The organism is Microcoleus sp. Pol11C2 (genome assembly GCF_036701505.1).
Lineage (GTDB): Bacteria > Cyanobacteriota > Cyanobacteriia > Cyanobacteriales > Microcoleaceae > Microcoleus.
Genome location: NZ_JAUBQX010000033.1, coordinates 8,884 through 66,554, shown reverse-complemented (window position 1 = coordinate 66,554; position 57,671 = coordinate 8,884). Strand labels below are relative to the sequence as shown.

Annotated in this window: 40 protein-coding genes and 1 pseudogene (1 of these 41 running past the window's edge); 19 read left to right on the top strand and 22 right to left on the bottom strand. The window is 46.1% G+C overall.

Annotated features, from left to right (window positions below; all coding sequences use genetic code 11):
* A protein-coding gene (locus tag QUA42_RS18620) for an alpha-amylase family glycosyl hydrolase (protein ID WP_333138987.1) crosses the window boundary here: on the top strand, positions 1-794 show its final stretch. The gene continues 859 nt to the left of window position 1, outside the view; the window shows 794 of its 1,653 coding nt (coding positions 860-1,653); its start codon lies off the left edge, out of view; it ends in the stop codon at positions 792-794.
* 370 nt (positions 795-1,164) lie between these two features.
* Here QUA42_RS18620 and QUA42_RS18615 read toward each other — a convergent pair whose 3' ends face one another.
* Entirely contained in the window at positions 1,165-3,816 is a 2,652-nt protein-coding gene (locus QUA42_RS18615) for an EAL domain-containing protein (RefSeq protein ID WP_445301338.1), read from the bottom strand.
* Between the two features lie 402 nt (positions 3,817-4,218).
* Positions 4,219-4,986 (bottom strand): DUF2267 domain-containing protein, encoded by a 768-nt coding sequence (locus QUA42_RS18610; protein ID WP_333138983.1) that lies wholly within the window; start codon positions 4,984-4,986, stop codon positions 4,219-4,221.
* 546 nt (positions 4,987-5,532) lie between these two features.
* On the opposite strand from QUA42_RS18610, the gene QUA42_RS18605 reads away from it, so the two are divergent.
* Entirely contained in the window at positions 5,533-5,991 is a 459-nt protein-coding gene (locus QUA42_RS18605) for a response regulator (RefSeq protein ID WP_333138981.1), read from the top strand.
* On the opposite strand, the gene QUA42_RS18600 is transcribed toward QUA42_RS18605, so the two are convergent.
* From QUA42_RS18600 to QUA42_RS18585, 4 genes and pseudogenes are all read right to left on the bottom strand, one after another.
* Positions 5,960-6,376, bottom strand: a complete 417-nt coding sequence (locus QUA42_RS18600; protein ID WP_333138980.1) for a DUF2294 domain-containing protein — start codon at positions 6,374-6,376, stop codon at positions 5,960-5,962. The two genes, QUA42_RS18605 and QUA42_RS18600, sit on opposite strands and share 32 nt — an antisense overlap.
* A 108-nt stretch (positions 6,377-6,484) precedes the next feature.
* Positions 6,485-6,862: a BON domain-containing protein gene (locus tag QUA42_RS18595; protein WP_333042016.1), complete on the bottom strand. Its 378-nt coding sequence runs from the start codon at positions 6,860-6,862 to the stop codon at positions 6,485-6,487.
* A 325-nt stretch (positions 6,863-7,187) separates the two neighbouring features.
* Positions 7,188-7,409: an alpha amylase C-terminal domain-containing protein gene (locus QUA42_RS18590; protein ID WP_333138978.1), complete on the bottom strand. Its 222-nt coding sequence runs from the start codon at positions 7,407-7,409 to the stop codon at positions 7,188-7,190.
* Positions 7,410-7,625: 216 nt separating this feature from the next.
* Positions 7,626-8,468, bottom strand: a pseudogene (locus tag QUA42_RS18585) (alpha-amylase family glycosyl hydrolase).
* Between the two features lie 841 nt (positions 8,469-9,309).
* Here QUA42_RS18585 and QUA42_RS18580 point away from each other — a divergent pair.
* The gene (locus tag QUA42_RS18580) at positions 9,310-9,558 is read left to right on the top strand and encodes a hypothetical protein (RefSeq protein WP_333138976.1); all 249 of its coding nucleotides are present in this window, start codon (positions 9,310-9,312) and stop codon (positions 9,556-9,558) included.
* A 161-nt stretch (positions 9,559-9,719) separates the two neighbouring features.
* Here the strand turns inward: QUA42_RS18580 and QUA42_RS18575 are convergent, their stop codons facing one another.
* Both QUA42_RS18575 and QUA42_RS18570 read right to left on the bottom strand, forming a co-directional pair.
* Positions 9,720-10,565: a cyanophycinase gene (locus QUA42_RS18575; protein WP_333138974.1), complete on the bottom strand. Its 846-nt coding sequence runs from the start codon at positions 10,563-10,565 to the stop codon at positions 9,720-9,722.
* 345 nt (positions 10,566-10,910) lie between these two features.
* Positions 10,911-11,108 carry a hypothetical protein gene (locus QUA42_RS18570; RefSeq protein WP_015175364.1) on the bottom strand — a complete coding sequence of 66 codons (198 nt, stop codon included), beginning with the start codon at positions 11,106-11,108 and terminating at the stop codon, positions 10,911-10,913.
* A 358-nt stretch (positions 11,109-11,466) separates the two neighbouring features.
* On the opposite strand from QUA42_RS18570, the gene QUA42_RS18565 reads away from it, so the two are divergent.
* From QUA42_RS18565 to coaBC, 5 genes are all read left to right on the top strand, one after another.
* A complete protein-coding gene (locus QUA42_RS18565) occupies positions 11,467-13,377 on the top strand; it encodes an ATP-binding protein (protein WP_333138972.1) in 1,911 nt (636 codons plus the stop codon).
* Between the two features lie 374 nt (positions 13,378-13,751).
* Entirely contained in the window at positions 13,752-15,839 is a 2,088-nt protein-coding gene (locus tag QUA42_RS18560) for a CHASE domain-containing protein (RefSeq protein WP_333138970.1), read from the top strand.
* A 506-nt stretch (positions 15,840-16,345) separates the two neighbouring features.
* A complete protein-coding gene (locus QUA42_RS18555; RefSeq protein WP_333043033.1) occupies positions 16,346-16,969 on the top strand; it encodes an alpha/beta hydrolase in 624 nt (207 codons plus the stop codon).
* 45 nt (positions 16,970-17,014) lie between these two features.
* The gene (isiD, locus tag QUA42_RS18550; RefSeq protein ID WP_006632739.1) at positions 17,015-17,227 is read left to right on the top strand and encodes a protein IsiD; all 213 of its coding nucleotides are present in this window, start codon (positions 17,015-17,017) and stop codon (positions 17,225-17,227) included.
* Between the two features lie 144 nt (positions 17,228-17,371).
* Positions 17,372-18,571 carry a bifunctional phosphopantothenoylcysteine decarboxylase/phosphopantothenate--cysteine ligase CoaBC gene (gene coaBC / locus QUA42_RS18545; RefSeq protein ID WP_333138967.1) on the top strand — a complete coding sequence of 400 codons (1,200 nt, stop codon included), beginning with the start codon at positions 17,372-17,374 and terminating at the stop codon, positions 18,569-18,571.
* Positions 18,572-18,587: 16 nt separating this feature from the next.
* Here coaBC and QUA42_RS18540 read toward each other — a convergent pair whose 3' ends face one another.
* Positions 18,588-18,983: a transcriptional regulator gene (locus QUA42_RS18540; protein ID WP_333138966.1), complete on the bottom strand. Its 396-nt coding sequence runs from the start codon at positions 18,981-18,983 to the stop codon at positions 18,588-18,590.
* Complete coding sequence (locus QUA42_RS18535; protein WP_333138964.1) at positions 18,955-19,068, bottom strand: hypothetical protein; 114 nt, start codon at positions 19,066-19,068, stop codon at positions 18,955-18,957. The genes QUA42_RS18540 and QUA42_RS18535 overlap by 29 nt, the downstream gene beginning before the upstream one ends.
* Before the next feature lie 379 nt (positions 19,069-19,447).
* Here QUA42_RS18535 and QUA42_RS18530 point away from each other — a divergent pair, with 379 nt between their 5' ends.
* Positions 19,448-19,921, top strand: a complete 474-nt coding sequence (locus QUA42_RS18530; protein ID WP_333138962.1) for a hypothetical protein — start codon at positions 19,448-19,450, stop codon at positions 19,919-19,921.
* Positions 19,922-20,161: 240 nt separating this feature from the next.
* On the opposite strand, the gene QUA42_RS18525 is transcribed toward QUA42_RS18530, so the two are convergent.
* From QUA42_RS18525 to QUA42_RS18510, 4 genes are all read right to left on the bottom strand, one after another.
* The gene (locus QUA42_RS18525) at positions 20,162-21,232 is read right to left on the bottom strand and encodes an aromatic ring-hydroxylating dioxygenase subunit alpha (RefSeq protein WP_333138959.1); all 1,071 of its coding nucleotides are present in this window, start codon (positions 21,230-21,232) and stop codon (positions 20,162-20,164) included.
* Entirely contained in the window at positions 21,232-21,918 is a 687-nt protein-coding gene (locus QUA42_RS18520; protein WP_333138957.1) for a methyltransferase domain-containing protein, read from the bottom strand. Before QUA42_RS18520 ends, QUA42_RS18525 begins: the two co-directional genes overlap by 1 nt.
* A 294-nt stretch (positions 21,919-22,212) precedes the next feature.
* Positions 22,213-24,165: an FAD-dependent oxidoreductase gene (locus QUA42_RS18515; RefSeq protein WP_333138955.1), complete on the bottom strand. Its 1,953-nt coding sequence runs from the start codon at positions 24,163-24,165 to the stop codon at positions 22,213-22,215.
* Positions 24,166-24,249: 84 nt separating this feature from the next.
* Positions 24,250-24,387, bottom strand: coding sequence for a hypothetical protein (locus tag QUA42_RS18510; RefSeq protein WP_333138953.1), 138 nt, complete (start codon positions 24,385-24,387; stop codon positions 24,250-24,252).
* Between the two features lie 520 nt (positions 24,388-24,907).
* Between QUA42_RS18510 and QUA42_RS18505 the strand changes: the two genes are divergently transcribed.
* Entirely contained in the window at positions 24,908-26,479 is a 1,572-nt protein-coding gene (locus tag QUA42_RS18505) for a CHAT domain-containing protein (protein ID WP_445301337.1), read from the top strand.
* Positions 26,480-26,609: 130 nt separating this feature from the next.
* Positions 26,610-28,700 carry a hypothetical protein gene (locus QUA42_RS18500; protein ID WP_333138949.1) on the top strand — a complete coding sequence of 697 codons (2,091 nt, stop codon included), beginning with the start codon at positions 26,610-26,612 and terminating at the stop codon, positions 28,698-28,700.
* A gap of 141 nt (positions 28,701-28,841) precedes the next feature.
* On the opposite strand, the gene QUA42_RS18495 is transcribed toward QUA42_RS18500, so the two are convergent.
* Together QUA42_RS18495 and QUA42_RS18490 are read right to left on the bottom strand one after the other, a co-directional pair.
* Complete coding sequence (locus tag QUA42_RS18495) at positions 28,842-29,786, bottom strand: hypothetical protein (protein ID WP_333138947.1); 945 nt, start codon at positions 29,784-29,786, stop codon at positions 28,842-28,844.
* 9 nt (positions 29,787-29,795) lie between these two features.
* Positions 29,796-31,781: a glycosyltransferase family 39 protein gene (locus tag QUA42_RS18490; RefSeq protein ID WP_333138945.1), complete on the bottom strand. Its 1,986-nt coding sequence runs from the start codon at positions 31,779-31,781 to the stop codon at positions 29,796-29,798.
* A gap of 716 nt (positions 31,782-32,497) precedes the next feature.
* On the opposite strand from QUA42_RS18490, the gene QUA42_RS18485 reads away from it, so the two are divergent.
* On the top strand, positions 32,498-34,549 hold the full coding sequence (locus tag QUA42_RS18485; protein WP_333138943.1) for an iron uptake porin: 2,052 nt from the start codon (positions 32,498-32,500) through the stop codon (positions 34,547-34,549).
* Between the two features lie 166 nt (positions 34,550-34,715).
* Here QUA42_RS18485 and QUA42_RS18480 read toward each other — a convergent pair whose 3' ends face one another.
* Positions 34,716-35,969, bottom strand: coding sequence for an FIST N-terminal domain-containing protein (locus QUA42_RS18480; protein WP_333138941.1), 1,254 nt, complete (start codon positions 35,967-35,969; stop codon positions 34,716-34,718).
* 190 nt (positions 35,970-36,159) lie between these two features.
* Positions 36,160-36,408, bottom strand: a complete 249-nt coding sequence (locus tag QUA42_RS18475) for a hypothetical protein (protein WP_333138939.1) — start codon at positions 36,406-36,408, stop codon at positions 36,160-36,162.
* A gap of 304 nt (positions 36,409-36,712) precedes the next feature.
* Here QUA42_RS18475 and QUA42_RS18470 point away from each other — a divergent pair, with 304 nt between their 5' ends.
* The 5 genes from QUA42_RS18470 (at position 36,713) to QUA42_RS18450 (ending at position 40,984) form a co-directional block, all read left to right on the top strand.
* Complete coding sequence (locus QUA42_RS18470) at positions 36,713-36,949, top strand: Calvin cycle protein CP12 (protein WP_190662788.1); 237 nt, start codon at positions 36,713-36,715, stop codon at positions 36,947-36,949.
* A gap of 400 nt (positions 36,950-37,349) precedes the next feature.
* Positions 37,350-37,970, top strand: a complete 621-nt coding sequence (locus QUA42_RS18465; protein WP_333138937.1) for a DUF3177 family protein — start codon at positions 37,350-37,352, stop codon at positions 37,968-37,970.
* Between the two features lie 268 nt (positions 37,971-38,238).
* Positions 38,239-39,693: a hypothetical protein gene (locus QUA42_RS18460; RefSeq protein WP_333138935.1), complete on the top strand. Its 1,455-nt coding sequence runs from the start codon at positions 38,239-38,241 to the stop codon at positions 39,691-39,693.
* Between the two features lie 515 nt (positions 39,694-40,208).
* Positions 40,209-40,490 carry a peptidoglycan-binding domain-containing protein gene (locus QUA42_RS18455; RefSeq protein WP_333138933.1) on the top strand — a complete coding sequence of 94 codons (282 nt, stop codon included), beginning with the start codon at positions 40,209-40,211 and terminating at the stop codon, positions 40,488-40,490.
* A 221-nt stretch (positions 40,491-40,711) separates the two neighbouring features.
* Positions 40,712-40,984 (top strand): peptidoglycan-binding domain-containing protein, encoded by a 273-nt coding sequence (locus tag QUA42_RS18450; RefSeq protein WP_333138932.1) that lies wholly within the window; start codon positions 40,712-40,714, stop codon positions 40,982-40,984.
* Between the two features lie 48 nt (positions 40,985-41,032).
* On the opposite strand, the gene QUA42_RS18445 is transcribed toward QUA42_RS18450, so the two are convergent.
* Entirely contained in the window at positions 41,033-44,428 is a 3,396-nt protein-coding gene (locus QUA42_RS18445) for an ATP-binding protein (protein ID WP_333138930.1), read from the bottom strand.
* A gap of 970 nt (positions 44,429-45,398) precedes the next feature.
* Between QUA42_RS18445 and QUA42_RS18440 the strand changes: the two genes are divergently transcribed.
* The gene (locus QUA42_RS18440) at positions 45,399-45,698 is read left to right on the top strand and encodes a DUF7734 family protein (RefSeq protein WP_333138928.1); all 300 of its coding nucleotides are present in this window, start codon (positions 45,399-45,401) and stop codon (positions 45,696-45,698) included.
* A 91-nt stretch (positions 45,699-45,789) separates the two neighbouring features.
* Here the strand turns inward: QUA42_RS18440 and atpC are convergent, their stop codons facing one another.
* The 3 genes from atpC to QUA42_RS18425 all read right to left on the bottom strand — a co-directional run bounded on the left by atpC (position 45,790) and on the right by QUA42_RS18425 (position 48,820).
* Positions 45,790-46,197 carry an ATP synthase F1 subunit epsilon gene (gene atpC, locus QUA42_RS18435; RefSeq protein WP_006635885.1) on the bottom strand — a complete coding sequence of 136 codons (408 nt, stop codon included), beginning with the start codon at positions 46,195-46,197 and terminating at the stop codon, positions 45,790-45,792.
* 190 nt (positions 46,198-46,387) lie between these two features.
* Positions 46,388-47,845: a F0F1 ATP synthase subunit beta gene (gene atpD, locus QUA42_RS18430; protein WP_006635884.1), complete on the bottom strand. Its 1,458-nt coding sequence runs from the start codon at positions 47,843-47,845 to the stop codon at positions 46,388-46,390.
* 132 nt (positions 47,846-47,977) lie between these two features.
* The gene (locus tag QUA42_RS18425) at positions 47,978-48,820 is read right to left on the bottom strand and encodes a PEP-CTERM sorting domain-containing protein (RefSeq protein ID WP_333138926.1); all 843 of its coding nucleotides are present in this window, start codon (positions 48,818-48,820) and stop codon (positions 47,978-47,980) included.
* A gap of 908 nt (positions 48,821-49,728) precedes the next feature.
* Here QUA42_RS18425 and QUA42_RS18420 point away from each other — a divergent pair.
* Positions 49,729-57,671 (top strand): two-partner secretion domain-containing protein (locus tag QUA42_RS18420; RefSeq protein ID WP_333138924.1); only part of this gene is annotated, 7,943 nt, incomplete at its 3' end.

The window sequence follows — 57,671 nt, the reverse complement described above, 5'->3', positions numbered from 1 at the left end:
ACTACGATTTTATGCACTGGGTAGTTCAAGAAGCCAAAAATGCCGCCGGCCCCAAACCGTTTTATACCGTTGCCGAATACATTCCCGACGAGCCCAGCATCACGAATCTAGACGGGCCGATGGACGGCTGCTGGCACGACAGTTTCTATCACTCCATAATTCCACAACTGTGCGGGGACAATTTTGATTTAGAACGGCTCAAAGAGGTAATCGACTGCAAGCGGCAAGGTTACTTGGGTGCTACGAATGTAGTCAATTATTTGAGTAATCACGATCACGATCGCGTTTTTGCCGAATTGGGCGATCGCGGAATTTTGGATGAAGCAGCCTTCAAGCGGGCGAAGTTGGGAACCGTACTGTTAATGACAGCAGTTGGCGTGCCGCTGATTTGGATGGGCGAAGAATTTGGCGAATACAAAGCCAAAACAATTGAGCAATCTAAAATTGACTGGACGCTGCTAGGAAATGACCTGAATAAAGGTTTGTGGGAATACTACAAAGGCTTGATTCACCTGCGTAAAAATAACCAAGCACTTTACACAGAAAACATCGAGTTTTTCCACGAAGACCCCGACTCGAAAGTTTTTGCTTACACTCGCTGGAACGATGAAGGTTCGAGAGTTGTAGTAGTGGCGAATATGTCGGACAATTATCTGGGCGGTTACAGCGTTCCCCACTTCCCTGCCAACGGAAATTGGCACGAATGGACAGGGAATTATGATATTGAATCTGGCGATCATAATATTATGATTGACTTGCCGGAATACGAAGCGAAAGTGTTTGTTTGGCAGTAAGCTGTCCTATTAATTCCGGTTGCACTCCTTCGGAATTGTTGACTGTTGACTGTTGATTGTTGACTGTTGACGGGCGGGTCAAAAAAGTGAATGGTTGAGTGTTAACTGTTGACTCGATTTTATGATTCCGATGCAACCGGAAACGATATCAGGCCTCGAAAGCACTGATTTGCAATTCAAAAATATGAGGACTTAAGTCCTCGCTACCCACCCAAAAAAACTGTTTGTAGTAAGGACTTGAGTTTTTCCTTAATTCGCCCAAACTCCGAGAACGGATGTCCTCACTACAAACTTATAAAGGTTATTTGACAGGTTCCGGTCTAATTCACAACTCAAAACAGAAACTATTTTTTGTTCCGCTTCCTGATTGTTAATTTAAATTACTTATTTTCTTCCCAGATTGATTTTCTAAGCACAATTGGGTTATAGCCGCCGCCGGTATTGGTTTGCTAAAGAAGTAACCCTGACCCATATCGCACTTATGCGAGTGCAAAAACGCCAACTGTTCTGCTGTTTCCACTCCCTCAGCAATCACCTGTAAATTCAGGCCCTGTCCCAAGGCGATCGCCAGTTTCACAATAGTAGCACCGTTGCTACCCGTCACCAAATCGGCCACGAAGGATTTGTCTATTTTTAAATTATTGAGCGGAAAGTTTTTCAGAGACCACAGCGAAGAATAACCGGTGCCAAAATCGTCCAGAGAAATGTGAATTCCCATGTCCTGCAACTGCTGCAATACCGACACCGTAAAGCTCACATCTGTCATGGCAATGCTCTCGGTAATTTCTATTTCTAAATACTCGGGATTTAACTTGGTTTCGGATAAAATTTCAGCGATGATTTGTACCGTGTGAGGTTGCAGAAACTGGCGGGCTGATAAATTCACCGCTATCCGCATCGGCGGCAATCCCAGTAACTGCCACGCTCGATTTTGCAAGCAAGCAGTACGCATCACCCATTCGTCAATTTGGCAGATTAATCCTGTTTCCTCAGCTAAGGGAATAAATCGATCGGGAGGAATCAAACCGCGTTCGGGATGTTCCCAGCGGATCAGAGCTTCCAAGCCCACTATTTTGCCAGTATTTAAATTTATTTGCGGTTGATAGTACAGGACAAACTCAGAGTTTTTTATAGCTTTGTAAAGATGATTTTCTAAGTTAAGATCCTCGGAGACTTTACTGCCGATCGCCTGCGTGTAAAACTGATAATTATTGCGACCTTTCTGTTTAGCTTTGTACATCGCAGCATCAGCATTTTTCAGCAAAGTTTCTGCATCTTCTCCGTCGTAAGGAGCCAAAGCAATTCCCAAGCTAGCCTTAATATAAAGTTCCAGACCCTCAAAATCAAAAGGACTGCTTAAACTCTGGATAATTAGCTGGCAAATTTTAGTTGCTTCCTCCGGGGTGTTGATATTGTACAGCAGCACAGTAAATTCATCTCCGCCCCAACGAGCCATCGAATCCCCCACGCGCAAACAGTTAGTCAAACGCCGAGATACACTTTGCAGCAACAAATCGCCCACGGGATGACCGAGAGTATCGTTAACATTTTTAAATCTATCTAAATCTAGAAAGATTACCGCCAGCATTTCTCCATCTTGGTGAGCGCTAGCTAAAGCTAAAGACAGCCTTTCATTAAACAGTAATCTATTAGGTAAACCGGTTAAGGGATCGTGAGAAGCTTGGTGTCGGATCATCGCCTCAACGCGCCTCTGCATTGCAGCCATGTACAGGTGAGTTCCTAAAGATTGTGCTAGCTTCTGTTCCTCGCTAGTCCACTTTTGAGCTTCGCCTGTTTTGATTTCTTTCCAAGCTGCAAAGGATTGTCGGGGACGATCGTTCCGGGCGTCCGAACTGCAACGACCCGCCCACAAAATTTCGGTTTTTATGGGGCTGCGAAAAACGGTGAGACAGCCGATGCACTGTTGGCGGTATTGCAGCGGTACTGCCAAAAATGATCGAATGGAAGCTGCGAATAAATTGGTAGATACAGATTTGAGTTGAGGTTCTTTAGAAATATCGGAAATCGCGTACAAGTGCGGTACGAGAAAACTCGAAATATTGGTGTCTATTGAGCTGTAATGCTGGGAATATAAATTTTCAAAAATACCTAATTGGCTTGTATGATTAGCAGTTTGTGCTTGATCGTCTTGGTTTGCCCTCCCCATAATCTGCTGCCAAAACGGGCTGAGTTCAAGGTCGATGTCCGCGGGCTGCTGGCCACAGGTATAAAGCAAAGCAGGCCGATCGCCAAACTCGGCTGCAATGTAGAGTCGCCCTCCTGAACCACGCAAATGCTTGACAGTTTGTTCGAGAACTGCTTTGCGAATTTCGTTTAGTTCCAGAGGAGAATGCAGCAAACTGGTAATTTGGTTGATAACGGCTTCGTCACGCGCTTGCTGTCTAGCTTGACTCAGCAGAAAAGATTGGGCGATCGCAATTGAAAGTTGATCTACAAGCAACTGCACCATTTTCAATTCTCGATCGCTAAACCGTTTCGGTTGGCTATGGTGAGACACCAACAGCCCCCAAAGGTGATTTTGATGCAAAATCGGCACCGTCAGAGAAGAACGTGCCCCCATAGCCTTCAGATATTCAGCGTGACAGGGGTCTACAGGACGATAGCTAATATCTTCAACTGCTAAAGTTTTGCCGGTTTCGGGACAATCTAACCGATTAATCGTTTGATGCTTCAATTCCACATCTACAATCACTCGCTGCCGCGCTTTGAGAAACATTTCCCGAGCACTATTGGGAATGTCGCCTGGTGGAAAGCGCAAACCCAGCATAGAGGGCAATTTGTCGCCGTTGATGGACTCAGCAATAACCTCACCACTACCGTCGGCCTCAAAGCGATAAACTTTTACTCGATCGCTCTCTAAAAAGCTGCGGATTTCTAGGGCAGTTGTCGTCAAAATCTCTTGTAGTTCTAAAGAGTTGCGGATGCGATTGGTAATTCGATTGAGTAAAATTTCTTGTTCTAAAGTCGATCGTGACATTTGTCTAAGTTTTGTGCGGGCCATGCCTTTTGATCTCCCGGGCTGTTGACAGCATTTTTGCGAGCCACAGTCTTAACTTGCCCTGTATTATACATTACAACACTTTCGCGGCGTCTAGGGGCTTGACCCAACCCAAGAGCGAGAAACTCGGTTTCTGGGAATATTTCGGCTTTTTCGACAAATTTCGGTGATCAACCGGGTTTTTCACAGCACTTACAAGGCAAGGAAAGAGCGATCTGACAAGTAGTGAGGTCGAAAGTCCGATCGAGTTTGATCAGGACTCAAGCCCTCACTACAAAGCAATTTCACAGCTACAAGACAAAAGGTATAGAGAAACCGGCTTGACCAACCAGTATTCTGCCCTCGGGAGGGAGAATACTGGTTGGTCAAGCCGGCTGGTAAGTATTTATACCTTAAAAGGTATCGTTAAGCGGACTCCCAAATTCCCCGAATTCTGTCCGGCAAAAAGCCAGCTATTTCCTGAATTCGCTCCTCGGACAGCTCATCCTTCGTTGCCGAAAATACAGCGGCGATCGCAGTTTCCGGTTTTACTCCTGAAGGAAGTGAGCCTTCTAGTTCCACCCTCCGTGCAAACAAATTGCCATCGATCCCCGCAGGTGCAGGCGGGCCGGTCAAAGGCTGACGTATCCGGCTGAGCAATCCCACCAGCGGATTGGTATCTTTCCAGAGGTCTGCTATTTCTTGTTGCAGGGTTTTGTCATCCGTAGGCAAAACTTCTTTGTGCAATTCAGATTCCACGTGCTCGATGGCGTCTTTTGTCATCACGTCGCGCATGACCCGGTACACTACTTCGGTAATGTCGCGGGCATCAAAAATATCCTCCAAGTGACCGTTTACCATCACTTTTTCCAAAAACGGCATATTCTTTGAAGCGATAGGAACTGCCGATCCTTCGTGGTGGAGCGAGGTCGGAGGATTCGTCTCCATTTTGTGTAACAGTTTGCGGCCTTTTTCTGTTAACTCAGCTCCTCCATAAGGCTCGCCACTAACCTGAGCTTTGATAAATTCTCTTTGGTTGAGGTAGTCGAAATGACCGCGCAATTCCGCTTCCGCCACCTGGTGACCGACATATTCTTCCGCTGCATTCCTAATTTCCGACTCTCCCCTGCCGTTTCCGCTGCCAATCTTTTTGAGCAAAATGTAAGTCAGGTCGTCTCTGATTGGAATTGTCATTAAAACCTCCTAGGTTAATATCCGGTAAAGCTCATGTAAAAACTGAATTTTTTTACTGGCTTAAATTGTGATGATTACTACTTAAAAACATTGAAGTATAAAGTAGAGTAATCAAGTATCTCTCAGCAGGTGGAAGTTATTAAAATCAAGTAGCGGTTAGAATCTTCCTTTAGGTAGATCCTTGTAGGGGAACCCATGTTTAATGTGGTTAATATCCTAAAAAGCTGTCGTCACCATTCAATCCTATTAATCGATAATGCTTTATTGGTAAGATTTTTCGTATTTATTGCGTATTTTTACCAAGGCTGACGCACCAAGAGGGCCTCAGTTGGAAATTTGCGCTGAGAGAGGTAGAATTAAGCAGATGCTATGGGGTTAATTAAAACTGCGGTCGTTTTGCCCGCAGCTTATAGCGAGATTGTATCGGCTTAGACCAAAAACTGGTCATGGGAGAGCTACAAATACGAGCCAATCTGTTTCAAGTGCCGCAGCGCCACTTGAAGAATGCCTCGGGGACAACTTTTTTGATCGTTTCGCTCGGCATTTATGAACTACCTTCAGTGGGAGAATAAATTGGAATCCTCGTCTTTCATTAGCAGTCAACCCCCGGTTGACAAGCGTCCTTTAGTGTTGGCGGTAGACGACAATCCGGACAACTTAGAGCTGCTGACACAAATACTCGATTTATTCGGCTGCGAGTGCGTGGGAGCAGTTGACGGGTACGCAGCTCTTTCTGCCGCAGTAGATCGAGCTCCCGACTTAATCGTACTCGACATTTGCCTGCCGGATATAGACGGTATGGAAGTAGTAAAGCGCGTCCAACAAAATCCCGCTATCAGACATATTCCGATTGTTGCTGTCACAGCACTAGCAAAACCAGAAGACCGCGATCGAATTCTCCAAGCAGGCTGCGTGGAATACCTTTCCAAACCTTTTAACATCAAAGATTTAGAAACAGTTATCCGCCAGCACCTCAACTCTCAAATGGTTTTGGTTGAGTTTTAGATTGATAATTAGAATCACGAACTTGAGGTGCAGAGTCCAAAATTGCGATCGTTCCAGTGCGGCCTGTCTCTAAGGTCGCATCGCGGAGCAAATCAGTGACTCCCACGCCCAAAACCTTTTGGATTAATTCTTTTAGTGGCAATTCCAGAACTGATTCTAATTGTGTTCGCACCTGCAAAGCCAAATCTTCCTGACCGTTCTGAGCCAGCAGTTTTTCAGGTTGAGTAAGCCCATTTTCGACAACAATTATCAATTTGTTATCCAAAAGATTGCAGAGCGCCTGACTCGTTGGGTGTCCGAGTTGAGAGCGGTACAAAGCTTGAATTCCCTGCGAAAGAGTCCGTTCTAATTTCCCCCGAGTAGGTTCTAATGTTTCCCCTGTCATATTTTTTATTTAAACCATGATCGATAAAAAATACTGTTAGCAGTTAACAGTTAGCAGTTAAGTTAACAGTTAACTGCTAACTGCTAACTGTTAGAAATAACCGTCGCGTTATCCGACAGTAACTTCATTAGTTTCCACGCCAGTTGCACCCTTAACGCCTTTAGCAATTGTCACCAACTTGTTGACAATTTCCTGACTGGGAACTGTACCTTTGAGAACCACCGTAGTGCCAAGTTGAGCCACATAAACAGTCTCAATATCCGCAACATCAGGATTTGCATCGAAAGCCTGAGCAACCCGTTTAGCTAAACCGCTTTGATCGTATTCTCCGTTCAAGCCCATGCGTTCCGGCGGGATTGTCTGAGCGCTCGCAGCAGGTTGAGCTTGAGCTTGAGATTGAGCTACAGGTGCTTGGTAAGCAGGAGCGTCAACTGTTTCTTGATTTTCAAGTTTTTCTAAACCAAACAATCTTTTTAGCCAGCCCATAGAGTTTGTCCTCCGACAAAGTTTGTGTTAATTGACGTGTTAATTCACGGTTGGCAAGTTGCCCTGTAATTGTTATTCTCAATACCAGGAATTACGAGCGCACTCTTGGATGCAGAAACAGAGTTTTTTTACAAAAAAGTATCGTTACAGCCATCCACCTAGGTAGAAAAACCCAGTTTGTTGAGTTTGGTGCGCCCATCCTAAATACAATTTACTGTTGTACAACTACGCCGATCATCTGCCTGGAGACATAATTCTCCGGCTCTCAAACAAATACTTGCGCTGACCATTCCGGCAAATCAAACTTAAACCCTTCTTCCCCAACTTATACTATTTTGTTATACATCCACTCGTGCCAACTTCCCCCAGCCGGAAACTTAGGAATACTGTTACCAGATAGATAAGTAGCCGAAAAATTAGCGACAACTACTGCTCGTGTTACCCCATCACTCCAGCGGTAGTAAGCCAGCACTTTGGCTTCGGGATTTTCGTGGATAAATTCAATATTTTCGGTATAAAGTGCCGGCAAATCTTGCCGCCGAATCACGTGTTTGTAGTATTCCCATAACTCATGATTTGGCTAATTTTTCAACAAAGACCATTGCAGTTTATGCGGCTGGTTGGGAGTTTACCGAAGCGATGAGTTCGGGAAGTTCGGCAATGTGTTCTGCTATGTTATAAAATGGCTTGTCGTCGGCGTTTTTTTCGCTTCACGAGTTATCCAGTGTAGGAAATCTTGATTGGCCAACTGTCGCACAGCATCCTAGCGAATCCCGTCGATATGATATTCTTGAATCCAGAAATTAACGACATCGCCGATGAATTTCCAAGCGGGACAAATGCCGAGTTTTGGGTCGAAGTTTTCGTAGCTAAACTCCGGGCCCCAGTAGTTAGCGGGATCTTCGGGATAGTGTTTGTCGCGGTAGTACCAATAATTGCGATCGATTAGCAATAAGGGACATTCTTCATCGCAGTGGTTGTAAATCCCGTCCAGAATCACCCGAATGCCCCGTCCGTGGCACTCGTCAATCAATTGCTTCTAATCTGCGGTTGCACCGTACCTGGACTCTACGGCAAAGAAATCGCGGACTTTGTAACCCCAGCTATAATCGCCCGGATATTCATTAACTGGCATTAGTTCGATCGCATTTATGCCCAAATCACACAGATAATCTAATTTCTCCCTCACCTGCTGGAATTTACCGCGACTGTCGGAACCATCCGGCCCGGAAAAATCAGCAACGTGCATTTCGTAAACGACTAATTCTTGATTATTCGGGAGTTCTTTGTCGTCGTCCTGCCAAAAATAGGTATCAATAATTCGCGCGCCTGCTTTGATGCGAACTGTACTTGTAGGAGTAGTGCGGTCAATTTCATTGGCGTAGAGGTCATTGATTTCTACCCATTCGTGCGATTCAAAACAGGGAGTTTGCGACTGAACTCGGAATTTGTATTGATAAATACCGTCTTCTAACTTAATGTTAGTGCGGAAATAACCTTTGTTATCTTTTTCTAAGGGAATTTCTGCCCATTTGGAAAAAGAGCCGAGCACTGTAGCTGCTTTGTTGTTCGCAGCGAAGAGTTTGAATTCAATTGCAGCGGCCATGAATACTTTGTTTGCAGAACTTATAAGTGTGATTAGTATTGATTTTTACCATTTTGCAAATCTGTCGCCATCGTTCTTAAGAGTTAAACCTGTAAGTCTGATGTTGTAAGGTGCTTGGGGGCGCACGCGGAGGATTTAGTAGTGCGAACCCTAGCGATTGAGTAAGGTGCGCCCCTAGGCACCCGGAAACCTGATTTTAATCAAAAATGTAGTTAAAGTAACTAAAAATTATTAAGCGCTGTTTATGAAAAATAGTCGAGACTGTTTTTAGTTAGTAGTCTGAAGCCCTAGATTTTCCGTTGGTAGCGAACTTGCCTTGGAGCCTTGAAACCCTTATTCTACGGTTTGCTATCAAAAACTGTCCCAAGTATTGTATGAAAAGTAATTTAACTTTTGATAAATTGATAAATCGTGGTTAATATTTAACATTTGTAACTAAAGAAACATTTTTTAGCCTACAGGGGTAATACCGTAGAAAGATGTCATTTTATGCGGAAACAGCGAGGATCAGCGTGTAATTATAAGGCAAGGGAAACCAGAACCATGAATCCTTTATTCAACAGGGTTTTCCTGCGACTTTAAGCCAAGTTTGAGCCGAGAATAGCAAGGATTATTTTTGCTTATGTCTTGGCAGCACTTGTTTTATAGTTTTTGACTGGTAAACTTTGTAGAACCAAAATCAGCTTTAACGACTGCTGCTACCTCAGTAATTGGTAATTGGTGAAAATCTCATTCGTCCCTGTTACCTGTTAGATATTCCGAGCAGTGGCTCTAAGGCTCTAAAAGTTTAATGTGGGATGTTGGCGAATTACCGTTACTGTAAAACTCTGGAGTGTTAAATATGCTAAAACAAATGTGTTGGTTGCCCAGACTCGGAGGCAATGGAGAAAAGATATTGCACTTGCGTACCGATGCCCGTCAGGCGTGGCGGCCTTATACAGCTTTTCCGCAGTTTGCTGTATCCGACTACCGGGAACCGGGCGGTTCTAAGGGATGGGCAACTTATCAGAAGCTGAGAGTTCAAGGGTGGAATTTAATATCGACTGAAGAAGGGCAGCAGTCGATTTTTGTCGAACAGAAAAGTGCTTAAGAAATCTGAAACCGCACCAATAAAAGAAGAGGTAAAATCCTCTTCTTTTTATTAGTTTGGGAGACAGAAACTGGGTTTTTAACCATCCTAGTTGGTAGAATTGGTAAGGTGTGCAGTGCTCACCTTACATAATTTTAAGATGTTTGCCAGTTGCAAGTAAATTAGGCGATCGCCGTTTCTCTCTCTGCTGTAGTTGCTACGTTATGGAGCACCGGCTGGCGAGTTCTCAAGTTAAACCGGTATCCGTGGGGGAGTATGTGCAACTTGGCGCCGCAAATCGCCAAAGCCTCATCCTTCAGCAGTCCATCTAGATTGTCGTGGAGTTTTTCCGACTCGTCGATGACAGTTACAGCGCTTTCGCCAATGACTTCCAACTCGTCACCGTCGACTAAAATAGCTGTATTTTCGTCAATACCAAATCCCAACACGGCAGGTTGCAGCAAGAGTGCCGAAACTAAGCGTCCCAGACGACCTCGCTGGGCGAAATGCTGGTCGATGACAACTCCTGGAAGGAAACCCATTCCCGGGCCCATTGCTACCACATCCACGCGGGGATTTGTCTCTGAGTCTCCTTCAATAATCATCATGTCTGGCATCATTGCCGCGCCGGCACTGGTGCCGCCAATGATAATCCCTTCAGAGAAGCGTTTGTGCATAGCTTCGTCGAGTTTTGTGTCTTTCAAGCAGCTAATAATCCGCGCTTGATCTCCGCCGGTAAAGAATATGCCAGTGGCTTGTTCGATCGCTTCTAAATAATCTGGATCGCTGGCATCTTCAGGTCTCTGGGTGTCAACAACTCGCACATCTTCAGCGCCAAGTCGCTCAAACACTCGGATGTAATTATCTCCTACTTCTCCCGGTAGGCTTGTTGCAGCGGTCATTACTACAATGCGGGCTTTAGTGCCTCCGGCGCAGCGCAAGAATTCCCGCAGAATTTTGCAGTCCCCCTCTTTGTCTTCCGCGCCACCAATAATTAGCAACTTCCCCTGAATTTCGTTGCTCGCCATATTATCTCCACTTTTAATTTATTAAATTTCACTAAAACACAAAATTCCTTTTTTCGAGAACTGCCCAAAGGTATATATAGATACAAAAAAATCTCAGGCTTCTACCACTCTAGAACGCACCCAGCAAGGGTGATATGCGAGTTTACTCATCCTCGATAATCGACAAAACAAACTTACCCCCCCCTAACAGGAGATAGGAGGGGTCAAGAAATGAGCTTAAATTACAGGGCCCACGCGCGCGCGGTGATCAATCCGGTTTCTGATCCGATTCTTCGCTAATCCTCCTCTGATTGCTCGTAGAAATCGGGTTGATGAGCGTAAGTCCTCCATTAGTCCGATCGCCCGTTAGTGCGATCGCTCGATCAAATTGCTCAATATGGTACTCGCCCGTTCTAAAGGTAGGTGTCTGGGTTTGCCGTTCCAGACAATCTGATATTCGTTGCTGTTTTGACCATCGCCGTAGCCAGAAATTAGCTTCCGGTGAAATGCTTCCTCAGCTAAGTGGTGAACTTTTTCCCTGAGAGCAGTTTGTGCGATTTTCATAATTTGCTGCCTCTTAAATTTTCTTTCACTGTCATAAACAATTATAACTACCCAGTGTACCTCTCAAAAGTTATAGCTTTTTTTCGGCAGGGGGAAAGAAGTAGTCCTTAGTCATAAGTGCTTAGTTATCAATGCTTAGTCATCAATGCTTAGTCAGATGTTGAAGGAAGAAGGAATATTTTCCCCCTCTCACCCTCTCCCCATTTCCCCTACTCTGCCACTCCCCATATCGGGCAATACTGAAGGCAGAATTGGTCGGAGTATTTGTCTGACTGCTGGAATATCTATGCCCGCAGGTAGTATCCCATGCACTAACTATAAAGTTACCGTAAAAAATTAGCTCAAAGGAGGTTAGAAAATGCTGCAAGAAAAAAGCACCGAAACAGCCCGCGTTAATGCTCGAAAAACCGATATTTTCGATGTTTTTAACTTCAAACACTATATGGGGCCCAACCCTTATTTAGACACCGCGGCTTTGGTTTTTGATTTAGCGGTAACGGGCGCGAGCGAACCTTTGCCGATCGCACATTACCAGAAAATTATTGGCGCTCGCTACCCGCAACTACTGCACGAGAATTTCTCGAACCATGCCCAACTGTTCGGCCGTACCGCCTCAGAAGTAGCCAAACTCGACATGGGTTTGCACTTCCAAAACTGGAACATCAAGCCGTTTTCTCACTTTAACAGAATCAGCATAGAAGCACTTCACGCCCGCACCGCCAGAGCAGTAGTGTACGCAGTTTGGGATTGGTTTGAAGCCATTAATCAAAATCAAGACTTTCCCTTGGAAGCGCAAATGGGCGCGCTGCAAAATATGTTCCGGCAGTCAGTTTACGGAGGCCCGACAGTTTATTCGTTAATGCGATCGGCATCCCAAAAAGGCATTCCCGCATTTTATTTGTGGGATGAAGGACTAATGCAATATGGGTACGGTAAAAAACTGGTTCGTGGCTCTGCAACTACCTTTGATTCTGACAGCCATTTAGACTCAGATTTTACCACCCGCAAAGACGATTGTAAAGCTTTTCTCGCTACATTAGGATTTCCTGTTCCCAAAGGCGATATCGTCTCCACAGAAAACGGAGCTCTGGCAGTTGCTAAAGAAATTGGCTACCCAGTTGCTATCAAACCAGTAGTCGGTCATAAAGGAATTGGCGTAACAGCAGATGTCCGGGAGGCCGAGGAATTGCAGGCGGCTTTTAAAAGAGCAGTTAAGGCCATTCCCGAAACAGACCCGGTACGAGTAATTGTGGAAAACAGCATCAAAGGCTCGGATTTTAGGCTGCTGTGCGTTGACGGCAAATTTGTTTCTGCAACTGAACGCCGGCCAGCTTCGGTAACAGGTGATGGCGACTCAACAATTCGCGAATTGATCCGCCGTGAAAACCGCAAACCAGAACGTTTGGATACGCCAACTTCGGCGATGAGCAAAATTCAGTCCGACGAAGCGATGGAAATGTATCTGGAAGAACAAGGGCTGTCATTGGATAGTGTGCTAATTCGCGATCGCACTGTGTTTTTACGCAAAGTGGCTAATCTTTCCGCAGGCGGCGTCAGCATCGACGCTACCCGCAATATTCACCCGGATAACATTGTTTTGGCTCAAGATATCGCCCTACATTTTCGGTTAACTTGTTTGGGGATTGATGTGGTAACAGAAACTCTCGCCAAATCTTGGAAAACAGGCAATTTTGGGATTATCGAGATCAATGCCGCGCCGGGAATTTTTATGCACCTCAACCCCGCTGTCGGCGAAGGGGTTGATGTGCCTTCCCATATTATCGAAACTTTCTTTGACTCCGGAAAATCCGCCAGGATTCCGATTATTACTTTCAACAGAATTTCGGTACACGACCTACAAGAAACTATCGACCATATTCTGTTGCAGCATCCCGATTGGACAATCGGTGCTGTTTGTCGCGGTGGACTTTTTGTTAACCGTTCTGAAAAAGTTTTGAATAAGAATTACCATCTGAACGTGCAAAGTTTGCTCCGGAATCCCAAGCTCGATTTGTTAATTGCTGAATATCCCGAAGATATTTTGGAAGCTGAGGGAATGTTTTATCGGGGCAGCAATATGGTGGTGCTGGACAATCCGGGAGAAACTGAGATGATGTTGGTCAGAGAAAGCACTGATGACGATACTGTTGTGGTGAGGGAAGGAAGTAGTATTTCTATTCGCCGCCAGGGATTGATCGAACAGTATACTCTGGGGGATGATGAACCGTTTACACGGGTTTATTTGAAGGAAATAGGGACTATTTTGTAAGCTGTTCCAAAATTAAGTTGGCTTTGTAGGGTGGGTATTGATTACCCGCCCCACCAGATCAAGGTTTTTTCTCGTTCCCAAGTTCTTCCAGGGCAGGAACTTGGGAGCGCCCAGATGGGAACTGGCTTCGTTACACTTAGTTACAATTGGTTTCAATTCCTCAGTCGTGGATGCACTATTCGTGAAAACCCGGTTTCTTCCCAACTTCTCGTTACCACACCAATATTTTCGGAGAAATTGGGCTTCTCAAGGTAAGTTCTATTTCTGCGATCATAAGTTTTTAGACAATCTCGTTTCTGCGCTGTCCTTCGTGCTATCAAGGAATTTTACAAGTCTTTAAAAAATTGCACTTCGGTAGCAGAAGGTGTGGAAATATGAATTTTGCGAGCAACTGGTTTAATTCGCTGACCGAAAGTTTACTGTCGCATCGTCGTTACATTCCAGCAGCCTTGACTCTTTGCACAGGTACGAGTTTGTCATTGGCAGCCGCAGCCGTCGTGTGGCATTCGGAAAACCAACGAATGCAAGCTGAATTTCATCAGCAAGCCGATCGCCTGAATTTGGCATTGCAGCAAAGCATCAACAAAAATTTAGAAGTTCTGTACTCACTTGAAGCATTCTACAGCGCATCTACTAAAGTTAGCAGACAAGATTTTAAGGAATTCTCTCAACCTGCACTTGCCCGAAATGCTGCTATACATTCTGTTAACTGGATTCGGCGCGTGCCGGCTGCCCAAAAAGCAGCTTACGAACAAACAATTCGAGCCGAAGGTTTTCCGGCATTTCAAATTTACGAGCGAACTCCTGACAAAAAGCAGGTCAAAGCAAAAGTGCGATCGGAATACTTTCCAATTATTTACAGAGAAGCACTAGAAGAAGATAACAAAGTGATCGGTTTTGATGTTGCCTCCAGCCCCGATCGCAAAGCAGCTTTAGAGAAATCGGTGAATACGGGGAAAATAGCGGCTTCCGCGCGGATTAGATTAGTCAGCAACAATCAACCGGGATTGCAAGTATTTCTACCAGTACGCCGCCGCACAAATTCTCCAGATAACTCGGTCAACGGGCGCCAAAACCTAATTGGAGTTATTGCGGGTCTCTTTCAGATCACCAGTATGGTCGATTCCTCTTTAGAATCGCTAAATTTAGACAAGATTAATTTTTACCTATATGACAACTCTGCTATAGAGAAAGAACGCTTTCTGGTGCGCTACGACTCACAAAATAAGCAGTTGATAGATAACCCAAAACACGAAAAGCCAGAGTTAGCTAATTTGCGGGGAAAAATCTGTCTATATCCGAGTGCTTGCACTCGCCTATTTAACGTAGCAGACCGCCAGTGGAGCCTGCTAGTTTTGCCTGGGAAGGGGTACCAGAGTATGAGGACGCATCAGGGTTCGCTGGCAATTGCTGCGATCGGGCTATTGATGACGGGCAGCTTGACGATTTACCTGTTGATGTCTCTAGAACGTACTGCAAAAGTAGAACAGCAAGTGTACGATCGCACAATTCAACTAAAAGAGCGCACCGCTGAACTAGAAACGGCACTAAAAAATTTGCAGGAAGCTCAATTTAAACTAATCCAAACTGAAAAAATGTCAAGCTTGGGGCAGTTGGTGGCGGGAGTTGCCCACGAAATTAACAATCCTGTCAACTTCATCTCTGGCAACCTGATCCATACAGGCGCATATACTCGAGACTTGCTGGAACTTGTGGAAATATATCAGCAGCAATATCCCAACCCAACGCCCGAAGTGCAAGCGAAACTAAAAGATATTGATTTGGAGTTTATCAGTGAAGACTTGCCTAAAATCCTACAATCTATGAACATGGGAGCTGAACGGATCAGCAAGATCGTGCTTTCTCTGCGGAATTTTTCGCGATTGGATGAAGCTGAAATGAAGTTGGTTGACATTCACCAAGGCATTGACAGCACCTTGATGATTTTGGATAGTCGGCTGAAACCAAAAGCTGATTTTTCTGGCATTAAACTCATCAAAGAATATGGAAATTTGCCCTTAGTGGAGTGCTGGGCGGGACAATTGAATCAGGTATTTATAAATGTTTTGAGCAATGCTATTGATGTTTTATCTGATGCACAAAATCAAAAAAAGCTCGGCAAAAACGCCTCTAATTCTGAATTTTTACCTACTATTAGGATTCGCACTGAACTTTTAAGTTCTAATTGTGTATGCGTGCGAATCGCTGACAATGGAACGGGCATGACGGAGAATGTCAAAAAACGTTTGTTTGATCCGTTTTTTACTACCAAACCTGTAGGCAAAGGTCCTGGCTTGGGATTGTCGATCTGCTATCAAATAGTGGACAAACATCAAGGTTCGCTGAGGTGCGTATCGGCTCCGGGAGAGGGAACTGAATTCTTGATTGAGGTGCCGGTGTGGCAACAGTCTAAGCAATCTGTTTCTAAGGTTTCACCTGCGGTAGGTGCCAGTTGGAATTAGCGGGAGAAATCTCGCTTCTAGCTGAGTATTACGGGGACCATCTCATATTAATTCCGGTTGCACCGTCCGTGATTGTTGACTGTTGACTGTAGAAGGAGGCGGGGAAAAACTCAATGGTTTAATGTTAACTGTTGACTGGATTTTATTATTCCGATGCAACCGGAAACGATATCATTTTTGCAGCCAAGCTATAAATTGGAGTTGGGAGGCAGGAGCCAGGAGCCAGGAGGAAAGAGTCAGAAGGAAGGAGCCAGAAAAAGTGTTTTTACAAATATGGGATGCTTCCTAATCCCTGTTTAGAAAAGGTGAACTATCCGCACTCTACTTTGGAAAGGTGCGAGGTCGCACTCTACTTTCAACGGTTAACAGTCAACAGTCAACTATTATAGTTATTATCAAGCGCGTGCTAATTTTAGTGGAATATTGCCGAAAACAAATATCTGGGGTTTTACCCGTCGTGACAATTTATAATTGTAGCCAGACCAGATTACCAATTATTAACTACGATGTCTTTACAATCTATTAGCATTCCGCCCACAACGGATCGCAAACCTGTCGCTTTGATTGTCGCTTTGCATGGATGGGGTGCTAATGCTCGGGATTTGACTTCCTTAGCACCCTTTTTCAATTTGCCGGATTATCAGTTTGTATTTCCCGATGCCCCCTTTCCCCATCCCCAGGTAACGAGCGGCAAAGCGTGGTATAACCTTCAAAGCAAAGACGCTCAGGGATTGGTAGAAAGCCGGCAATTGCTGAGGGAATTTTTGCTGTCTTTGGAAAGCAGCACGGGCGTGCCTTTGTCTCGCACTATTTTAGGCGGCTTTTCTCAAGGCGGAGCGATGACTCTAGATGTGGGATTGACTTTGCCCCTAGCTGGTTTAATTTGTCTGAGCGGTTATTTACACCAGATTTCGCCAGTTGCGGGGAGTGTTTTGCCACCTGTTTTAATCGTACACGGTACTCAAGATACTATTGTGCCTGTTAGTGCTGCTGTGCGATCGCGCGAGAGTTTGACGGCTTGGGGAGCTGCGGTGCAGTATCGAGAATTTAAAATGGGACACGAGATTCTGCCGGAAGTTATAGAGGTAATGCGAAGTTTTGTTGTAGAAACTGTGTCGAAATCTGATTAAAGGTTTAGTATATAGTATGGCGGAAGTCTCGGGCAGGGGAAAAAAATGAAAACTTTAACCAAAGCATCGCGCGATATTGCTGTACTTACTTCTCAGGACGTGGCAGAATTGGCTGTCCGTTTGGAAGTTGACGATTATACAGATCCTTTTGAGGGATTGAATGATTGGCATTTGTTGCGATCGCTTGCTTTTCAGCGGCCGGAGCTGGTTGAACCTTATCTCCACCTTCTGGATATGGAAGCCTACGACGAAGCATAGACTGAAAAATCTAGCTCAAAATTTTCGACGGAATTGAGGAAGAAGTTAGCAGCATATGTTGTTGCGGATTAAACAGATGAATTAGGGATTTTAGCCTGTTTTTATCTTAATTTCTTTCTTGATTCTTTTTTATGAAAAAATGACATGAAAGGCAGACGAATTTTAATCGGCGTTAGTGGCGGGATTGCGGCTTACAAAGTTTGCGAAGTAGTTTCAACTTTAGCGAAAGCTGGAGCTGAAGTTAAAGTTATTCTTACTGATGCGGCCGGGGAGTTTGTAACGCCTTTGACTTTTGCTACTCTATGCCGCCATCCTACTTTTACTGACAAAGATTTTTGGCAACCAAGTCACGGGCGCCCCCTGCATATTCAACTGGGAGAATGGGCGGAAGTTTTTGTTATTGCTCCTTTGACAGCTAATACTTTGGCTAAGTTGGCGGGGGGTTTTGCTGATAATTTGTTGACTAATACTGTCTTAGCTTCTAATTGCCCAATTTTGCTGGCACCGGCGATGAATACGGATATGTGGGAACAGCCGGCGGTGCAGCGGAATTGGGGTGAAGTGTTGAGTTATCGGCGCTATCATGCTGCGAATCCGGGGGCGGGAATGCTGGCGTGCGATCGCGCGGGTGTCGGCCGCATGGCAGAACCTTATGAGATTTTGCCTCATATTGAATCGCTGTTGTATGCGAAGGGCGATCGAGATTTAGCGGGCATTCGGGTGTTGATCAGTGCGGGAGGAACGCGGGAACACCTCGATCCGGTGCGGTTTATCGGCAATCCTTCCAGTGGCAAAATGGGTATAGCTTTGGCGCAAGCTGCACAACACCGCGGCGCTACAGTGACGCTGGTACACAGTATAACTGGCGAGTTGCCGCTGTCAGGTGTGCGGGCGATCGCAGTTGCGAGTGCACAAGAAATGCGGCAGGCGATGCTGCAATGCTTTCACGAGGCGGATTTGACGGTGATGGCTGCGGCGGTAGCGGATGTGAAACCTGCGGAGTACAGTAGTGAGAAATTGCCGAAGCGATCGCTCCCCAATTGTTTACCGTTGGCACCGGTAGCGGATATTGTGGCAGAGTTAGGAATGTTGAAACAGCCGCACCAAAAATTAATCGGGTTTGCAGCACAAACTGGGGATATTGTCAAGCCTGCTTTGGAGAAATTGCGGGCGAAGAAACTAGATGTAATTGCCGCAAACCCGATCGATCGAATAGGTGCAGGTTTCGGCAGCAATACCAATCAAGCAATATTAATTAATGCCGCCGGCAAGCAAGTAGAAATAGCACCTTGCAGCAAGCTAGAAATGGCTCACCGATTGTTAGATTTTGTAATGAACGGGTGAGGGCGCGATTTACTGATTAACTGGGATTAATTACTACTGGTTCCGGCGATAATTCAGATTCCTCCAAATCCGTTGATTCCGAGTCAGCCGACAACTCAGTATCTACGACAGTAATTTCTAGTTTAAATCCTAATGCTTCGAGCAATTCTACCAAACTATAGATTTCCGAACCTGCACTTTCAGCCAGCATCTTGTCGAGTTTTTCGTGATGCTGTTTTGCTGACTCCGAAAGAGCATTCATCCTGATTCGAGCCTCAATCACCTTTCGGATGGCATTTCTCAAAAGGGCGGGTTCAGGGTCTTTTTCTTCCAAAATAGCGCCGATAAAACCAGCAGCTTCTTCCGGCTCGTGAAGAGATTCGATTAGGTACTCGCGGTAGCTATCACTTGTCGGTGCTTTCACGTTGTTCATAATCTGTCCAGTATTCTATAGCTTGTCGAATGTTGTGTTCTTGGGTGCTTTTATCCCCAGCTATGAGGATTACCACAATTGTCAAGCCGACTTGTCCGAAGTAGATGCGGTAGCCCGGGCCATAATTAATTCTGAGTTCAAAAACTCATTGTCCCACTGACTTGAAATCTCCGAGATTACCATGCTCAACTTCGGTCAAGCCTAGATTTGATTCTAACTCTAACATTCCGATCGCGGATGGCATCAAGCTACTCGGCGAATGGTGCCGTACCCTCTGCTGTAGTGTAACGTCGAATTTCCCTGGGTTGTACTTCCATGATTTTATCGTACTTGATTAACAATTTCTATCGTAAGGGCGATCGACACTGCATTAAGCGGGCAAATCATACTTAAGACAGAGGTATTCTAGCGGCTTTAAGGTAAAATTTTTTGCAGGAAACTTTGATTAAAACAGGGCATTGTGAATGAATTTTAAATCGATCGCAAAAACCAATCTACTATTCGGCAGCCTGATAATTAGCCTCGGATTGCAATCACTTCCAGCAGCAGCGCAATCAGTCACCGACGCGCAAGTTTCCGCCCTTGTAGAAGCAATGCGACAAGCCGCACCGCCACAAGCAGCAAATGACGGAATGTACAGTCAGTGGCAAGTTTTGCCAGGGAATATTTCCCGCTGGGCAAAATTCTGTACCAAACAAGATTTAACACCCCAACAATTTGAGGCCGACGCGACAAAAGCCAAATCAATTGTTACCTGTATCGTGGCCGATTTGCTGCGCGACGAATACAAAGCTAGCAGCAACAATGAAACAGCCGCTGTACGCCGCGCCGCTTGCTGGTGGATGACTGGGGACTCAGCAGCTTGCAAAAGTGGCGCAACTGCTACTTATGCGGATAAGGTTGTCAGCGTTTACCAGCAGCAGCGGGCTAAAAAGTAAGGTTTGTGCTGCGGGATTTAGATTTTTTTACCGCTGATGCACGCGGATTAACGCAGATGAATTGTGCTGGGTTTCATTACCCGCCAATTCATCTTGTTTTAAAGTAACTTTTAGTCTAAATCCTAGCGCATCCAAATACAATTTCTGCGTTCAAAACTAGCCGAATTTCCCTCGGTTATACTTCCCTGATTTTTGTGAAATATACATATTAACCTGTACAGGTTTGACTCTGCGACTGAATTACCCATTTTCTGCCTGACTTCTCATCAACTTTTGCACGCTGGCTAAAGCCCGATTTAATTCATAATTTTTTCTTTCTGAATTCTGCAAAAAAGCCTGCTGTTCTTCCTCAATCATTAACACATCCTGCCGCACCAAACCATCTAATAACTTTTGAGCTGCACCGAAACAAATATCTTTGATAAACCTGCGAAACCACACAGGCAATTTGTGCAGTCGCCAAAACGCATTTAATGAGGTAAAATGAATTAAATAAGCCCGAGTTGCTGTCTCGCTAACCGGACAAACCAAGCAGTAAATTTTAAAGTCGCTTCCCAAAGTTGAAACCCAGTGCGGATAAACATAACTCACCTCTAGCGGTTCCGGGTGCAGTCGGCGCAGAGATTTAAAAAACAACTGAGAAATTGACCAAATTTTATCTATTTTGTAATAACTTTGTGCCTGATAGCGAGCAGTTACTTGATGCTCGTTTTCTTCTAAAGTATCTAACACCGGATTGGCCCAAGCTTGCCAATCATCGTGCAAGTGTCCGTGGTACATATCCATCAAGTTTTCAATTAAAAATGAATAGTGTGCCTGACAGTCTATGAGTGAAACTGTGGCAATATAATTGAGATGTTCCCACTCTGGCAAATCCAATAAATCTATTTTTTCTGCTTGCATTTCCTCGCCGGGAAACAGCCAGATAAAACCGTTTTTTTCTTGGACTGGGTAGGAGCGAATTTTGCAGTTAGGTAGCTTTTGATTTTCTGCTAAATAATCGACTTCGGCACATTCTCCGCTTGCATTTAACCGCCATCCGTGGTAAGCACATTCGATTAAATCGCCTTTAACTTGGCCGTGGCTAAGTTTAACTTGCCGATGGGGACATCTATCTTCTAAAGCGTTGATTTTGCCTGCACTGTCGCGGAAAAGTACGATCGCCCGATTCCAGATTTTCGCCGCGACAGGCTGAGTTTGCACCTCAATGCTGCGGGCGATCGCATACCAGCGATCGAGATTAATGCCCAACTGGCGGATGTGAGTTTTTTCTCCCCTTGCAGATACCGATTTTATCGCGTTGTTTTGCATTACAAATGTTCCCAAATTACGCCCATAAAACAACCCAATTTTACAAAATAACAGCCCGGAAAGCAACGACCGTAAATTTTTCTAAATCTCCGTTCTGACAAATACCTATCGTTAGCTAAATGCTTCAACCACCCCGGCGACAATCGAAATTTTAATAATCTTAAAGCAGTGCGAAATCCGTAGGTGGAACAGTCTGGCATAAAATCTCTCGCTGCACCTAATATGTAGCCTATTGTAGCAGGTCTTTCCACTTCCGAAATATTATCTAAAAAGACGATTTTTCCGTGGGGATTTAACAATTTTTTAATTGCATCGAGGGCGGCGGGGAGGTTGGGCAGGTGGTGAAAAGTACCAGCACTAACTATTAAATCAAATTGGCTTTCTAGGGCTAATTGACTGGCATCCATTTGGAGATATTCGATATTGGGAGCTGAGCGTTTTTGACTGGCGATCGCCAGCATTTTTGCTGACAAATCTACGGCGACAACATTATCGTAATACTGGGCTAATTCAAAAGCAAGAATTCCAGATCCGCAGCCAATATCTAATGCTGCACCTTTGCTAGCCGATAGGTTGTTAGTAAAGAAATCGTTCTGGTTTTGCAAGGTGGCAGCGAAATCGTATTCTGTGGCAAAAGCATCAAACATTACAGATTTATTGCGAATTTGGCAGTTACTATTCAGCATCTATTATTGCTTTATACTCATTCAATAATATTTTAACCGCATATCCACCCCCCTCAACGCAGATATTTTTTTTTGTTCGCAAGCTCTGCCTTTTCTCCTCAGGGAAACCACACCTACAAACCGTAACTCATCTTAAAAAAAGAATGCAACTGTAGGAAACCTCCAAACCCTTATTTAATCAGTAATTCCCATTTCTTCAAATCTAAAATTTAAAATGGTATGACAGGGGGCGGGTTTCACCGAGGATAGCAGCCAATAATTGACGATTTATAAAACCCGCCCCCGCTGCAAACCTTAGATTTTTAACACGCCTTCGGGATTCACCGTCAAGAGCGATCGCCTCTGCAAACCCTCCTGATATAAAATAGCATTAGCTGCCAACAAACCGCTGCTAACCGCCCTTTCCATTAAACCGCACGGAAACGGCATTTTCACCCAATCTCCCGCAAACAAAAGATTGGGAACAGCGCAGCAAGTTTCTGGTCGTTCTGCATAGCTACCGGGCGGATATCCAGAGAAATTCTTTTGATTTACCAATTCCCGGTGCAGCATATTTGCGGCTTTTAATTCCGGTACAATTTCGTACAATTCTTGCTCAAAAGTAGCCAGTAAAACTTCCTGGTTCGGAAATTCCTTCTCCTTGTAACAATAAGCGTGCAGTTCTACTACACTACCGCCTGTTTTCTGATTCCACTCGATGAACTGATCCTGAATTCGGTGGTAAAGCGTAATGCTGTCAGTCAGTTTGTAGCCGGAAAGCGAACTGAAATTGCTGTGTTCCCATGGAAATTCGCGATCGAACCAAAAACGACCCACCGCAAACGGATCGGCTATTTTCAAGCTCTCTATCCGACTCTGCACCTGCGGATTCACCTCACCGCTGGCTAAACTAAACAAATGCTGCATCCCCGGAACATCGGCCGCCAAAACATAGTAATCAGCCTTCAATGTTTTTCCCAGTTTTTGCGGCTGCGATTGGTTAACCACTGCTGCTAACTGTATTTCATCGGCTTTTTCATCGACTACCTTAAATCGAGGCAAATCCCGCTGAGCAGGCCCGCTCACAACTCGCCCTTCGGCATCAAAAACTGCCCCGTGACAAGGACAGTGAAATTGACCGTCGTTCTGTTTCTGAACTGTGCAGCCTTGGTGAGTGCAGCTCAGAGAAATTGCCTCTTTTCCCGAAGGTGCGGCGGCAAATACGCTGTCCCCAGCGCCGAAATATTCGGTAGAGTTGCTGTCAGTTAACAGCGCGTTTCGCTTCACCCAAAAAGGTATTTTACTTTGCACGTCTCCAGACTGGTAACTCAGAGAATCAATCTTGCCGTTTTCCCAGCGAATCTCACTGATTGCGACATCTGTCAATACTTTGCCGCCTTTGCTTTCAATGGCTCTGGCAATAGGCTGCACCAAACTCGTTCCCATATCTTGCCGCGTGCCGTTGAAGGCCAAACCCTCTGGATTTCCGAAAAAGTAAAAGTGGAAAAATTGCATTAATTCTCCCGCGCTCAATTCGTCTGGAGCGTTGAGGCTGGACTTGGCAAAAGGCAGAAAATACAAGTCATAAAGCCCGCGCGGAAATTCACCTTTTACCCAGTCGGCAACTGATATATTGTCGAGGCGATCGAAAGTTTTTTGAGTTTGAAAACCGCCGATTTCCCGAAATACTTGCCAGTGAGCGGGTTTTGTCAGATTGATTCCCCACTTGAGCCGATTGGGAGAAGATATCCCCAAATCAACTATATTCCAGGGAAAAGCTGAATGGTTGGGACGGAAAACTTCGGGTTTGTATTTGCCGTCTCGAAACAGAACGGCGTAGGATTCTAAAGATACAAAGTTATCAGTAATTTCTAGTTCTTCAACCACACTTTTGAGGTTGTAGTATTGCGGAAAAAAGCCGTGGAAACCGTGTTCCATCATAAAAGTTTCGTTCCCAACTTGAATCGGCCAACTAGCAATTTTGCCGCCGAGTTGGGGCGATTTGTCGAGCAATGTTACCGCGAAACCCCGCTGGGAGAGTTCGTAAGCACAGGCGAGCCCGGCCAAGCCTGCCCCCACAACTGCAACGGTTTTGCGGTTATTCAGCATTCGCGGCAAGTCAAGAGAATCTTGCACAAAAATGGTGGGCTCTGGTTTGGAAAATCGAGAGTAGCCCAGCAGCCCGCCGGCGGCACCGACTCCGAGGAATTTGAGGGCGGTTCTTCGAGAAACTGGTTGGGATAGCGGTGAATTGGTTGATTGACTCATCAGCGGTACGCGGTAACGGGCTTTAAACACAAATACGCCATAAGGCATATATCATAGACCGAAAGCAGGATATGTGAAGAAATACTAAGACACATTTGCCCGTCCGATCGCGATCGCACCGTGCCAAGTGCGATCGTACACAATGTATAGCGGAAGAAAGCAGGCTTCAGTTATCGTCGCGAGAGAAGCAAGAATCAACAAGGAAAAAGCGATCGACCGCATAGCGTAAAATCCTCTAAATAATTAAGTGTTTTTATTTATGTTGCTCAACTCTTGGCAACCGCGGCCAATGATTCTAAAAAACTAGGAGATTTTCCGGTAAAATCTTAGGCAAAAGGCCGTCTCGGCGAAGTGTACGAAATAACCGGGCAGATATCCGAGGCAAAAAAATTAACCAGTCGAGCTTTAAGTAAGTTGGCGCGAAAAAACCTAACTCTTTTAAAATAAGTAAATACAGAGAATATATCTACTGAGGTCACTCAATATATCGGCGCTCGATTCGGGGGATTCCTCACTTAATACCAAGACAAAACCCGATTCAATCGGAGAACTGCGGATGTGCCGCAAAAAGTCAAAGACGCCCCTAGAGGTAATGCCTGTTAAATGCACCTGGCTGCTATGTAGAAAACAGGACTTATGTGAAGAAACCGGGTGTTTGCGTAAGTCCTGTTTATACAAAACCCCTGCATAATTTACAAACTTTTACATAAATCGCGAATTTCTTGGTGCGGGGACTCTGTTGGTGCTGGTGTCCACACCCTACGGTAGATATTGGCGGTTGGTCTTGAATGCTATAATCGTGCGGCGATCGCCAGCACAGTCAAAATTTCCACCCACATCCAAACTTTTGCCCACTGCTGCCGCCAACGGCGCCCTTAACCGCCCCAAAATCATGCACTACCAATCCCAGCAGCAACGCCAAAAACACACGACTCAGAAAAAAATTAAAAAAGCTATTTTTTACTGTTTGACAGCAATATTTTTCTGCTGGAGTACCGCGAACCTCGCTACAATTGCCCAAAACACAGACCAGGGCGGGCTTAACGGGCAAGAAATGAGAAATTTGCTTGATCGGGGCAACCTCACCGAAGCCGTAACCAGAATCGAAGAAAACTGGGAAGAAGACTATCAAAAATACTTTGAACAAGACTTTGCATCCCGTGCGAAAACCGCCGAAGCAATATCAAAAACTCTCTCCCGTCTAGCAGTTCAAACAAAGAAAAAACCAGCTTTAATTTACGCTATCCCGCGCACCGACCAACTAGAATTAATCTTAATATTGCCCGATCGCCTCCCCATTCTCCGCAGCGTCCCCGAAGCCAAACAAGAGAAACTGCTCTCAGTAGTCAAAGAATTCGGCAGCGAAATTACCAACCCCGTAAAAATCAACACCACCACCTATCTAGAACCAGCCCAACAACTCTACAAATGGATAATTGCACCCCTAGAAACAGATTTGCAAACAGCAAAAATTGAAACCTTGCTGTTGTGCGTCGGCGAAGGTTTGCGAACCGTACCCCTAGCAGCAATGCACGACGGAAAGCAATTTCTGATCCAAAAATACAGCCTCGCCCGCATCCCCGCCTTCAAACTCACAGACAGCAATTACACCGACCTCAGAAACGTGCAAGTTCTAGCAATGGGAGCATCAGATTTCGCAGAAACGGCGAACAAAGAACCGCTGCCAGCAGTTCCATTAGAGCTAGGCGCGATCGCCCGACAGTGGCCCGGTCAATCCTTTCTCAACCAAGATTTCACCATAGTAAACTTGCAATCCCAGCGACTGCAACAAAAATACGGAATCATCCACCTGGCCACCCACGCCGAATTCCGCCCCGGAACCCCAAATAACTCCTACATTCAATTTTGGGACACCCAACTGGGCCTCGATCAAATGAGAGATTTAAAATGGAACAATCCGCCCCTCGAACTATTAGTATTAAGCGCCTGTAGAACCGCCTTGGGAGACAAAGAAGCAGAACTCGGATTTGCAGGTTTAGCGCTGCAATCGGGAGCAAAATCAGCCCTCGCCAGTCTGTGGTACGTCAGCGATGCGGGGACTCTCGCCCTGATGACAGAGTTTTACCAGCAGTTAAGAATCCGCAAGCCAAACGACCCTCCAATCATAAAAGCTGAAGCAATGCGGCAAGCACAGATCGCTGCAATAGAAGGCAATGTGACGATCGAAGGCGGTCAACTGCGAAGTGCGCGAGGCGACATTCCCTTGCCCCCGTCCATCCCCAAACTCGACAGCAAAGATTTATCCCATCCGTATTATTGGGCAGCTTTCAGCATTATCGGCAGTCCTTGGTAAGTGGGCCTCTTGACCGAAACTGGTGATAGGCTATAAAACATAAGTAATTTAATAATATCTGTAGCTGTCGCTCAACAAACCACCACCAACCTGTGACGAATCAAGCGGGAGCCTTCAAGGGGAAACAACAATGAAAAAATTAGAATTTTTGCTACAGAAAGAGGGCGATCGCGCCTGGTTGCCCCTAGAAACCTCCGACGTGGAAATTCTAGAAGGTAAATACCGTGTGGTTGCTCGCATTCAGCACCCCAACACCGACATCGAAATTCGCGTTACCCATACCTCCTTCGACCAAGGGGCGCAGCGAAAAGTCCAAAGCCGATCGGCCCGCACCAACCCCGAAGGATTAGTCGTGATCATTCCCTACACCAGGCTCAAACCCGGACTGTGGGAACTCTCCTGCTTGCCAGATCCCAAATCAACACCACTAAAACCTTGGCAGTACGGCGTTCAGTTGGAAGTATTGCCCGCAGAATCGGAAACCTCCGAACCCCTACCGCCGATCGACCAAATCGAACCTGCTGCTTCCACCGCAGCCCCACAAATCGCAGCACCGGTCGATGATCGCGCAGCCCCACAAATCGCAGCACCGGTCGATCGCCCCGCACCAACCCAAATCCCAGCAGCCGCTTCAGCACCGCAGCAGACCAAAATCTACCAATTCCCAATTCCCCAAACCCCCCAACCTAAACCGCACGTCAAACTCGAACTCGTCCTCGATCAAGAAACCTTCGTCACCCAACTCGGTCGCCCATTAATCATTTCCGGCAAAATCGACATTCCCCAACTCCCCCAAAAAACCAGAAAAACAGCAACTCTCCTTCCCGAATCCGAAGCGAGAGAACTCAAACAACTCATCGGTTCCGCACAACTGCAAATTTACCTGCGCGACCCCCAAACCTCAAAAATTCTCGCAGAAATCCAGCAGCCGATGCCAGAACAAGTTCCCCCCTGCATCTTTGCCTGCGTCACCTACATCCCAACCGAATGCAAAAGCCGCCTAATTTTAGGAGAAGCAATTCTCAGCAGCGGCAGCGTCACCCTAGCCACCAAACTATTCACAATTACAGCTCGTTTAGAGCACCTTCTACAGGAAATTAAAGACAATTTCATCGAAGAAAAGCATCAAGCCGAACCCTCCCCAACAGCCTCAAAACAGCCTGGGAACCCCAAAAATCAATCCTTCCTCAAGCTAGTACAAAAATCTTTAGACCCTCCCTCCCCCGCCGAATCCCCAACCAAGGAAGCCCTACCCCCTCTACTGGCTTCACGTCACACCCCAAGTGCCGGCGGTCTAGAATTGCCCGCATTCGGTAACAAACTGCCCGACAGCAGCCGAGTGCAATTGCTCTCAGAAATCTCCAATTCGCCTCGAACTGCCCCAGAGTCGATCGACCCACAAACCAAACCCTCAGACATCCCAACTTCCCCTCAAACAGCGGAAACCGGAGCGATAGAGCAAAAACCCGAAAACAGCCCCGAATTAGAAACAACAGCCCCAGAAACCCAGCCAACACCCACAAAACAGGCATTTCAAACCTTAAAAGTCGAAAGTCGATTTTGGTCGCGACTGAGTTCCCTAGCCAGCAACGGTGAATCCCCCGACTGGCTGAAAGCAACTACCCTGTCACCAACTCCAACAGCCGCCGCCAATAGCAGCGACGAAATTGCCGTTGTGGAAGAAAGCAGCCCAACCCAGCAGCAACCCGAAACGAGCGAAACAATTTCTGATCCCAAATCGACTAGCCCAGAAGCCAGAGAATTTGTCGTTTTTGACGAGCCCCCGCAGCCGAAACAAGTTGCTCAAAAAACCGCAACTGTCGCAGCCGAAGTAACTCCCCCAACTCCCTACGTTTTGTCAGAAGACGAGTTAGTACCGATGCCTATTTTGGAATTGCCGCGTGCCGAAATCCTCGCCGGCGGACCCGTAAAAGTGCAAGTGCAACTCCCGGAATTAATGCCCCGGATTTATGTAAAAGTTTGGGTTTACGATCGACAAACCTATCTGATTCTCGACGGGCCGCGCTGGATTACCGAATTTAAACCTAACGGATTGGGAAGCGTGCGAGCAAGTATCGAGTTAGAGATTCCCTACGGCTGCATGGAAGTCGAATTTGAGGCGATCGCCGTCGAAATGCAAACTCAGCGGGAAAGTCATAAAGTAAGTGTTCACCGCCAAGTTTTACCCCCAGCCGGGCCAACTTTACCTCTGGATGGGTAGCCAAAATCCGCGTGCATCCGCGTTGATCCGCTGACATCTGCGGTAAAAAAAGCCTCTTGACAAAAGACTCTTAGAAAACTCTGGATATAGCGGCGAGAAATCGAGGAATATTTCCCCTTTCTCGCGCGCCCCAGTCCTAATCTACTTACCAGTCAACTGCCGAAACTTCTTCTTAAACTTATTCTTATACACGTAGATCGATCGCTGTAAATCCTCAACTTGCAGCGACATTTCGGCAGCCAAACCCGTGCGGTTCCAAACATCCTCCTCACACTTGCGGCGACAAAAATTCATCGGTTCCGAGTAAACTTTCCCACTAGATAAAGTCGGCTTCGGCCCGCACCAGTGAATCACCGTCGCCTGAGTGCGATCGCCCCCAGGCCCGCTTGACTCCATCGGAAAGCGCTTCTTCACCCAATCCTGGTCAAAATCCGGCACCAACAACTGCATATCCACACTCTGCACCCGCAGCCGATTTTCTTGCGCCGCCCGGAAAATCATAAAGTTCAAAAACCCCATTTCTCCGTACTTAAATATCCCCGGATTTGCCGCCGTAAAATCTAAAATTTCTACGTATTCTTCCAAGCTAAAAACGCCGCGTTTTGCAAAAAAAGTACCAGTGCAGAAATAATTTGCTCTATATTTCGACCAGCTAAAACTGGGGAAATGCTTTTCAACGCCCGGAATGTCAAAGAAAAATTTTGAAACATCTGCATCGGAATTTTCCTGACAAGGTTGGTCTACAATAAAGTCAAATTCTTGAAAATTAGCAAATTTGAGAACATCGCCCCAGACGATCGTATCGGCATCCAAAACCATAAAATTTGACCAAGGACTTTCCCAGAAAGCAATCATTTTAGTTTTTCCCCAACCAAAACTTCTTTTCCTGAGAACCTCTTCAGAAACGGTTGTGCGATCGATCACTCGCACCCCATAGGACTTTTCCAAAGCACTCACAGAAAACGTACCGTCAATCAACAGACAAATCGGCACATCTCCTAAAAAATATCGGATGCTAGCACAGCAACCCTTAGCAAACAGATAATCTTGGTCGCAGCAGGCAATAATAATACCAAAGTCTTCCATAAACCCTCACTATTTTACTAACTTGCCTACCCACAGCTTTTCGGTTTTTTGTTCTGAAAGCAGCTCGATTTTCAAGTTTTGCATTTTCGCCAGCTTAGCACTAAACTTCTGCGATCGCCCGTAGACAAAAACATCGCTAAAACCACTAGGAATATTGGGTAGAGTTGGTCTGTCAAACAACTGAGCTCGACGCCGCGCTTCCGGGTCAAGCAACACCAATTGCAGCGGCATTTTCGGTTCTAACAAATGACTCATTGACAGTATATTTCCCAGACTGACTTCCGAGATATCGCTGACAAGCAGCGGCTTTGGAGAACGATCGATCCTGCGAGCAATTTCGGGATTTTCCCGGCCCCATTCCTTAGTCCACCAAGTCTCGGCTTGAGAACTAACGGCATTCGACAGCAAGCCGCCCGTTAACAGTACAACTGTCAAAACTTTCCACATTTGCCGTTTCCAGCTTGGCACGCCCAGGGCGGTAATTTTAGTCGCTAACAGGTAAGCAACAGCGATTTGCATCCCCAGATAAGTCGGAAATAGGTAGCGAGCTTTAGTCGATCGGATTCCTCCCAATATAACATCCGGCAGCACGAGTGCCAGTGCTGTCACCGCCATCATCGTCACCACAAACAGCCAAACCTGCTTGCTCGTCTCCGAACACAGAAAATAAACTGCATACCCTACGATTGCCACTAAAATTAAAGTAGCTGCCATTAAAGCAATAAGATATATCGATATAGCACTAGAACTTAGCCCCAAATCAAAAAAAACGCGACCGATATTTCCGGCCCAATTCTTAACTAAAGATAGCCTCTGACTTTCTAGATTAGCCCAACTTGTCGCCCCGGATGCTGCGCTTTTATTTATCAGTAAAATTACCATCCAAGGTAGAAATGCTAGCAACGACACGACAATTGCGATCGAGTAACTCACTAGCTTTTTATTCAACGTAAAACCTTGAAGTCCTACTAGATAAATTCCGTGTCCGAACGCAACTAACAAGCTAAATAAATGAGTATAAAATCCCAGAATATTTGCTACTGCGTAAATGCTCCAACTCAGCTTTGTTGGCAGCCGCATTGCTCGTAGCAGAGACGCACAAGAAAGCAAAATCAGCGCCGGCCACAAACTGTAGGGACGTGCTTCTTGAGCGTAAAGCACGTGCAAGGGAGAAACTGCTAGCAATCCCACGGCTATCCACGCAACTTCCGGCGATGCAAACAATTCTCGGCACAGCCAGTACAGGGCAGGAAACGCTAACAAACTCATCCAAACTGAGAAACTTCTTATCGCCGCAGGAGAATCACCGAATAGTTTTGTCCAACACTTGACTGCCAGAAAATATAGTGGTGGCAGTTGAGGTTCTTCTATGGCCAGACTTTTAACAGTATCGCCAAAATTTTTTGTCGCATTCAGGCGCTGATATTTCATCAAATCTTGGGCTGCTACTAACTGACCGCTGCTTATTTCATGAAGGACTTCTGTTTGCGTGTATCCAGAAATCCGCAGGGAAGTAAATGCTTCATCGTACCAATAAAACTTTTTGTCGATGTTGACGAAGCGAAAGAAAAATCCTAATAGCAATAATACCACTACTAACAGCCGCAGTTGTGTTTTCATCCCAGTCAGAGATGGTGTAAAAAAAATATAGAGGGTACGCATCAATTTAACATACCATAGAAAGAGCGAGTGCATTGCCCAATCTATAGGTTGTTCGATCGCCCTCCCATAACTGCCGACATTTACTTGTGTTCTTAGCAAATTAAAACCGTCTTGGATGCAGTCCTTACTCTCATAAACTCGGTTTTTTAACTTCGAGCGATCGCCTAAAAGCAAGTATTTCCGTTCCTCAAACGCGGTTGATGCGTCCAGGATGCCCGGAGAATCAATGGATACTTTGGCAGTGGCATAAATTACAGAGAAAATGTGCTTTGAGATCCCGAGGCTGTGCCAAAAAAATAACTGGTTGTCAAACGCAAGACAGCGAGGCCACAAAACTATAATTTCAGCTAACAGAGATTCAGTCGGCGGCGGCTGCCAAACCGCAAAAAAATTGTGTTAAAGTAAGGGGAAATTAAATCCGCCGACGGCCCCTCTCAAAAAGGGCGATCGCCCTGGCAAGTCCCGACGGCAGCGGGCATCAAAAAACCAACATTAGTCAAGCCTGAACTTTGGTTTGGATCGGGTAAATCTACCAGGCTTTAGGTCTCAGTTCCCCACTCATGGCGGGAAAATAGCCCCTGCCGGGTGGCGAGGTTTAAAGTGAGGTTAAAAAGCTTGACATTATAGGATATAAAGCTGTATAAGGGATGCGACAAGCAGCCACAATCCTACCTATAACTGTCTGTTAAGTCTGGCAAAACCGAGGACTCTGGGCAGTTGTCAGTTAGAGGCAGATTGTGGTCGAACCTGTAGAACCAGTTGTCGATCGCCTACAGAGCAACTTAAGCAAATCTGGCGATCGAGAGATGAAATTAGCACGTGATGGTATAATCAACTGTAATGTAATGTGGGCTTGACCTGAATTGATGCCGGGGCGGTATAAGGGCTGGGCCCCTACGTTCAAGCAGAAGTAGACACGCCTACTGTGAATCAACAGTTATGGATAGGTTCTATTTTGGCAGTTATTGTCAACAGGCAAGCAACCACAAAAATTAGCAGTTGGGAATTGCTGCTCGTCGAGTTGAATAGAGTGTGAAGGTGTGAGGAAAATGAACAGAACTTTTTGGAATTTACTGCTAGTATCCCCGGCAATTCTGGGGCTATCATCAGTCATGAGTGCCACTGCGAGCGCCGCAGAAGTGACCGCAACCGCTGAAGCCAACCAGCTAGCTACAGCTCAGTCATCTGAGTCAAAAATTGCAGAAATAGTTGGAGAAATAGTTGCAGAACCAGTTGCAGCAGCCCCTGCTGCCCCAGAAAACCTGGCTTTAAACAGCAGCCTCGAAGCGGCCCCAACCCCGGTCGTTAATGAAGCAGACGCTGAAAAACTCGCCTCAATCGAACCCGAAACCAGCGCAGCAGCACTGCCAACAACACTGCAAACAACAGGGAGCGACATCGAGTTAGCAGCCCCAATCGCTCCGGTCAGCGCCGCAGCAGCGACTGAACCTCTAGCAGCAGCAGGCACAGCCGAATCCTCGCCCCAAGCATCAGACTTGGCAGAGCAAATCAGCCAGACAGACGCCCCTGCGAAAATTGAAGTGCCAGCAGTCGCCAGCACCCCAGCCACTAAGGTAGAAATTGCTCAGACACCAGCCGCCGGAATGGGGGGCCCCATCGTCCCTGTTGCTCCCCAAGCGCTGCCGGCCCAACCGTCGGGAACCATGTCCCAGGTGACATCAGTCACTCAGCTCTCCGACGTGCGCCCGACAGATTGGGCATTCCAAGCCCTGCAATCCCTAGTCGAACGCTACAGTTGTATCGTAGGTTATCCCGACGGCACCTACCGCGGCAACCGCGCCCTGACTCGCTACGAATTTGCAGCCGGCGTCAACGCTTGCTTAGACCAGATAACCCAACTCATTGGGTCAACAGGTAACTTGGTTACCCGAGACGACTTAGCCATCTTGCAACGCCTGCAAGAAGAATTTGCAGCCGAACTCGCTACCCTGCGCGGACGAGTAGACGGCCTAGAAGCTCGCACCGCAGAACTCGAAGCTAACCAGTTCTCCACCACAACCAAATTGGCTGGAGAAGCGATTTTTGCTGTCAGCGACACCTTTGTGGGAGATGGTATCCGCCTTGAGGACGATAGAACAGTCACCAACTTCGGCTACCGGGTGCGGTTGAACTTCAATACCAGCTTCACCGGTCGAGACTTGCTCAGAACCCGCTTGCAAGCCCTCAACGTCGCCAACTACTCAGCAGCAACAGCTACGGGCACTAACATGGCTCGCCTAGCTTTTGATGGAGCTGAGAACAGCAATTTCACACTAGACGAGTTGTACTATCGGTTCCCGATGGGTAAAGCTACAGTCTTTGTCGGTCCTAAAGGACTTGACCTAGATGAAATTGCAGACCAGGCTTCTACCTTTGGTAACTCTACGAGTAACGGTTCACTTTCCAGATTTGGAGTTCGCAACCCGGCCGTATTCCGCGGCCCGCAGGGAGCAGGCGCAAGTGTGAGTTTCAACTTGGGCAGCCTCCGAGCTACCGCGGGCTATCTTGCAGGTGACGGCGATGCTCCCAACCCAGCAGACGGCCGGGGCGTTTTCGACGGTTCTTTCAGCGCTCTGGGTCAGATCGGCTTTTTTAGCAGACCGTTTGACTTGGGCTTGACATACACCCGTAAATACAATCGGGCAGGCGATGTTAACCTTATGGGCGGCGTCGGCAGTTTGTTGGCTAATCGGCCCTTCGATCAATCACCCACCGCATCAGATAACTATGGGGTGCAAGTTAACTTCAAACCCAGCAGTCGCTTTCAGATTGGCGGTTGGTACGGTTATACGAAGGCTGAACAACTGCGGGGCGGCAACAATGACGCTACCATCCAGAATGGTGCTATCACGGTGGCCCTGGGAGATTTTGCCCGACAAGGCAACGTCCTCGGCTTCGTCTTCGGTGTACCGCCAAAAGTTACCGAGAGTGATGTCGCCAGAAACCGCGACACCTCTTATCACTTAGAGGGTTTCTATCGCTTCCAAGTCAATGACTTTATTTCGGTGACACCGGGCGTCTATGTGATTCTGAATCCCGAACACAACGACAGAAACGACGATATCTGGGTCGGACTCCTCCGTACTACCTTTAGTTTCTAAGGTTTCCAGACATCTAGTTACAGCTAAAAGCGGCAGGCGACTGCCGCTTTTAGTTATTGGTCATCAGTCGAGCGATTTTAGGTTTTAGATTTTAGATTTTAGATTTTAGATTTTAGTCAACAGTTAACCTTCATCAGTCATCAGTCAACAGTCAACAGTTCACAAATTATGAATTTTGGCGACAAATCCCGAATACGGAGGTGTAGCCGTGCAGAAAGGTGCTACCGCCGACGGGGCCGATTTCGCCGTTGCAGAAAAAGCCGCTCAAGGGAATGTTTTTGAGGTATCGGCCGAACAGTCGGGAGTCAAAGTTCGATTCGCCGTAAAGCCCTTCACCGCGCCCCAAACAAGAGAACATCAAGGCGCCGGCGCTGGATGTACCACTGTACTCGGCGGCCCGCTGATAGCGATCGAGCAGCATTTCTAGGTCTTCTGCGGAGGTGCGCGCGTCCCGCAGATGAAATTGGATGCGCTGTCCGGGACGGACTCGATCGCCGATCGCAATTGCTCCCACTTTCGGATCTACTCCCAACAGATTGCGGATTAAAAAATCTCCCGGCTCTAATGTCAGCTTGAATTCATCGCTAACTAAGCCTACAAATAACGAGTGCTGGGCTAATTCTCGGTCTTCTTCGCTCAAAGTTTGAACTAACTCTCGCAAAGCCTCTAAGGGCGATCGCTCGATGCCCGCGCTGCCGGTATCGTCGGTTTGTTCTTCGAGTTTCAGCAAAATATTGCGATCTCCTTCCGTCACCCGATAAGGATGCCCGATCGGCCTGCAGCCTTGAGCGACGATCGTTTCCAAAACTATATTGCCGCTCAAAGCTACCCCAACCGTCCCTTCTCGGTAAAGCTGATAGTCGCAAAACAGCGCCGGGCCCCTGCCCGCACCGTCCCCGCCGGCGAGCCCCCCTACCTTCGCCGCACCTGGATAGGCATAATCTAGCCCTTGCAGCAAATCGTTAATTTTTGCGGAAAAGGGGTCGGCCAAGATGATGAACTGCGGTTCTTCCTGAGCCGGCACGCCCAAGAGATCCACCCAAGTATCCGGGGGACTGTCTAAGTCGGGCAGTTCTTCTGCACCGACGTGAAAAGTTCTGACATTCACTCCCGGCAAACGGGCCAGACTGAGGCTGACTGCCGGAGATCCCTCGACTTCTTCGGTGAGGCCGCCCCGGTTCGTGCCGATGACTCCTCCCCCGCCGCAGCCCAGGATCGCGGGTACTGGCAGCAGTTCTCGGAGTAAAGGCATCAGCCGAGAATACTCGCTGGCAAAGGCAGACGAGATAAATATCAGCGCTAAATCAGCCGGGCCTTCTAGGTCGCGATCGGCTTGTTCTATAACTTCTTTGAGGGCGGATTCCAAAGAGGGACGGGTTGATAAAGCGCTGACCCATTGCATTTGGTTTTGGGTGTACATAAGGCAAACTTCTCTATAAAACTATCTCTATACATTAGGCTAACTGGAACTGGCCACTGGGGGGACGCTATTCTTGGGCGATCGATTCCCCATCGATTGCCGTTCTTGTGTTAACATAAGTTAACATGAGTGTCCCATTAATCTGTTTAGTGTTAAATGCCGTATTCAGCTAAATCTTAAAAGATAAAGCTCAATACAGTTTGACACACCAACCTCGTGTAATGTTTTCATCAAAAGTAAGGTCAGCTCGACCTACATTGATGCCTGTGGACTCTTCCCCCGCCGACGGGGTAGAGTAAAGCAGGAAGTAGAGACGGCTGCTGCGATCGCAGTTATGGATGGTTTGTCTCTCGGCTGCTGCAACAGCAGCGCATCTCAAGCTATTATTAGCTGGGGTCGCCAGACCGAAACAGCAAATCCAACCCAAACTAACATCCAAAAAGAAAACCTTTCTTACTTAATAAGGTCAACGACCCAGGTCTAAAGACACGCTCGCTTCGAGCCTAAGACTTAAACCACAGTTGACCCGCCTCAGACTTTAGAAGTCTAGGTTTTTTGAGTTATGACACCAAGTGGCTGCTTAGCTAGTCCCTTGCTCTGTCGTTAACGGTTAAACATCTTTATTTGGGTTAAGGACGTGCCGTTAGCCGAACAAGCTCACTAAACAAAGGCGCGTGCTAACATTACCTAGAAATAGGTCGGGGACAACCATATTCTCCTACACTTTCCTACCAACAAGTTTTATGACAACAACACCCGCAGGCAACATCCAAGAAAAAATTGAAGAAGAACTAGAAAGCGCTCGTACCGTCTGTGACCTCAAGGGCGCGACTTCCGGGGAATGCGCGGCGGCGTGGGACGCAGTTGAAGAACTGCAAGCAGAAGCTTCCCACCAAAAGCAAGTCAAACCTAAGAATTCTTTTGAAAAATTTTGCGACGACAATCCTGACGCTGCTGAGTGCCGCATCTACGAGGAATAAACGAGCCATTTAGCTCTAAGCCTTGCCTCCCGCGCCGAAATCTAACTTTTGGCGCGGGAGAATTTTATTTGAGGGGTTGAGCCTTGAAATAATGGTGAGATTTGCCCTCTATCCCAATACGGTTCAAATCCGCCAGCTTCCCCCTCGCCCCCGAAGGGGGACAAGAATTTGCTGTTGCGTCCCCCTTCGGGGGCGAGGATGGGAAGGAGATATCTCAGGAATAAACAGTTTTAACTCAAGCGTATTGCCGTCTATCGTGTCTCAAGTACCCTTCAAAGGGCGCCAAGTACCTTAGAAAAGGTAGCAGTAACTAAAACATTAAGACCGTGTTCTGATTGCTGATTTTTTAGCATTTTTGTAGTAAAATTTGTGACAAATAAGTGAGTATATTTTCCCAAAGATGTTGAGTCTTTTATTGGCAGCCACCGGGCCTTGGTTTCAACCGCTAGTCTGGATGGATTACCGGTTGTCTGTGTTATTAACAATTTCGATCCCGCTGGTAGTGCTGATTTGGGCGGTTGTGGCAAAAGCTGAGGCGATCGTCCGTTTGTTGATTATTTATTGGCGGGTGGCGAGTTTGCTGGCAATTACACTTTACCTGATGATGGCTGCCCTGCCTGTGAGCTTTGTATCCTCGGTGATTGGGAGGGCCTTAATTCCTGCTAGTTTGTGGTTTTGGGAGGATTTAAACGAAGAAATTGCCGATCGACCGCAGTCGCCCCTGAAACTGGCTTTTACAGCTTGGCGGTGGGCGATTACTGTTTACAGCGGTTTGGGCGCTCTAGCTCAACTTCCCTTCCTAAGCTGTGCTTTTAAATCGCAAATTGAGGTAATTGACGAACCTTTTTGCCGCATTTGGTTAGACCCACCTTGGCTCTATAAACAAATGTTTCACCCTACGGCAACTCCTCAATTTTTGGGATTGTTGGGTCTGATAGGTTTAGTTATCTATGTAATTTACTTGTCATACTTTGTGCTTATTAGACTAGGAAAACAGGGGAGGTCAGCTACCGGAAATTAAGTTTAGTTTAAGTTAGTATTTCCCTCCTCAATTGCACCTAAAGTCTTCAACAAAACACTCGAAAATTCCAAGTAAAAAAAACGGGCGCATATACGAAAGAATCGAACTAACAGCAGAGTAGCTGACGTGACGCCGCCCAAAAACGGATACAAGCCGCCGACTCCTGTCGTGGAGATATAAAAATTTTAGACTAAGGTTCAAGCTTCCAGATTGATCTGTGGAGTAAATCTAAAATCTAAAATCTAAAATCTAAAATCGACTGACAGCAATGTTATTGGGAAAGACTGTGATGGATAGCAAACAAGCCTACTTACAGTGCTTAGAAAGGCTGATTTGGGCGCTCGATCGCCTGGAAGCAAAAGTCGAACCAAGTGAACTCGCTCGGATTGCCGAACTGATTGTTCAGCCGATGATGGGGCCCTGGCGGTTTTTTCACACTCCCGAACATATTTTTGATGTGGGGGGAAAGGAAGATGCGATCGAGGTTTTGGCAGCTTTATTTCACGATACCGTCTACGTGCAAGTCGATCGCAGCATTAACTTTAACGTCAGCTACTACATCACTCCTGTTGCAAAAGAGGTTAACAAACAGCTACAAATTCGAGATCAATCTGAACTGCCAGCGGATGCTATCTTCGAGATGGTAATGCTGGTATTCAATTTTGTACCGGGCGAAGTCCTCCATCCTTTCGCGGGACAAAACGAATTTCTCAGCGCTGTCGTAGCAGCAAAAGCTCTAGAACCATTTCTCAAACGCGAGCAATTGCTTCAGATTGCAGGCTGCATTGAAGCAACAATTCCGTTTCGCGCTGCCGAGTCGGGAGTAACGGTAAGCGAGCACCTTTATAACCGCTTGCAAGCAATAAATAGCCGATTTAACCTCAGTTTGACTGATGAGGCAATGCGGGAAACGGTCAAAAAAGCTGTGCGAATCTCTAACCGGGATGTGATGAGTTTTGCTCACCATAGTTCAGCCCATTTTTTGGCAAATACTTGGAATTTACTGCCGGAAACCAATCACAATCTCATCTGCTGCGGTTTTTACACGGTTCGCGACTACCGAGTTGCTTTGCTCAAGATGGAAGGTTTTCTGAATTATCTCAAGCCAGAAATAATTTTCCGACAGTTTGAGGGATATCCAGACGATCGCACCTATCAGCGGTGGGAAACTACCGCTAAGTACAATCTCGAAATTGCGAAGCTTTATTTGGGGTGCAAACTGTCTGCCCTAGCCCTACTAGAAGCTCTTTCTTCGGATTTGGGGATTGAGGTTTCTCTGGCGATGATGATGGGAGGAATTCCCGAGCAAGATCCTAACTGCGTGCGCCTGGAAAGCTTTTTTCCAGAAATAGAGAAACCTTACCAACCTAAAATTGGTTTAGAAGCGGAAGTATTAAATTTATTAGAAAATGGGCGGGCTAAAAGCACTTCTAATACCGATTTGGAGAGTTCGCCCCTGACAACGTTTGTGGTAAAAATGGTTGGCTTTGACGAAATGTGCTATCAGTGCGATCGAGCTAAGGAATTTTTTAGAGAAAATCTAAACGCCGACGACTTTATTTCCGACTTTAACCCTATAGTTACAGAAATTGTCATTGATTCAATTCTCAAGTTGTTTGACAGCCGGAAATCTACTATTTACCGATACTATGATATCACTTCTCAGTTAAAGTCGCAACCCCAGAGAAATTTTCCCGATCGCCCTTTTCGTTCACATGGTTAACTAGCTTTAAATACAGTATTTTTGCCTCCTCTATAGAAAAAACTATTACTCAGCTTATATAAGAGTAGAAAGATTACACCGCGACACGCTTGATTGCCTCGCTTGCTCTACGTCAATCTGCCTATCCATCCCGACACCAACAGCCGTACAGGTAAGTAGGTATACGGGATTAAAGCGCATAATGTAACACTATGTAAACAGGTTTAAGTCAGCCAGTAGAGAGCCTTTGGAGACTTTGCCCTCGTTTACATAGAGGCGTTTTTTGGCGGCGACTTACTTATGGTGTGGGGCTGGTGGCAAAGATGCTAAAAGTTGATAAAAAATGGAAATTTGCTGCTGTTTGCCTTTGACAATTACTTTGTACAAGACGGATTTGATAGCGGGCTGTCACTCATCTGAGCTACCCCAGATAAGCGTCACTATAAAAAGCGACTGTTAAAGCACTTCCCCCCACAGCTACAACTGGGGAATAGCAAGTTCAAACGGCTTGCAAACCACTAATCCCCAATCAAACCATGCAAACCACAAATTCAATTTACGCTCAATTGCCTCTTTGCTCTTCACTGCCCACACTGAAACGAAATAATAGCACAACTGCCAATCAAAACGTGCGCTACCTCCAACAATCCTTAGTTAAAAACGGATATCCCGTCGCAACTGATGGATTCTTCGGCCCAAAAACCGAACAAGCAGTCATCAAATTTCAAAATGAAAATAAGATTGCTGTTGATGGCATTGTCGGCCCTCAAACTTGGAGTCTATTAGGCGCTTGTTATACAGGTGAACCCGGATGTTAAATCCAAGTTAACTAATCCTAGGCGCACGGGTAGCAAGAAACTAGGTTTTTTCACAGCAATACTTCCTTTACACCGCCAGAAACGCTAAAAAATCTGGTGATTGAGCGAAGCCGAAACCTCGTTTATGCCCGTCAAAAGTGCCTTCAGGACTATTAATTAACATCTTTTCCCCGCTGCCCTGCTTTTAAACAACTTGCAAACAACCAATGGAGACTCAAACTATGCAAACCACAAACGCAATTCACATGGAATTACCTCCCTGCCGTTATTTTCCCCTACTCAAACGCAACGATGGCGTCACCCAAAATGAGGATGTTCGCTACCTCCAGCGGCTCTTGCACGCCAGCGGATTTTCTGTAAATACTGATGGAGGATTCGGCCCCAAAACCGAACAAGCAGTCATCAATTTTCAAAAGCAACAAAAAATTGTTGCGGATGGCATTGTCGGCTCCAAAACTTGGAATAAATTAGGAGTTTGTACAACTATATTTTAAAGTTGGTGCAAGCATCTTTTAAACAGATTAGGGCGGGCAGTGCGCGCCCTATTTCTCCGTCGAAGTTTCCACCCCGCACCACCCCTCCGGGGCTCCGTACATTCGATACTTGCGAGCTCGTTTGAAATACAGCATTGCTACCCGATCGTCCGGATTGATTTGTAAAATGTTTTGAAATACTTTTTGGGCGGCAACAAATTTTTGCTCGTAGTAAAAATTGAGAGCTTCTTGAAAAATCTCCGCAGTTTGCTGCTTAAGTACAATGCTTTCCTCTGTTTCTGTCTCGTAAATTTCAAAAACAGACACAGCATTTGTCTTTCCTTTCACCATTACTCGATCGACAAATCTGTACTTATATTTTTCTGGATCGTCTAGGCGATCGATAATTGCACCGCTAACTAGAATGCCCGCACCGTAAACCTTAGTCAATCCTTCCAAACGAGATGCGAGATTCACCGCATCAGCAATCACCGTACTTTCCATCCGTTCTCGCTCGCCAATTGTACCCAACATCAAATTGCCTGCGTGTAAACCGACGCCGATCGCGATCGGAAACAAGCCATTTTTTTCTCGCTGCTGGTTGTAGATATTCACTTCTTTTTGCATATCAATTGCTGCTCGTACACCATCATCAGGAGATGTAGGAAACAGTGCCATGACTGCATCCCCGATGTATTTGTCAATAAAACCATTATTTTTCCTGATAGCCGGGCTAACTCTGCCTAAGTAAGTATTAATAAATGCAAAATTTTCAGGTGGTGTCATCTGTTCTGAAAGCGCCGTAAACGAGCGAATATCAGCAAACAGCACTGTCATATCTCTTTCCTGATTTTCGCCTAGTTTCACTTCAATAATACTCGGCTTTTCCAGCAAGTTTAGAAAATCGTGCGGTACAAACCTGCCGTAGGCTGCATTCAGTTTTGCTAGGCGAATTTGCGTGTTAATTCTAGCCAATAATTCCTTTTTTATAAAAGGTTTAGTTACATAATCATTGGCTTCTAAGTTAAAAGCTTCTACCAAGTCAGTAGTTTGATTTTTCGCCGTCAACATCAGAATCGGCATTTCTAAAGGCGAGTATTTTTTGCGAACTTCTCGACACACTTCATAGCCCGTCATCTGCGGCATCATTACGTCGAGTAAAATTAAGTCTGGCTTAAATCCTGATTCTATTATATTTAAAGCTTCTAAGCCGTTGCTCGCTTGAGTTATCTCATAGTTTGCTAGAGAAAGACTGTTGATAATGACCTGAATATTAATGGGTTCATCATCGACTACCAAAACTTTGAGTTTTTCACTTTCTAGCAAGTCGCTATTGTCTGATAGCTGAGAATTTATTATAGAGGATTGGCCCGCGAATTCAGGAGTGATTAAAATGGGAGAACCCTCGGTTAAACGGGGCTGTATGCTACTAAAATCTGGCTGACTCTCAGATACTGGCAAAGTAAAGATGAATTGGGAACCGACGCCTACAGTTGAAGATACCCCTATTTTCCCTCCGTGCAATTCAACTAATTGCTTGGCAACCGTTAACCCTAAACCAGTGCCGCCATATTCTCTAGCAGTAGAACCGTCAGCTTGTTCAAAGGATTCAAAAATTCTGTCTAATTTATCTTCGGGGATGCCAATGCCAGTATCAGATACAGTAATGGCTAATTGGGAATTAGATGGTGATTGTGCGTTGCCAGTTACCAATTCTGCGGAAATTTCTACTCGGCCACTTTCGGTAAACTTAATCGCATTCCCGATTAAGTTGTAAAGTATTTGCTGCAAGCGATTCTCGTCCGCTGCTATTGGCGGCAATTCAGGAGCAACTGAGTTAATCAATTGCAAGTTTTTTTTCCCTACTAATGGTTGAGACAAAGTGACAATTACAGAGACTATTTCTCGAAGACCGACGGACTTAATTTGCAGTTCTATAGTTTTGTGTTTGAGCTGAGAAAAATCTAAAAGATCGTTAATTAAAGAAGATAATCTTTTTCCCGATGATGTAATCAAAGCTAAGTTAAAATGTGTGGATTCTGGCAGTTGTCCGGTAGCACCGTCTATTAAAGATTCTGCAATCCCAATAATGCCGTTGAGGGGAGTGCGGAGTTCGTGGGAAGTATTGGCTAAGAATTCGTCTTTCAGTTTGTCGAGTCGCTGCAATTCGGTATTTTTAGTTTCTAAGGCAGTAAATGATGCTTGCAATTGTGCTGCCATACTGTTAAAAGCAGCGGCAAGTACGCCCAACTCGTCAGAACGATCGAGCTTTACAGTTTGGTCAAATTGTCCTTCAGACAAAGCTATTGCTGCATTTTTTAATTTTATAAGAGGTTGGATAATCCAGCGAGAAGTGATAATTCCTAACACAGTTGCCATGCCCAAAGCTGCAAAACATAGCAACACTGTAGTTCGGTTGCCGGCATGGATTTGTTGCATAAAGTCGGCTTCGGGAACGACAACGACTATCAGCCAATCTAAACTTTTGCCGTCTTGGAAGGGCAGGACTTTTAAAAATTGCTGCTGCCCGTTGAGCTCAAAATTGAGTTGCTGCGATTTGGTAATTTGATGCAAGTTGTGAAAGTGATTTTCTAAATATTTAGCTGTAGTTTGCGTTACTGGGTCGCTGCTTTCTGTAACTTTAAATAGTTCTTTTTTACCGTTTTGGGTGCGGAAAGGTTTTTCTGGTGTGGAAGTTGCCAGTAGCGTGCCGTTTCTTTCGATAATAAAAGTTTGACCAGATTTGCCTATTTTGAGGCTGTTTAAAAATTGACCGATACTGTCGAGACGCAACGCAGAAATTAATACTCCTTCTAGCTGTTTCTGGCTGTTGTAAACTGGTTGCAGGGCGCTGATGATCAATGTAGGTTCTAGTAAGGATATATAAACTGAACTCCAAGTTGGTTTGGCTGTTAGAGCCGCATAGGCGTAGGAAGGGTGCTGTCGGATGTCGAAGTTTTTGACAGAGGCTGCTACTGTGGTGCGATCGCCCATATCATTAGTATTGTAAGAATAAAAATCAAAATTTGTAGAAGGGCCCGATGCGTTAATCAATAAAGTGCCGTTCGACATCTTTTCGCCGGTGCGATATTCTCCATCTTGATTAGCGATCGACGTAAAATTGATATAGGGATATAATTGCACTTGCCGCCACAGATACTTTTCCCAAGCTGACAAGTCTTTCATGTTGACAAAACCCAGTTTCACTGCATCCAGCTTGCTTTGATTGATTTGGTGCGGAGTTTGCAGATAAGTTCTCAAATTTTGCTCGATGCGATTGCTAACCTCCCCCATCAACTGATCTGCAAGGTCATTTACTGCTCTTTGAGAGTTCCTAAATGATAAATACCCCACAATACCCACCGCTGCAAATACTTGCAAGACAAACGGAACTATGAGTACGGTTTGCAGCGTTGCTTTTCTTGAAAGTTTTGCCACTAAGTGCTTGAGAGAAAGAGTGGACATAACATTACTTTAGGTTGAAAAACCCAGTTAATACTTGGAGCGAAGGCTGAGCAGTGGTAATAATTATAAACCATTTTGTACTTAAACACAACTTACCCAAGGAAGACCCGATCTAGTTTCTAGAATCCTTAATCTTATACCAAATTATTAAAAGTCAAAGCGAACCATACGGACACGGCATTTCCGTGTCCTAATCTCCGCGCCGGACAAGGCATTGCCCTATCCCTACCGATGTTCACATACAATATATCTGTATCACTACTTTTCATCCAAAGCTTCTATCCCCGACCATCCTTCAGGCACTCAATACATTCCATTCTTTAGAGAGCGCTGGCAGTAAATTGCTGCTAACCTATCTTGAGGATTTCTTTCGCAAATCTTACTGAATAATTTTTGCGCTTCAGTAAAATTATGCTCGAAATAAAGCTCCATACCTTTTTGAAATTCAGCAGCAGTTTCCTATTTTAGTTCAATGCTTTGTTCTGTTTCTGTATCATAAATTTCAAACATCCACACGGCATATTTTTTGCCTTTTTATGTGACTCGAACGACAAATCGGCACATATATTTTTCTTGCTCTCCCAAACGCTCTAAAATTGAGCGACTAACTAGAATTACCGCCTCGTAAACAGTTATTTATTAGCTTTGAGTTGCCACTTACCAGAGATGATCTCAAGCAAAAAACTAGCATAAATAGCAGCGTATATCCCAAACCAAACGCTGTTTAATAAAAATTGAACGGGACAACGATAATTGAAACCCCATCTTTCTGTGGCTCATAGAATATCCGACAAGTATGTTTTGCCGGATGAAAACATTGCAGATGTTTTTTACAGGATTTATATTATGTCCGCTTACTTCCTGCTGTTAAAAAAAGTCGAATTAAAAATAAAAAATTAGCTATCTGTCGCTGAAATTAGCCGCCAAATTAAGCTATATTGTAGCAGATTTCAGGAAAGAGAGATTTGCTATGGCTGACTCTATTGCTCGCCGTTTGGAACAATACACGGTAAAACGATCGCACGAAGTTTTAATCGTCAAGGCCGAAATTGACGGCGAATTCGATGAAATTGCTATTTTTAAAGGCTTTTCTAGCTCCCTGACGCGATCGACCGCTTTCGATCCCGAGATTCCTGTTTTGCCCGAAGAAGCAAAAATTGTCAGTGTCGATCGCGTGGAGAGCCCCTACAATCCAAATAACCCCCGCTATCTTCAGCAGGGGTTATCTTGGGAAACAATGCAGTCTCTATTGTCCGAAGCGGGAGTTTAGCAAAACATTAGGGACACAACGTGAGAAAAACAGCAGGGACACAACATTGTTGTATCCCTACTACAAAAGCACTATGTCCTTACCCTTAGAGTTAAAGCGTGCCGCCGGCAGCTTGGAAACGAGCTCTTGCGCGTTTGATTGCTTGCTTAGCTTGAATTTGCTCTTGCAAAGTCCCGCTAGTAGCCTTTTCCAAACGAGCTTCTGCTTCGGTGTAAGCAGTACGAGCAGCTTCTTTATCAATGGTTTCGCCTTTTTCAGCGCCGTTGACAAGAATAGTAACTTTGTTTTCTTGGATTTCTGCAAAGCCGCCCATCAGAGCAATAGACACCCATTCCTTGCCGGGACGGACGCGCATCACTCCGGTATCCAAAGCTGTCAACATTGGAGCGTGACCGCTCAAGATACCCAGTTGGCCTGTGGTGCTCGGCAGAATTACTTCTTCAGCATTAGAATCCCAAACAGTTTTGTCTGGGGCCACTACGCGCACAGTTAATGTCATAAATTGTCAGTTGTCGGTTGTCAGTTGTCAGTTGTCAGTTGTCAGTTGTCAGTTGTCAGTTGTCAGTTATCAGTTGTCAGTTGTCAGTTGTCAGTTGTCAGTTGTTACCAATAACCAATAACTAATAACAAATAACTAATAACTACTGACTCATGACTCATGACTACTGACTACTGACTCATGACTAAAATTACTTGGCGTCAGCTTTCATTTTTTCAGCTTTGGCGATCGCCTCGTTGATATCGCCCACCAAATAGAAAGCTTGTTCAGGTAATTCGTCCAGTTCGCCAGCCAAAATCATCTGGAAGCCCTTAATGGTGTCTGCCAGCTTGACGTACTTGCCAGGGGAACCGGTGAACACTTCAGCCACAAAGAACGGTTGAGACAAGAACCGTTCAATTTTGCGAGCGCGAGAAACGGTCAAGCGGTCATCTTCTGACAGCTCATCCAAGCCCAAAATTGCAATAATGTCTTGCAATTCCTTATAGCGTTGCAGAGTTGACTGCACTTGGCGAGCAACGCCATAGTGCTCTTCACCGACAACGCTAACTTGCAACATCGTAGACGTAGAATCCAGCGGGTCAACAGCCGGATAAATCCCCTTCGCAGCCAAACCGCGAGACAACACAGTTGTAGCGTCCAAGTGAGCAAAAGTCGTAGCCGGTGCGGGGTCAGTTAAGTCATCCGCAGGTACGTACACAGCTTGAACCGAAGTAATCGAACCTTCGGTAGTCGAAGTAATCCGTTCTTGCAAGTCGCCCATGTCTGTACCGAGAGTCGGCTGATATCCCACAGCCGAAGGCATCCGACCCAACAGAGCCGATACCTCAGAACCCGCTTGCACAAACCGGAAGATATTGTCAATGAACAGCAGCACGTCTTGCTTGCTGACATCACGGAAGTATTCGGCCATCGCCAGAGCCGACAGGCCCACGCGCATCCGAGCACCAGGCGGCTCGTTCATTTGACCGTAAACCAGAGCAATTTTTGACTTGCTGCGGTCTTCTTCGTCAATAACCCCCGACTCGATCATTTCTTTGTAGAGGTCATTACCTTCGCGGGTGCGCTCGCCCACACCACCGAACACGGACACGCCACCGTGAGCCTTGGCGATGTTGTTCACGAGTTCCATCATAATCACGGTTTTGCCGACGCCTGCGCCGCCGAACAAACCGATTTTGCCACCGCGACGGTAGGGCGCGAGCAGGTCAATCACCTTGATCCCGGTTTCAAACACCGAAGGCTTGGTTTCCAGTTCGGTGAAAGCCGGCGGGTTGCGGTGGATGGGCATACTTTCGGAAGTATTGACCGGGCCGAGGTTGTCTACGGGTTGACCGATGACGTTAAAAATCCGCCCGAGAGTTGGGATTCCGACGGGAACTTGGATCGCTTCCCCGGTATCTACTACTTCCATGCCACGCACCAAGCCGTCGGTGGTACTCATGGAAACGGCGCGCACTTGGCTGTCTCCGAGCAGTTGTTGAACTTCGCAGGTAACGGCAACGTCTTGACCTGCTTCGTTTTTGCCGGAAATTGTGAGAGCGTTATAGATTTGGGGCAGTTTGCCGCCTGGGAATTTTACGTCTACAACTGGCCCGATGATTTGGGTGATGTAGCCTACGTTCGTTTTTTCTGCGGTGGATACCATGAATAGTGCCTTTGTTAGGATGCTATTTTTCCCGTTATGGAAAAAGTCTTAACATTTAGAAATGCTATTTCTCAGAGTACCACTGAACAGACGCACTATTTAGATTTGTATGGGGCTGGTTAATAGTCATTTTTATGGTTGCTGCCCTCGCTTTTTTTTCCTGCGAGCCGCAGCCAAAGCCCCGAGCCCCAGCATAGTCCCGAACACTGTGACTGGTTCGGGGACTGGTTCGGGGACTGGTTCGGGGACTGGTTCGGGGACTGGTTCGGGGACTAACTGAGCCGACACGGTGAAGTCTTCGAAGTCAAGCTCGCTTCCTGGGTTGGCATCGTCGAAGGAGATTTTTGTGCCGTTAGCCAGTTCGGCCATTGTAAGGGATGAAAATTGCTCTGGGCCTTTACCGCCGTTGACGTTTGCAAATGAGTCGCTGGAGTTGTAGTCGAGCATAAAGTCACCAAACACAGCAAGCTGACATCCCGCCACCCGACATTCCTCTCTTCTGAACTGGGTGCCGGGGGTCCACCATTGGGAGCTGTTCATGAAGGTACTCGACGAGACGTATTCCTGCAAAGGGCTGCCGGTACCCGTGTCGCTCCACAGCAGCAGGGCATAAATTTGATCCTGCAAAAATGTGAAGGTTTGGGTGATGGAGCCGTTTTCCGAAGTGACTGCGTTGCCGAAGGTTGCTTCCCAGTTGTTGGCAGAGCCGTTATCTGAGGGTTGAGTCTCGTAAAACAGTCTGGCGATGTTGGTGTAGCCATTGTTTGCTGACTCAGCTTGGGCCACCCACAAGCTTGACTGGTAAGGGCTGCGAGAGTTGTTAAATCTAAAGTTGATCTTTGTATCTTTATCGAACTGGATGCCGCCAGTGCCAAACATGAAAGCTCGGACGGGCGTGCAGATGCTGAGCAACATTGTGGTTGCCAAGCTGACGACTGTAAAAGATGTTTTTTTGACTAGCGTTAAGGTAGTCATAACCCTGATTCCTCCAGTATTGTTAGGTAGTAAGGCGGAAAATGCCTTAAATGCCATGTTGCCGTGACGCCAATAGACGATCGCGAGCCTGCGATATTTAGGGCGATCGTCAAACCTAAAGAAGAGGCTCCACACCAGTGAATCTACATACAGATCTCACTTAAGGGTGTTTTGGAGTAAATGAGTGCTTCTTCTAAGAGTTTTCACTGACACCAGACTCGCATAGTTTAATCTGTCAGAGCAAGATTTTCATCCTGCCTAGACTTCCAACCTACTACATTTACTTCGTTTCGGTAACAGTCTAAAGTTGAGTGCAAGACTTGCCAATATTGGCTTTCATCAAAAATACATAAAAATTTTAATCGAGCTTTATAAAGTTTTGGTAAAGTTCATCCATAAAATATAAAGTTTTTGATAGAAAGTCGGCTGTTCGGTTAGTTGCTCCTCAAAGCGCGCTCCAATATGCTCGCCGGATGCAGAAAGAAGCGGCGGCGACCGCAAGTAGGGATTTGAGCGAGTTTTTTGCCACTCTAAGCAAGCTGTATAATAGGCGAGCGGTACTTACGTAATTTTGACTAATATTCCGAGTTTTTTAAACCCCTAACCCTCCCGTTCGGTGCCATATTTTCCCCCACAGTTCCGGACGCATTAACCCGGTTTTTTAAGGTAATTGGGTCAGGGAAGCAGTGAAAGTCGAAACAATAAACCAAGTTTCATTTCCCGCGCCTGACTTCTAGTAAAAAAACTGTTTTTAAGTAAATCATAGTAATTAAAAATATACATTTCCTTTTTCAGTCCTAATTATTCGGTCACCAAGAATAGGCGGCTCCTATTGACATGAGAAATTTTTATGAGTAAAAATAGTAAAAATAAATACGATCGCACTTTAAGCACAATTTTTAAACACAATGACACCCAACAGACTACATTTGCTCGGATGGTTATTCATGGTTGCCTGGGTGAGTGCAGCAGCGGGTTCGGCAAACGCGCAACCCATTACCCCGGCACCAGACGGCACTAACACAGTTGTTACTCCCAACGGCAGCCGCTACGACATTTCCGGGGGGTCGTTGGGTGGTGATAAGGCTAACCTTTTTCACAGTTTTACTCAGTTCGGCCTCAGCGAAGGTCAAACGGCTAACTTTCTGACTAATCCCAATATTCAAAATATTTTGGGAAGGATTACTGGAGGTAATCCTTCTTTAATAAATGGCTTAATTCAAGTTACGGGTGGCAATTCTAATTTATTTTTGATGAATCCTGCCGGCATGATTTTCGGGCAGAATGCCAGTCTCAACGTGCCTGGATCTTTTAATGCTACTACGGCGACAGGGATTGGTTTTGGGAACAATCAGTGGTTTAGTGCGATCGGCAATAACAATTGGGCAACATTAATCGGGACACCGAATAGTTTTGCGTTTACAAATTTGCCAGGGGGAAGCATTGTTAATACAGGCAATCTGACGGTGACACCGGGTCAAAGTTTAAGTTTGATCGGCGGTACGGTGGTCAATAATGGTCAGCTAACTGCGCCTAGCGGCAATATTCTCATCAGCGCCGTACCGGGTAACAATTTGGTGCGAATTAGTCAAGCTGGAAATTTATTGAGTTTGGATATTCAGCCGACAGCCAATCAAGGTTCGCTGCCAAACAATTGGACGCAGCCAGTCTTATCTTTGCCGGAGTTGCTGACTGGACAAGGTGTGGCACAGGCGACGGGTTTGACGGTAAATCCCAATGGCGAAGTTGTGTTGACAGGGAATGCTGCGGTGCCTGTAACTGCGGGAACTGCGATCGCATCCGGCACTCTCAATGTCTCTGGCAACACTGGCGGCACTGTAAATATTTTAGGCGACAAAGTAGGAGTTATTGCGGGCAATATCGATGCTTCTGGGATTAACGGCGGCGGTAATGTACTGATTGGTGGAGGTTATCAGGGTTTGGGGACTATGCCCAATGCTTCGCGGACTTTTGTCAGCAGCGATTCGACAATTAATGCTGATGCTATTAGTAATGGGAATGGCGGGCGAGTTATAGTTTGGGCTGATGAGACTACTCGCTTTAATGGCAATATTACGGCCAGAGGCGGCTTATTTTCTGGGAATGGCGGCTTTGTGGAAGTGTCGGGAAAGCAATCGCTGGATTTTCAAGGATTAGTTGATTTGCGATCGACCTTTGGGATTGCTGGTACCTTATTGTTAGATCCTACTGATATTACTATTAGCACAGGTGCGGATGCAGGCGGCGAGTTTTTACCACCGGGAGAATTTACGCCATCGGGTGCTACTTCTACGATTAATAATGGGACGCTGGAAACACAGCTAGGTTTGGGAAATGTGACTATTTCTACTGCGTCGGCTTCTCCGAACCAAGGTGATATTACAGTCAACGCACCGGTTTCTTGGACGAATAGTAATTCCCTAACTCTGAATGCTAATAACAGCATACTTGTTAACAAGAATATCACGGCTAACGGCGGCAGTATCACCCTGAATGCAGATGTAGATGGCAGTGGTGCAGGGGCGATAGCCATTACCAATGCTACCATCAACTCGAACGGCGGCAACATCATTTTAGGAGGCGGCACCAACCCGTCAAATTCCCCAGCAGTAGGGACAGTGGCAAATCCCATCGGAGTTTCTCTCACCGGTTCCACCCTCAATGCCGGCACTGGAAATATTTCTATTAGAGGTCAAGGACTCGCTGGAGACAGTTTCAATCACGGCATTTCTGTTTCTACCAGCGGAATCACGACGGCTGAGACTGGAAGTATTACTCTCAATGGTATTGGCGGTAATGGAACTGGAAGCGACAACAAGGGGATTAACATTATTGGCAGCACAGTGGAATCGATCGGGACAGGGAGTATTACTCTCAACGGTACTGGCGGGAACGGGACAGATGGTAATCAAGGGATATCTATTAGCAGCAGCACAGTGCAATCGGCAGGCGGGAATGTGACTCTGAGCGGTGTTGGCGGCAATGGGACTGATGACAATCGAGGGATATCTATTGACAGCAGTACAGTACGGGCTGGGGGAAATGTCAGCCTGACTGGTAACGGTGCTGGGACTTTAACCAACAACATCGGCGTTAGAATCAACAACTCTACAGTCGAGTCAACGCCCGGGAATGGGACTGTCACCATTACCGGGACAGGGGGAAATGGGACGAGTGGCAATGAAGGGATAACTATTATTGGTTTTGGCAGCACAGTAAAATCGCAGAATGGAGATATCACCCTGACTGGAACAGGCCAGGGGAGCGCGGAAAACAACAGGGGCCTTTCGCTGCAAAGAGGGGTTGTGGAGTCCACAGGCACCGGGAATCTGACTCTAACCGGTGTTGGCGGCAATGGGACTGATGGCAATAAAGGGATATCATTAGGGATATCATTTAGTGGCGGCACAGTAAAAGCGCTCTCTGGAAATGTCACTCTGACTGGTACAGGTGGTGGGACGGGGACTTTCAACGACGGTATATTTCTAGGCGAGTCTAGAGTCAACAGCGCAGGTCTGGGAAAGGTGACGTTGACGGGCACGGGCAGTGGAGGGACGGGCAGTAATTCTGGGATCAGGCTCGACATAGGCACGATAGGATCGCAGGATGGAGATATTGCTTTAACCGGTACCGGTGTAGGGACTGAATCTAGCAGCTATGGGATTAACTTAGGCCAGGGCTACGAGAGTCTTACTAATACGGTGCAATCTACGGGAACAGGTAATATTAACCTCACGGGAAAGGCTAACAACAATTCCATTCCAATTAACATCATCGAGGGTGTAATTGATGCGGCTTTGGGCGGCAATGTCACTTTGACTGGTGATGAAATTCAACTGTCACAAAGAAGTCAAGTTAATGGTATTGGGATTATCCAGTTGCAGCCGCTTACTCCCACTTTAGATATTACTGTGGGCGGCGATACTACGGACGCTCGTTTGAATCTCAGTGCAGCGGAACTCGAACCTCCCGTATTATTGAATGGGTTTTCCCAAATGATTATCGGGCGCACGGATGGGACGGGGAAGATCGCAATTGACCCCGCTGGTGTTACTTTTAATTTCCCCGTCACAATTCAATCTCCAAATAGCGGTGGCGCGATCGCCGTCAACGGGCCAATTACCGCTACAGGCAGCGCTACACAACCCGCTACAGTGACGCTGAAGGGAGCAACACAACTGAATAACAACATTACTACTGCTGACGGGAGTATCTCGTTTCTCGGCAATGTTTTGCTCGGTAATGATGTTACTCTCAACACTCAAAAAACTCCCAACGTCAGCAGCGGTGGGGATATTACCTTTGGTGGCAAAGTTGACGGCAACCAAAAATTAAACATTAATGCTGGCACTGCTACTATCAAGTTAAGCGGGCCTGTCGGTGGTGATCCTCCCTTGGCTGCACTTGGAGTAAATCAAGCTGCCAATATTACGAGCACTGGCGCTATCAACATTACAACTACAGGCGATATTACTACAGGCAATATTACGAATCCCGGACGGGCGATCGCCCTTACCAGCACTAATGGCAATATTGATACGAGTGCAGGGGCAATTGATACCACATCCAGTACCGAAAATGGTGGCCCGATTACACTCAGTGCTAACAATACGATTAACGCTGGCAATCTTAACTCTAGTTCTAGTTCCGGTGCCGCCGGAGATATCGCGCTCGCCACTCCCAATCAAGTTAGGATAAATGGCATTGATGCTAATGGATTGCCCGATACTGGAAATATTACCATTAGCAGCAATGAAATGGGCTTTTCGGGAGGCCCAGGTTCCGTGCAGAGTAAAGGCACTTTGTCAATTCAGCCCTTTTCGCCGAATGTAGGAATCCGCTTCCAAACAGAACTTGGTGACGATCCACAGGCGATCGATATAGGAGCACCGTTTTTATCCTCATTGCGTGATGGCTTTAGTGCCATTGTTTTCGGAGGGAAGACTACTACAGGCAATATCACGGTAGAGAATTTGCCGGTATCTTTTGCAGATCCTGTGACTTTCAATACTCAAGGCACTATTTCTGTAAATCCCAATCAATCGATTTCGGGAACTAATAATGCTTCAATTACTCTGAATGCTACAACTAATAACCTGAATGGCAATATTACCACCCAATCTCAAGATATCACAATTAACGGCAATACCTTAGTTGGAGATAGCGTCTTAGTCAGCAATGGCAATTCAGCAGGTGGCAATATTCTGTTTAACAATAACATTGATGGCAGCGGCAATCTTACCTTAGAAACAGGTACTGGAAACATTGAGGTTAAAGGTTTGATCGGCGACGCGACATTATTAGGAAATCTCACTGTCAAAAGTGCTGGTACAACTACCTTTAATGCTGTCAAGGCTAGCAGTTTCACCACCAATGCTGGTGGTACAACCGAACTTAAGGGCGATGTCACTACAACCGACGCTCAAACTTATGGAGATGCAGTTACAATTGCCAATAATCCGATTCTCGCAGGCAGCGAAATTACTTTCAACGATACTGTTAACGGCAGCAGCGATTTAACGGCGAATGCAGTTACCGGTAATGTTACATTCAATGGTGCAGTTGGGAATCCCACAAATGCTCTTGGCAATTTAACAGCTAATTCTAAAGGGACAACTGCATTTAATCAAACAGTCAATGCCGCGAGTTTGACTACAATAGATGTTGGCGGCACAACTCAAGTCAAGGGAAATGTCACTACAACTGGCAGTCAAACTTATGGAGATGCTGTCACAATTGCCAACAATCCCATTCTCACAGGCAGCGACATTACTTTCAGTAATACTGTAGACGGTACCAGCGATTTGACTGTGAAGGCGGTTAGCGGTAATGTGACATTTAATGGTGCAGTTGGTGCTGCAAGTGCGATCGGCAATTTAACAGCTAATTCTAAACGAACAACTGCATTTAATCAAACAGTCAATGCCGCTAGTTTGACTACAGATGCTGACGGCACCACTCAAGTCCAGGGAAATGTCACTACAACTGGCCCTCAAACTTATGCAGATGCAGTTACAATTGCCAATAATCCGATTCTTTCAGGCGACAGCATTACTTTCAATAATACTGTTGATGGTACCAGTGATGGTACCAGCGATTTGACGGTGAAGGCGGCTAGCGGTAATCTTACCTTCAAAAGTGCGATCGGCGAAACAACTCCTCTCACTAATTTAACTGCCAACAGCAAGATATCTTTAGGGGGCAATGTCACTACAACTGCCAGTCAAACTTATGCAGATGCTGTCACAATTGCCAAAAACTCGATTATTTCAGGCAGCGGGGTTACTTTCACCAAGACAGTTGACGTAGCTGGCAATCTGGATATTGCGGCTGATAATGTCAATCTCAAAGGAACTGTAACAACCACCAATGACGGCACGCTCACAATCATCAATAAGGTAAATCTCAATATTGAGAATAACCTGAATTTAGACGGTGAATTTATTCAAAATGGCGGCGGCAATGTTGCGCTCAACGGAAATATCGCCACCACTAATGATAACATTAGTTTTAGCGATCCGGTGACATTAAAAGCTCCTGTAAATTTTACACTAGGAGATGCAACTATTGCTTTCGGTTCGAGTTTATCTGCAGGTAGTAACCCGCTGACTTTAACGGCAGGTGAAATTGATTTTTCTGGGAATGTTTCGGGTACGGGCGCGTTAACGCTGCAACCCGCCACAGCCGGACAAAATATTGCTGTTGGCGGAACTGATAACAATACTAGCGCTTTAGATTTGACGGCATCGGAACTTAATTTGATTCAAAATGGATTTAGCTCGATCGATCTCGGGCGATCGGATAGCAGTGCAAATGTTAGTATTCCCTCTAATCTTACATTTTTAGATCCAGTAAATATTCAAACGGGAACTGGTGCGCTCGCAATTGATGGAACTATTACCGGAAATGACAACAGCAGCATTACTCTCAATGCTGCCACAATTAATTTGAATTCTGGCATCAATACCAATAAAAATCCGATCGCTCTCAACGGCACAGTCAAACTCGGCAACGATATTAATCTCAGTACCGGCGGCGGAGATATTAAGATAACTGGTGCGATAGACGGCAATCATTTGTTGAACTTAGATGCAGGTACAGGCAATGTGCTGGTGCAAGGAAGTATCGGAGAACCAGCACCAGTTTCTGCTTTGAATGTTACCGCAACACAGGCGGAATTCACAGGTAATATTGCGAGCAATTCTGGTTTTAATATTGGTGCGGCGATCACTAAGTTGGGTGGCAATGTTACTACTAATCAGGGCAAGATCAATATTAACGGTGTTCTCGGGTTGACGAAAGATGCGAGATTGAGTACAGCCGGGGGGGATATTGCCTTTGGAGGTGCGATCGACAGTATTGATGCGGCCCGCAACTTAACTCTAGCCTCCGGTAGCGGCAGCATCACTTTCAACGGTTCGGTGGGGGCCACCACCAAGTTAGGAAATCTTGCGATCGAAAATGCTGGCAATGTGACAGGAAACTCGACAATTAACGCGCAACAATTGACAGCACTAAATACGGAAAAAGTCAATTTATCGGGAGATGTCACCGCCGGCAAAGTCGATATTACTGCCAAGGGCGATATAAGTGTTAAAAATATTACTACTAATGGCGGAGAAATTCTCTTTACAAGCGGTAACAATTTCACCGCAGGCAATTTGAATACATCGGCAAACAGTGGCGGCAACATAACGGTTAAGGCGATAACTTCAATTACCACCGGACAAATTAACTCTAGCGCTATAGTCGGAAATGCCGGCAATGTGTTCTTAGATCCGATCGGCGATATTCAAGTAGAGTGGATCAATGCCCAAGGCGGTACAGGCGGCACCGGTGGCGAGGTGACAGCAATCACAGGCAATTTTTTCCGCGCTACGGGTACTTTTTCCACCCCACTGTCGCCGACGGGATTTGCTAGCATTTCTACTGCTGGCGGGGCTGGTGGTGGCAAATTTACAATTGTGCACGCTGGGGGAGATGGAGGGACGCCGATTCAACCGTTTGTGGTGGGGGATGCTGCTAGCAACGGTACGGCGGGTGCAATTACAACGGGACAATCTACCATTACATCGCAGTCGTTTCCGCGTTCTAGTAGTGTTGGTAATATTGCGTTTTTGACTGATGACGCGATCGACCCGACGCCAACCGTTCCGCCCACAACGGAAACAATTCCCCCAACCGTTCCGCCCACAACGGAAACAATTCCCCCAATAATCCCGACCATAACGGAAACAATTCCCCCAATAATCCCGACCATAACGGAAACAATTCCCCCAACAATTCCGCCCACAACGGAAACAATTCCCCCAATAATCCCGACCATAACGGAAACAATTCCCCCAACACTTCTACCCATAACCGAACCCATTCCCCCAACAATTCCGCCCATAACGGAAACAATTCCCCCAATAATCCCGACCATAACGGAAACAATTCCCCCAACACTTCCACCCATAACGGAAACAATTCCCCCAATAATCCCGACCACAGTCCCGCTAGCAACTCCGCCAACAACGGAAACAATTGCGCCAATAATTGCGCCAACAATTCCCCCAATAACGCGAACCGTTCTGGCAACAATTCCGCCAACAATCCCCCCAATAACGGAAACCGTTTCGCAAATAACGGGAACCGTTCCCCCAATAACGGAAACAATGGGAACCGTTCCCCCAATACTTCCGCAAACAACGGGAACCGTTCCGCCAACAATGCCGCTGACAACGGAAACAAATCAGCAGGTAACGGAAACAATTCAGCAGGAAAATCAGCAAGTAACGGAAACAATTCAGCAGGAAAATCAGCAAGTAACGGAAACAATTCAGCAGGAAAATCAGCAAGTAACGGAAAC

Coding starts and splice junctions, on each gene's coding strand:
- QUA42_RS18615 (WP_445301338.1), bottom strand. CDS start 3,816: ATGGCCCGCACAAAACTTAGACAAATGTCACGATCGACTTTAGAACAA.
- QUA42_RS18610 (WP_333138983.1), bottom strand. CDS start 4,986: ATGACAATTCCAATCAGAGACGACCTGACTTACATTTTGCTCAAAAAG.
- QUA42_RS18605 (WP_333138981.1), top strand. CDS start 5,533: ATGAACTACCTTCAGTGGGAGAATAAATTGGAATCCTCGTCTTTCATT.
- QUA42_RS18600 (WP_333138980.1), bottom strand. CDS start 6,376: ATGACAGGGGAAACATTAGAACCTACTCGGGGGAAATTAGAACGGACT.
- QUA42_RS18595 (WP_333042016.1), bottom strand. CDS start 6,862: ATGGGCTGGCTAAAAAGATTGTTTGGTTTAGAAAAACTTGAAAATCAA.
- QUA42_RS18580 (WP_333138976.1), top strand. CDS start 9,310: ATGCTAAAACAAATGTGTTGGTTGCCCAGACTCGGAGGCAATGGAGAA.
- QUA42_RS18575 (WP_333138974.1), bottom strand. CDS start 10,565: ATGGCGAGCAACGAAATTCAGGGGAAGTTGCTAATTATTGGTGGCGCG.
- QUA42_RS18570 (WP_015175364.1), bottom strand. CDS start 11,108: ATGAAAATCGCACAAACTGCTCTCAGGGAAAAAGTTCACCACTTAGCT.
- QUA42_RS18565 (WP_333138972.1), top strand. CDS start 11,467: ATGCTGCAAGAAAAAAGCACCGAAACAGCCCGCGTTAATGCTCGAAAA.
- QUA42_RS18560 (WP_333138970.1), top strand. CDS start 13,752: ATGAATTTTGCGAGCAACTGGTTTAATTCGCTGACCGAAAGTTTACTG.
- QUA42_RS18555 (WP_333043033.1), top strand. CDS start 16,346: ATGTCTTTACAATCTATTAGCATTCCGCCCACAACGGATCGCAAACCT.
- isiD (WP_006632739.1), top strand. CDS start 17,015: ATGAAAACTTTAACCAAAGCATCGCGCGATATTGCTGTACTTACTTCT.
- coaBC (WP_333138967.1), top strand. CDS start 17,372: ATGAAAGGCAGACGAATTTTAATCGGCGTTAGTGGCGGGATTGCGGCT.
- QUA42_RS18540 (WP_333138966.1), bottom strand. CDS start 18,983: ATGAACAACGTGAAAGCACCGACAAGTGATAGCTACCGCGAGTACCTA.
- QUA42_RS18530 (WP_333138962.1), top strand. CDS start 19,448: ATGAATTTTAAATCGATCGCAAAAACCAATCTACTATTCGGCAGCCTG.
- QUA42_RS18525 (WP_333138959.1), bottom strand. CDS start 21,232: ATGCAAAACAACGCGATAAAATCGGTATCTGCAAGGGGAGAAAAAACT.
- QUA42_RS18520 (WP_333138957.1), bottom strand. CDS start 21,918: ATGCTGAATAGTAACTGCCAAATTCGCAATAAATCTGTAATGTTTGAT.
- QUA42_RS18515 (WP_333138955.1), bottom strand. CDS start 24,165: ATGAGTCAATCAACCAATTCACCGCTATCCCAACCAGTTTCTCGAAGA.
- QUA42_RS18510 (WP_333138953.1), bottom strand. CDS start 24,387: ATGCGGTCGATCGCTTTTTCCTTGTTGATTCTTGCTTCTCTCGCGACG.
- QUA42_RS18500 (WP_333138949.1), top strand. CDS start 26,610: ATGAAAAAATTAGAATTTTTGCTACAGAAAGAGGGCGATCGCGCCTGG.
- QUA42_RS18495 (WP_333138947.1), bottom strand. CDS start 29,786: ATGGAAGACTTTGGTATTATTATTGCCTGCTGCGACCAAGATTATCTG.
- QUA42_RS18485 (WP_333138943.1), top strand. CDS start 32,498: ATGAACAGAACTTTTTGGAATTTACTGCTAGTATCCCCGGCAATTCTG.
- QUA42_RS18480 (WP_333138941.1), bottom strand. CDS start 35,969: ATGTACACCCAAAACCAAATGCAATGGGTCAGCGCTTTATCAACCCGT.
- QUA42_RS18470 (WP_190662788.1), top strand. CDS start 36,713: ATGACAACAACACCCGCAGGCAACATCCAAGAAAAAATTGAAGAAGAA.
- QUA42_RS18465 (WP_333138937.1), top strand. CDS start 37,350: ATGTTGAGTCTTTTATTGGCAGCCACCGGGCCTTGGTTTCAACCGCTA.
- QUA42_RS18460 (WP_333138935.1), top strand. CDS start 38,239: ATGTTATTGGGAAAGACTGTGATGGATAGCAAACAAGCCTACTTACAG.
- QUA42_RS18455 (WP_333138933.1), top strand. CDS start 40,209: ATGCAAACCACAAATTCAATTTACGCTCAATTGCCTCTTTGCTCTTCA.
- QUA42_RS18450 (WP_333138932.1), top strand. CDS start 40,712: ATGCAAACCACAAACGCAATTCACATGGAATTACCTCCCTGCCGTTAT.
- QUA42_RS18445 (WP_333138930.1), bottom strand. CDS start 44,428: ATGTCCACTCTTTCTCTCAAGCACTTAGTGGCAAAACTTTCAAGAAAA.
- QUA42_RS18440 (WP_333138928.1), top strand. CDS start 45,399: ATGGCTGACTCTATTGCTCGCCGTTTGGAACAATACACGGTAAAACGA.
- atpC (WP_006635885.1), bottom strand. CDS start 46,197: ATGACATTAACTGTGCGCGTAGTGGCCCCAGACAAAACTGTTTGGGAT.
- atpD (WP_006635884.1), bottom strand. CDS start 47,845: ATGGTATCCACCGCAGAAAAAACGAACGTAGGCTACATCACCCAAATC.
- QUA42_RS18425 (WP_333138926.1), bottom strand. CDS start 48,820: ATGACTACCTTAACGCTAGTCAAAAAAACATCTTTTACAGTCGTCAGC.